General features: G+C 44.6%; 46 protein-coding genes, 6 pseudogenes and 1 riboswitch. Of the genes and pseudogenes, 15 read left to right on the top strand and 37 right to left on the bottom strand.

What is annotated here, in order from left to right; genetic code table 11:
* Positions 1 to 76 precede the first annotated feature (76 nt).
* The 9 genes from LIZ66_RS13035 to LIZ66_RS13075 form a co-directional block, all read right to left on the bottom strand.
* The gene (locus LIZ66_RS13035) at positions 77 to 1,900 is read right to left on the bottom strand and encodes an ABC transporter ATP-binding protein (protein WP_227200905.1); all 1,824 of its coding nucleotides are present in this window, start codon (positions 1,898 to 1,900) and stop codon (positions 77 to 79) included.
* Positions 1,891 to 3,864, bottom strand: a complete 1,974-nt coding sequence (locus LIZ66_RS13040) for an ABC transporter ATP-binding protein (RefSeq protein ID WP_227200904.1) — start codon at positions 3,862 to 3,864, stop codon at positions 1,891 to 1,893. Before LIZ66_RS13040 ends, LIZ66_RS13035 begins: the two co-directional genes overlap by 10 nt.
* A 43-nt stretch (positions 3,865 to 3,907) precedes the next feature.
* A complete protein-coding gene (locus tag LIZ66_RS13045; RefSeq protein WP_195380255.1) occupies positions 3,908 to 5,614 on the bottom strand; it encodes a hypothetical protein in 1,707 nt (568 codons plus the stop codon).
* Entirely contained in the window at positions 5,607 to 7,895 is a 2,289-nt protein-coding gene (locus LIZ66_RS13050) for a CDP-glycerol glycerophosphotransferase family protein (protein ID WP_148461862.1), read from the bottom strand. The genes LIZ66_RS13045 and LIZ66_RS13050 overlap by 8 nt, the downstream gene beginning before the upstream one ends.
* A gap of 1 nt (position 7,896) precedes the next feature.
* A complete protein-coding gene (locus LIZ66_RS13055) occupies positions 7,897 to 9,099 on the bottom strand; it encodes a glycosyltransferase (protein WP_187566084.1) in 1,203 nt (400 codons plus the stop codon).
* 83 nt (positions 9,100 to 9,182) lie between these two features.
* A complete protein-coding gene (locus tag LIZ66_RS13060; protein ID WP_148461864.1) occupies positions 9,183 to 10,448 on the bottom strand; it encodes a CDP-glycerol glycerophosphotransferase family protein in 1,266 nt (421 codons plus the stop codon).
* Positions 10,449 to 10,515: 67 nt separating this feature from the next.
* The gene (locus LIZ66_RS13065; protein ID WP_118579597.1) at positions 10,516 to 10,932 is read right to left on the bottom strand and encodes an FAD synthase family protein; all 417 of its coding nucleotides are present in this window, start codon (positions 10,930 to 10,932) and stop codon (positions 10,516 to 10,518) included.
* Between the two features lie 157 nt (positions 10,933 to 11,089).
* Positions 11,090 to 12,364 carry a CDP-glycerol glycerophosphotransferase family protein gene (locus tag LIZ66_RS13070; RefSeq protein WP_173770281.1) on the bottom strand — a complete coding sequence of 425 codons (1,275 nt, stop codon included), beginning with the start codon at positions 12,362 to 12,364 and terminating at the stop codon, positions 11,090 to 11,092.
* Positions 12,365 to 12,440: 76 nt separating this feature from the next.
* Positions 12,441 to 13,433, bottom strand: coding sequence for a Stealth CR1 domain-containing protein (locus LIZ66_RS13075; protein WP_173770280.1), 993 nt, complete (start codon positions 13,431 to 13,433; stop codon positions 12,441 to 12,443).
* On the opposite strand from LIZ66_RS13075, the pseudogene LIZ66_RS20075 reads away from it, so the two are divergent.
* Positions 13,408 to 13,527: pseudogene (locus tag LIZ66_RS20075) on the top strand (DUF6783 domain-containing protein); the annotation flags it as partial. The gene LIZ66_RS13075 and the pseudogene LIZ66_RS20075 overlap by 26 nt on opposite strands.
* A 6-nt stretch (positions 13,528 to 13,533) precedes the next feature.
* Here the strand turns inward: LIZ66_RS20075 and LIZ66_RS13080 are convergent.
* The 7 genes from LIZ66_RS13080 to feoB all read right to left on the bottom strand — a co-directional run bounded on the left by LIZ66_RS13080 (position 13,534) and on the right by feoB (position 23,617).
* Positions 13,534 to 14,634 (bottom strand): glycosyltransferase family 1 protein, encoded by a 1,101-nt coding sequence (locus LIZ66_RS13080; RefSeq protein ID WP_227200903.1) that lies wholly within the window; start codon positions 14,632 to 14,634, stop codon positions 13,534 to 13,536.
* 70 nt (positions 14,635 to 14,704) lie between these two features.
* Positions 14,705 to 15,445 (bottom strand): ABC transporter ATP-binding protein, encoded by a 741-nt coding sequence (locus tag LIZ66_RS13085; protein WP_195409723.1) that lies wholly within the window; start codon positions 15,443 to 15,445, stop codon positions 14,705 to 14,707.
* An 87-nt stretch (positions 15,446 to 15,532) separates the two neighbouring features.
* On the bottom strand, positions 15,533 to 16,309 hold the full coding sequence (locus LIZ66_RS13090) for an ABC transporter permease (RefSeq protein ID WP_118579579.1): 777 nt from the start codon (positions 16,307 to 16,309) through the stop codon (positions 15,533 to 15,535).
* A 183-nt stretch (positions 16,310 to 16,492) separates the two neighbouring features.
* Positions 16,493 to 18,001, bottom strand: a complete 1,509-nt coding sequence (larC, locus tag LIZ66_RS13095) for a nickel pincer cofactor biosynthesis protein LarC (protein WP_226815708.1) — start codon at positions 17,999 to 18,001, stop codon at positions 16,493 to 16,495.
* A gap of 48 nt (positions 18,002 to 18,049) precedes the next feature.
* Complete coding sequence (larB, locus tag LIZ66_RS13100) at positions 18,050 to 18,796, bottom strand: nickel pincer cofactor biosynthesis protein LarB (RefSeq protein WP_148461870.1); 747 nt, start codon at positions 18,794 to 18,796, stop codon at positions 18,050 to 18,052.
* Positions 18,797 to 19,081: 285 nt separating this feature from the next.
* Positions 19,082 to 21,169 (bottom strand): efflux RND transporter permease subunit, encoded by a 2,088-nt coding sequence (locus LIZ66_RS13105; RefSeq protein ID WP_148461871.1) that lies wholly within the window; start codon positions 21,167 to 21,169, stop codon positions 19,082 to 19,084.
* A 102-nt stretch (positions 21,170 to 21,271) separates the two neighbouring features.
* Complete coding sequence (gene feoB / locus LIZ66_RS13110; RefSeq protein WP_148461872.1) at positions 21,272 to 23,617, bottom strand: ferrous iron transport protein B; 2,346 nt, start codon at positions 23,615 to 23,617, stop codon at positions 21,272 to 21,274.
* A 545-nt stretch (positions 23,618 to 24,162) separates the two neighbouring features.
* Here feoB and LIZ66_RS13115 point away from each other — a divergent pair.
* Positions 24,163 to 24,747 (top strand): manganese efflux pump MntP, encoded by a 585-nt coding sequence (locus tag LIZ66_RS13115; protein ID WP_227200902.1) that lies wholly within the window; start codon positions 24,163 to 24,165, stop codon positions 24,745 to 24,747.
* 145 nt (positions 24,748 to 24,892) lie between these two features.
* Here LIZ66_RS13115 and LIZ66_RS13120 read toward each other — a convergent pair whose 3' ends face one another.
* From LIZ66_RS13120 to LIZ66_RS19405, 4 genes are all read right to left on the bottom strand, one after another.
* Complete coding sequence (locus LIZ66_RS13120; protein ID WP_148461874.1) at positions 24,893 to 25,897, bottom strand: calcium/sodium antiporter; 1,005 nt, start codon at positions 25,895 to 25,897, stop codon at positions 24,893 to 24,895.
* Between the two features lie 325 nt (positions 25,898 to 26,222).
* Positions 26,223 to 26,594 carry an ArsR/SmtB family transcription factor gene (locus LIZ66_RS13125; RefSeq protein WP_148461875.1) on the bottom strand — a complete coding sequence of 124 codons (372 nt, stop codon included), beginning with the start codon at positions 26,592 to 26,594 and terminating at the stop codon, positions 26,223 to 26,225.
* A gap of 22 nt (positions 26,595 to 26,616) precedes the next feature.
* Positions 26,617 to 28,485: a heavy metal translocating P-type ATPase gene (locus LIZ66_RS13130; RefSeq protein ID WP_148461876.1), complete on the bottom strand. Its 1,869-nt coding sequence runs from the start codon at positions 28,483 to 28,485 to the stop codon at positions 26,617 to 26,619.
* A 76-nt stretch (positions 28,486 to 28,561) separates the two neighbouring features.
* Entirely contained in the window at positions 28,562 to 28,732 is a 171-nt protein-coding gene (locus LIZ66_RS19405; protein ID WP_308768425.1) for a DUF6783 domain-containing protein, read from the bottom strand.
* Between LIZ66_RS19405 and LIZ66_RS19410 the strand changes: the two genes are divergently transcribed.
* Positions 28,664 to 28,813, top strand: a complete 150-nt coding sequence (locus tag LIZ66_RS19410; RefSeq protein WP_308768424.1) for a DUF6783 domain-containing protein — start codon at positions 28,664 to 28,666, stop codon at positions 28,811 to 28,813. The genes LIZ66_RS19405 and LIZ66_RS19410 overlap by 69 nt on opposite strands.
* Here the strand turns inward: LIZ66_RS19410 and LIZ66_RS13135 are convergent.
* A complete protein-coding gene (locus LIZ66_RS13135; RefSeq protein ID WP_118579549.1) occupies positions 28,808 to 29,026 on the bottom strand; it encodes a cation transporter in 219 nt (72 codons plus the stop codon). The two genes, LIZ66_RS19410 and LIZ66_RS13135, sit on opposite strands and share 6 nt — an antisense overlap.
* 253 nt (positions 29,027 to 29,279) lie before the next feature.
* Here LIZ66_RS13135 and LIZ66_RS13140 point away from each other — a divergent pair, with 253 nt between their 5' ends.
* Entirely contained in the window at positions 29,280 to 29,756 is a 477-nt protein-coding gene (locus tag LIZ66_RS13140) for a COG2426 family protein (RefSeq protein ID WP_118579636.1), read from the top strand.
* A 78-nt stretch (positions 29,757 to 29,834) separates the two neighbouring features.
* On the opposite strand, the gene LIZ66_RS19415 is transcribed toward LIZ66_RS13140, so the two are convergent.
* Complete coding sequence (locus tag LIZ66_RS19415) at positions 29,835 to 29,987, bottom strand: DUF6783 domain-containing protein (RefSeq protein ID WP_313721213.1); 153 nt, start codon at positions 29,985 to 29,987, stop codon at positions 29,835 to 29,837.
* On the opposite strand from LIZ66_RS19415, the pseudogene LIZ66_RS19420 reads away from it, so the two are divergent.
* Positions 29,937 to 30,059, top strand: a pseudogene (locus LIZ66_RS19420) (DUF6783 domain-containing protein); the annotation flags it as partial. The gene LIZ66_RS19415 and the pseudogene LIZ66_RS19420 sit on opposite strands and share 51 nt — an antisense overlap.
* Positions 30,060 to 30,181: 122 nt before the next feature.
* Here LIZ66_RS19420 and LIZ66_RS13145 read toward each other — a convergent pair.
* On the bottom strand, positions 30,182 to 30,553 hold the full coding sequence (locus tag LIZ66_RS13145; RefSeq protein ID WP_148461878.1) for a PAS domain-containing protein: 372 nt from the start codon (positions 30,551 to 30,553) through the stop codon (positions 30,182 to 30,184).
* 32 nt (positions 30,554 to 30,585) lie between these two features.
* Positions 30,586 to 31,248 carry a Crp/Fnr family transcriptional regulator gene (locus tag LIZ66_RS13150; protein ID WP_195590269.1) on the bottom strand — a complete coding sequence of 221 codons (663 nt, stop codon included), beginning with the start codon at positions 31,246 to 31,248 and terminating at the stop codon, positions 30,586 to 30,588.
* A 242-nt stretch (positions 31,249 to 31,490) separates the two neighbouring features.
* Here LIZ66_RS13150 and hcp point away from each other — a divergent pair, with 242 nt between their 5' ends.
* Both hcp and LIZ66_RS13160 read left to right on the top strand, forming a co-directional pair.
* Positions 31,491 to 33,086: a hydroxylamine reductase gene (gene hcp / locus LIZ66_RS13155; RefSeq protein ID WP_227200901.1), complete on the top strand. Its 1,596-nt coding sequence runs from the start codon at positions 31,491 to 31,493 to the stop codon at positions 33,084 to 33,086.
* Between the two features lie 13 nt (positions 33,087 to 33,099).
* Positions 33,100 to 33,711 carry an ATP-binding protein gene (locus LIZ66_RS13160; RefSeq protein WP_227200900.1) on the top strand — a complete coding sequence of 204 codons (612 nt, stop codon included), beginning with the start codon at positions 33,100 to 33,102 and terminating at the stop codon, positions 33,709 to 33,711.
* Between the two features lie 159 nt (positions 33,712 to 33,870).
* On the opposite strand, the gene LIZ66_RS13165 is transcribed toward LIZ66_RS13160, so the two are convergent.
* The 7 genes from LIZ66_RS13165 to LIZ66_RS19425 all read right to left on the bottom strand — a co-directional run bounded on the left by LIZ66_RS13165 (position 33,871) and on the right by LIZ66_RS19425 (position 41,001).
* Positions 33,871 to 34,668 (bottom strand): HAD family hydrolase, encoded by a 798-nt coding sequence (locus tag LIZ66_RS13165; RefSeq protein ID WP_195590271.1) that lies wholly within the window; start codon positions 34,666 to 34,668, stop codon positions 33,871 to 33,873.
* A gap of 180 nt (positions 34,669 to 34,848) precedes the next feature.
* Positions 34,849 to 35,601 (bottom strand): DeoR/GlpR family DNA-binding transcription regulator, encoded by a 753-nt coding sequence (locus LIZ66_RS13170; RefSeq protein WP_118579534.1) that lies wholly within the window; start codon positions 35,599 to 35,601, stop codon positions 34,849 to 34,851.
* A complete protein-coding gene (gene ptsP / locus LIZ66_RS13175; RefSeq protein ID WP_173770138.1) occupies positions 35,595 to 37,244 on the bottom strand; it encodes a phosphoenolpyruvate--protein phosphotransferase in 1,650 nt (549 codons plus the stop codon). The genes LIZ66_RS13170 and ptsP overlap by 7 nt, the downstream gene beginning before the upstream one ends.
* A 160-nt stretch (positions 37,245 to 37,404) precedes the next feature.
* Entirely contained in the window at positions 37,405 to 37,662 is a 258-nt protein-coding gene (locus LIZ66_RS13180; RefSeq protein WP_118579528.1) for an HPr family phosphocarrier protein, read from the bottom strand.
* A gap of 215 nt (positions 37,663 to 37,877) precedes the next feature.
* Positions 37,878 to 39,791, bottom strand: a complete 1,914-nt coding sequence (locus tag LIZ66_RS13185) for a PTS fructose transporter subunit IIABC (RefSeq protein ID WP_195392234.1) — start codon at positions 39,789 to 39,791, stop codon at positions 37,878 to 37,880.
* Positions 39,788 to 40,720: a 1-phosphofructokinase gene (gene pfkB / locus LIZ66_RS13190; protein ID WP_195392235.1), complete on the bottom strand. Its 933-nt coding sequence runs from the start codon at positions 40,718 to 40,720 to the stop codon at positions 39,788 to 39,790. The genes LIZ66_RS13185 and pfkB overlap by 4 nt, the downstream gene beginning before the upstream one ends.
* A gap of 152 nt (positions 40,721 to 40,872) precedes the next feature.
* Positions 40,873 to 41,001 carry a DUF6783 domain-containing protein gene (locus LIZ66_RS19425; RefSeq protein ID WP_306797091.1) on the bottom strand — a complete coding sequence of 43 codons (129 nt, stop codon included), beginning with the start codon at positions 40,999 to 41,001 and terminating at the stop codon, positions 40,873 to 40,875.
* On the opposite strand from LIZ66_RS19425, the pseudogene LIZ66_RS19430 reads away from it, so the two are divergent.
* A pseudogene (locus LIZ66_RS19430) lies at positions 40,963 to 41,097 on the top strand (DUF6783 domain-containing protein); the annotation flags it as partial. The gene LIZ66_RS19425 and the pseudogene LIZ66_RS19430 overlap by 39 nt on opposite strands.
* Positions 41,098 to 41,261: 164 nt before the next feature.
* Here LIZ66_RS19430 and LIZ66_RS13195 read toward each other — a convergent pair.
* A complete protein-coding gene (locus tag LIZ66_RS13195) occupies positions 41,262 to 45,026 on the bottom strand; it encodes an ABC transporter ATP-binding protein/permease (RefSeq protein WP_227200899.1) in 3,765 nt (1,254 codons plus the stop codon).
* Positions 45,027 to 45,360: 334 nt separating this feature from the next.
* On the opposite strand from LIZ66_RS13195, the gene LIZ66_RS13200 reads away from it, so the two are divergent.
* On the top strand, positions 45,361 to 45,927 hold the full coding sequence (locus LIZ66_RS13200; protein WP_118579516.1) for a flavodoxin family protein: 567 nt from the start codon (positions 45,361 to 45,363) through the stop codon (positions 45,925 to 45,927).
* Positions 45,928 to 46,000: 73 nt separating this feature from the next.
* Positions 46,001 to 46,066 carry a DUF6783 domain-containing protein gene (locus LIZ66_RS19435; protein WP_306797093.1) on the top strand — a complete coding sequence of 22 codons (66 nt, stop codon included), beginning with the start codon at positions 46,001 to 46,003 and terminating at the stop codon, positions 46,064 to 46,066.
* Here LIZ66_RS19435 and LIZ66_RS19440 read toward each other — a convergent pair.
* Positions 46,043 to 46,186, bottom strand: a pseudogene (locus LIZ66_RS19440) (DUF6783 domain-containing protein); the annotation flags it as partial. The gene LIZ66_RS19435 and the pseudogene LIZ66_RS19440 overlap by 24 nt on opposite strands.
* A 27-nt stretch (positions 46,187 to 46,213) precedes the next feature.
* Here LIZ66_RS19440 and LIZ66_RS13205 point away from each other — a divergent pair.
* A complete protein-coding gene (locus LIZ66_RS13205; RefSeq protein ID WP_173774153.1) occupies positions 46,214 to 47,611 on the top strand; it encodes an alanine/glycine:cation symporter family protein in 1,398 nt (465 codons plus the stop codon).
* A 62-nt stretch (positions 47,612 to 47,673) separates the two neighbouring features.
* On the opposite strand, the gene LIZ66_RS13210 is transcribed toward LIZ66_RS13205, so the two are convergent.
* The 3 genes and pseudogenes from LIZ66_RS13210 to LIZ66_RS19445 form a co-directional block, all read right to left on the bottom strand.
* On the bottom strand, positions 47,674 to 48,282 hold the full coding sequence (locus LIZ66_RS13210) for a hypothetical protein (protein WP_226838095.1): 609 nt from the start codon (positions 48,280 to 48,282) through the stop codon (positions 47,674 to 47,676).
* 135 nt (positions 48,283 to 48,417) lie between these two features.
* Entirely contained in the window at positions 48,418 to 49,722 is a 1,305-nt protein-coding gene (locus tag LIZ66_RS13215) for a sirohydrochlorin cobaltochelatase (RefSeq protein WP_195699988.1), read from the bottom strand.
* Positions 49,723 to 49,926: 204 nt separating this feature from the next.
* Positions 49,927 to 50,102: riboswitch (cobalamin riboswitch) on the bottom strand.
* A 71-nt stretch (positions 50,103 to 50,173) separates the two neighbouring features.
* A pseudogene (locus tag LIZ66_RS19445) lies at positions 50,174 to 50,275 on the bottom strand (DUF6783 domain-containing protein); the annotation flags it as partial.
* Between LIZ66_RS19445 and LIZ66_RS19450 the strand changes: the two are divergent.
* The 4 genes and pseudogenes from LIZ66_RS19450 to LIZ66_RS13230 all read left to right on the top strand — a co-directional run.
* Positions 50,252 to 50,362: pseudogene (locus tag LIZ66_RS19450) on the top strand (DUF6783 domain-containing protein); the annotation flags it as partial. The pseudogenes LIZ66_RS19445 and LIZ66_RS19450 sit on opposite strands and share 24 nt — an antisense overlap.
* A gap of 161 nt (positions 50,363 to 50,523) precedes the next feature.
* On the top strand, positions 50,524 to 50,907 hold the full coding sequence (locus LIZ66_RS13220; protein WP_118579507.1) for a metal-sensing transcriptional repressor: 384 nt from the start codon (positions 50,524 to 50,526) through the stop codon (positions 50,905 to 50,907).
* A 99-nt stretch (positions 50,908 to 51,006) separates the two neighbouring features.
* Positions 51,007 to 53,691, top strand: coding sequence for a heavy metal translocating P-type ATPase (locus LIZ66_RS13225; protein WP_226815672.1), 2,685 nt, complete (start codon positions 51,007 to 51,009; stop codon positions 53,689 to 53,691).
* Between the two features lie 341 nt (positions 53,692 to 54,032).
* Positions 54,033 to 55,616, top strand: a complete 1,584-nt coding sequence (locus tag LIZ66_RS13230; protein WP_226815671.1) for a glucose-6-phosphate isomerase — start codon at positions 54,033 to 54,035, stop codon at positions 55,614 to 55,616.
* Positions 55,617 to 55,756: 140 nt separating this feature from the next.
* Here the strand turns inward: LIZ66_RS13230 and LIZ66_RS20080 are convergent.
* Positions 55,757 to 55,830 (bottom strand): DUF6783 domain-containing protein (locus LIZ66_RS20080; RefSeq protein ID WP_408611545.1); only part of this gene is annotated, 74 nt, incomplete at its 5' end.

The raw sequence follows: 55,830 nt of genomic DNA on the forward strand, positions 1-55,830 counted from the left end.
AATGGCTCGCTGGAGTAATACACATTGCCCAAATGCTGTGTGTCGGCTGGAACTTTTCAACACACTAAATGGCAACTTAGCTAAGTACCTTCCTGGACTCCTCATCCGCAAATTGCTGCCGTACCAACTGGTAATAGTATCCTTTCTTCGCCAACAGTTCCTTGTGTTTTCCCTGCTCTACAATCTTGCCGTCACGGACTACCAAAATCAGGTCGGCGTTTCGGATAGTGGACAGGCGGTGGGCGATCAGGAAGGAAGTGCGGCCTTTCAATAGTTTGTCTGTGGCCTGCTGGATCAGCTGCTCTGTTTTGGTGTCGATAGAGGAGGTTGCTTCGTCCAGAACGAAAATGGCGGGATCTGCCAGTACTGCGCGGGCAAAGGAAATAAGCTGCTTTTCTCCAGTGGAGAGACGGTCGCCGCCTTCACCTACGTCACTGTCATAACCTTTGTCAAGCTTTTCGGCTACCTCATCGGCATGAACTGCCTTCGCAGCAGCCTTTACTTCTTCATCAGTGGCATCCAGTCTTCCATAACGGATATTCTCCATCACAGTCCCGGAGAACAGATGTGGATTCTGAAGCACATAACCGATGTTACTGTGCAGCCAAAGCTGACTTCGCTCACGGTAATCTCTGCCGTCGATGAGGATTCTTCCCTTAGTGGGCTCAAAGAAACGGCAGGCCAGGTTCACCAGCGTACTTTTCCCTGCACCGGTCTCTCCGACGATTGCCACATTGGTACCAGCCGGAATTTTCAGGTTGAAGTTGCTGAGCACCTCTTCTTTTCCATCGGGATACTGGAATGAAACGTTTTCAAACTCAATGTCGCCTTTAATGGGTTCCCAGTTCTCCTTGTGGGGATCAAAGAAATCTCCATACTTTTCCAGAACCTCTGGGGAGTCTACCACCTGGGGCTTCTCTTCCAGAAGGGAGGTCACCCGCTCAACGTTGGCCTGAGCAGAAATGCACTGGGACAAAATTCCTGCAAGCCTCTGAATTGGTTCAAAAATTCCAACTGCATATGCAGTAAATGCAGCAAGTGTTCCTATGTCCATACTTCCATTCAGAACCATAATGCCGCCACGCTCCAGTACAAGGGCAGTTGCCAGAGCTCCAAAGAAAACTACCAGCGGAATATAAATTGCATTTAATCTGGCAGCCTTGATAGACGCACTTCTCATCTCCTCAGTGACAGAGGCAAACTCCCGGAAGTTTTTCTCCTCCACAACCAGGGATTTCACAGTTTTCGCGCCCATAATTCCTTCGTTGTAGCCACTTGTGATCTTGGAATTGATTTTTCTCACCTGACGGTTCCATGTGAGGATCTTATTCTGGAAATACCAGGTAAGGACTGCAATAGCTGGAACGATCAGCATGATCACCAAAGCCAGTTTCCAGTTCAGAAACAGCATTGCAACAAACACACCCACTACATAAAAGATAGCCCACAGCATATCGATCACATCCCAGGCGATCAACTCTGTGATCCTGGCTACGTCGTTCATTACCCTGGACAGGATATATCCAACCGGAGTTGCATTGTAGTAGGAAAAAGACAGCTTCTGAAGATGAACAAACAATGCCCTTTTCATATCACAGCCTGTTTCCACATCAAGTGTCATGCAGCCTCTGGTGAAACAGATGACGGACCACATCTGAAAGACGATCACTGCAATATACAGCGCAATAAATCCTCCAAGTCCTGCCAGAGTATTTTTCTCGATAAAGGAATCAATGGCCTGTCGCTGAAATAACGGCATGATAATATCCACTACGGAGCAGAGAATATTCATCACAATTACCATAATCAGCACATTTTTCCGGGGTGCAAGGAAAGGGAAAACCTTTTTCCAGATGGAAATATCAATGGATTTTGTATATTCTTTTTCTTCTATCCGCACATTGCACCTCCTTCCATGAGACGGATATCACTGTTCATCTGGATCTCATAAATGTCTTTGTATGGTCCCTCCTGGTGGATCAGTTCCTCATGGGTACCCATCTGCTGGATTACTCCCTTGTCCATCACAATAATACAGTCAGCCTGCATAAGAGATGTGATCCGATGGGAAATCATAATAACCGTTGCTTTCTCCATCTCTTTTTTCAGTTCTTTGCGGATCTTGTTGTCTGTCTCCGTATCTACTGCGGATAGGGAATCGTCAAATACCAGGATCGGAGCTTCTTTCATCAGCATTCTGGCAATTGCAACACGCTGCTTCTGTCCACCGGACAAAGTGACGCCACGCTCACCTACGATGGTGTCATATCCGTCTGCAAAATGAAGAATTGACTCATCTACACAGGCAATCTCCGCTGCATGGCGGATTTCTTCATCCAGAAGCTTCTCCTTTGTGATGCCAATATTCTCACGGATGGTTCTGGAGAAAAGGAACGGTTCCTGGAGTACCATTCCGATGTTCTGGCGCAGGTACTGACGGTCAATGTCACGAATGTCTGTACCACCAATGGTAATACTGCCGCAGTCTTCCGGCAGATCATATAAACGGTTCAGTAAATGAACCAGAGTTGATTTTCCACTTCCGGTTGTGCCAAGGATTGCAAAGGTGCTTCCGGATGGGATTGTAAAATTGATATTTTTCAGGACCGGGTGGTCTGGGGAATAACTGAAAGATACATCGCGGAAGCAGATATCGCCATCCATGGCAGGTTTCATTCCAATGATATGTCCCAAAGTCTGCTTTTCTCCACAGCCTTTATTTTCGGAATCCTCACTCGTTCGCTCTGCTGTCCGCGCAGGAATCTTATAATCCAGAGTTGCCTCACTCTGTCCTGCCTTCTTCTTTTTCACAATATTCTCTGCATTTTCATTTCTGTCTGTAGACTTAGCTTCACACTTTACAGCAGCATCCTCTTCCTCAGCCTCCAGAATATAAGCCACACGCTCCTTGGAAACCCCAGCCTTACTCATATCTGAAATAATCCTTCCCAGGCTTCGCACCGGCCAGGTCAGAGACGCATTGTAGGAAATAAATGCCATAAACTCGCCCAATGTGATCCGTCCATTCACGGCAAAAACAACACCAGTCACCATGACCACCAGCACCTGCAGGTTGGTGATCAAATCTCCCGATGCCCAGTAAACGCTCATCAGTTTTCCAAGATATACCCATAAATTGGAGTAGGCATTATTTTTCTCATCAAACCGGTCGATTTCATACTTTTCTCTACCAAAAGCACGCACTACACGAACTCCAGTCAGATTCTCCTGCACGGTACTGGAAAGTGCCCCCTCCGCCTCATCAGCATCCTGAAAACGTTTCCCGATCCTGGAATAGAAATAGCAGGAATAACCGATGATCACCGGGAAAAAAGCTGCCGCAGCCAGTGTGATCTGCACATTCATGGAAAACATGATTCCCAGATACAGTACGATCAGGAAACAGATTCGAAACACCTCCGGCAGCTGCCTGCACACAAAGTTACGGATCACTTCCACGTCAGAGGTACATCTCTGAATGATCTCCCCGGTCTGGTGCTTTACATGCCAGGAAAAAGGCAGATACTGGGTGTGGTGATACAAGGTGTCACGGATGGATTTCAGGAAATTCTCTGAGCCTTTTGCCAGGCACATTTTACTTAAGTAATTAAAAACTCCCGAAAGAACTGCCGAAGCAGCTACCAGAAGTGCTGCCAGAAGCAGTGTCTGCCGCACATTCAGACCATCCGGAATTCCATCCAGCACCAGAATATGGTCTGCTGTGTATTTCACGATCTGTGGGATCAACGCATTACATGCTGTAAACAACACCGAAAATAATAGCGTTCCCACAAAAAACCGGATATTTCCTTTCAGGAAACGGAAAATGATCCGGAATTTCCCGGTTTTATTCTTCGTATTCATACTTTCCCCCCATTTTATAGAAAAAGGACACTCCCTGAACGAATCAAGGAATGTCCTCCTTCACTCCAAAAGTTTTACATATTCTTTCCAATGCATCATATTCCAAGGCCTTGTTTCCTACATAACTCTCAAAGGCTCCAAAAAATTCCCAGGCCGCAGGCTGCAGATACAGTTCTTTTTTCACATATCCATCCAGGATCACTGCTTCTGGCAAAAGACTTTTATAGGCGGCGCTCTGTGCCCCCAGCACATAAATCCTGTGCTCCTTCGACAGCTGCTCCAAAGCTTTTTTCTGCTCTGCAGTTGGTGCAAGCTCACCATTTACCAGAATACTTCCCGGAACCGGCTTTTGTACCAGCTTCATGGAAATACGCTCTCCCTGCAGGTTCCATTTCCCACACACAAGGTAAGTCTCACCATTGTAGGAAACCGTTTCCACCTGGTTTTCTTCTGGTCTGGCTGCAGCAAGTACCGGAAGGCGCATTATCCGAAGGCGGTTTTCCTTTCCGTAGTCTCCCAGCTGCTGGCAATCTGCCGGAGCATATATCCGGTCAAATACAGTAAGGGCTTTTCGCCATCTTGCCGGATATTTTTCATGGATGTAAGGCAGAAAATCAAGATCCACCAGAACTTTCATTTTTGCCGGTGCCTCTGCTGCCAGATAATATGGCAGATACCCGGTACTTCCAGCCATAATCACCACATCCCAGGAACTGCTGCCGAACAGCCTGCCCCACTCTCTTCTGGCAAGCATTCGCATATATCTTCGTATTTCCGGATTTTCCAGATAAAGAGCCGGATTTTTCTCAATCATACGGTAATTCAGGAAATCTTCCTCACTCAAAGTCATCCTTCCTGCGCCCATCACTTTTGGAAGCTCTTTTTCAAAGGCGAGAAATTCTTTCACATCTCCCCTGCTTCCAAGCCAGCCACTATAAATAACCGTATCATATTTTTCCCTGTCCATACTGTCTGCAAGCTTTCGGACAACAAGCTTAGCCTCCCGCTCGGCTTTCCAGCTGCTAAGAATCAGGACTTTCTTCCTTTCCTCCTGATTTCGAAGGGAGAAAAACTCCATTCCAGGCACTGCATTCTGCCTTCGGATACACTCCAGAAGACTGCCTCTGCCTTCTTTTAATCCTTCCTTTTTCTCTATGATCACATTTCCATCATAGACTTTTCCCAGGGTGCATTTTTCCAGCCATGCTTCCTTCGCTTTGCTCTTAGACGGAGCGTAGATATAATCTGTTTTCAGAAGCTCCCTTGCCGTAACTGAGAGAAACTCTGCTGTCTCCACAGACTTCCTATCATAAATTTCCAGCATGGGATTAAAATAAACCTGTGTTTCTTTTTTCACAAAAGAGCCTGGCAAAACCATATTACCGATAATGTAACCAGCCTGGGAAAGCGCCTCCAGATATTCACGACTTTCCTCTTTTACATAGTCCACACCTGTTTTTTTCACCAGATGAAAACCGCCTTTTATGCAGGCCGTAACACTCGCCTTCTCAGAGGAAACATAATTCTTCAGCGCATAGTCCAGCATTTCCAGAAGCAGGTCACTGCCAGGCTTTTTTTCATCTATAAGGAAGAAAAAATGGGAAGCATCCACCGGATTCCCGCATATCTCTGCGTAGGCATAGTTTTTGGAAAGTTCTTTCTTATTCTCATGAATGAATTTCAGAGCCTGACGCTTCACGCTCTCATAATCCTCCATATTATCTTTCAAAATCTTCTCTATCTCATTCATCTGAAGTCCTCTTACCTTCTATCAGCTCATCCAGCTTCTCACTCTGTTCCTGATTCCAGGACCTGGCCTGAAAGCTGTAAGGCATCTCTGTTGTGCAGTCTTCTGCCAGCAGCTTCATATTCATGGTTTTTGCAGCAAGGGTACCCAGGCTTTCTTCTTCCCCTTCCGGACAGATAAAATAATCGCACAGATTCATAAATGCAAAGGGTTTCTCAAGCCATCCGGTAAGGATCACCCTTCCCTCCAGGTGAAGATCTGAAACCATAGCTTTCAGCTTCTGATACCCTTTCCCTTTTCCGGTAATGTAAAGACAGGTATTTTTCTCCAGACGGCAAAAGGCTTTCAGAACGTTCTGGGCTTTCTGCTGGTACATACAGATATAATTGACTTTCTCTGTATCCGGTGCCGGAATGGCTTCCACAGTAATAACAGCTGGATTGTTTCCCTGGTATCTGGCAATAAAGTAGCTTTCTGTGGCAGATACGATTACCTGCTGGCCTGCCAGCTCCTTTGCAATCTGTTTTTCCCTGACAAAACGTGCATTGTATTGGAAAAACCGAACGCCCTCCATCTCCTTTGCCACCACTGAAAACAGGCTCTTTTTCCCGGTAAGGTCAATTGCACAGTCGAATTTCGCCTCTCCAAACAGGCGCCTTGCCTCTCTCTTGTAAAAAGCATGTGGAATATCTTTTATTTTTCCCTTCAAAAACAGCTCATTCTTCGCGATTTCCTCCGCTTTTCCGTTAAAAGGCTGACCACGGTAAAGGATCCGAAGCCCGGTAGGAAGACCTATGATCTGTTCTTCTGCAAAATCGTCTCCACCACCGCACACAAGCAAGGTAACATCGTATTTCTGAAAATCCAGGTTCTCTGCAAGTCCAAGAAATGCTTCGGTGTCATCTCCCTCCGAAAAATCACCGGCATACATCAGAAGCTTTTTCTTTGGTGACTGCGCCTCATCCTGACAGGCTATACACCGGGAATCTTCTTTTCCGTGGAACACAATGTCTGCAAGGCGGCGGCAGACCTCTCCGTCATCTTGCGGACACGCCCAGGCTGCTTCCCTTTCGTAAACCTTCCGGTATGGCTCCATGGCTCTTTCGGCATCCTTCACATAATCTCCAAGCTGCTCATAAGTTTCTGCAACAGGACCCGGCAGCTTATCAATTCCGAAGTATAAGCCTCTGTAATTTTTATATTCTGCAAGATCCGGGATAAAGAACAAAATGGGCTTTTTCGATACCAGATAGTCAAAATAAATACTGGAATAATCGGAAATCAGAACATCTGTAGCACGAAGAAGCTCATTGGTATCTACGGTTGCAGGAATATACTGGCCGGTTATCCCTACTGTGTCTTTAATGTGGTAATATACAATCTGATGAGGCTTCACCAGCACCTGGTACTCCCTGGTATCCACATTCTCCTCGATAGTGCGGATCATCTTCTCATAGGCATCCAGGCTGGTATCAGGGCTGGAATACCTGCTGCCCTTCCAGGTAGGCGCATAAAGGATCAGCTTCTTCTTTAGATCTGCCTCCACGCCTGCCATCTGCAGCTTCTTAAATATGGCCTCCCGGTCTGTGTGAAAATAGCTGTCATTACGGGGCTGCCCGATTTCCAGGATTTTTCCGGGATAAAGATTTTTCATTTTGAACGCATTCTCATAAATCTCTGTCATAAAATGATTGGGCGCGATCAGATAGTCTGCTGCAAGGAAATTCCTTACTGTATTTCCTGCACTCACCTTGCCTGCCGGAATGTCAAATCCAATGGTTTTTAACGGGATTCCGTGCCAGGTATCCACAAAGATCTGCTCCTTACGTTTGGTAAAATATCCGGGAAAGCTTACATTATTGATCAGATATTTGGCTGTAGCCAGATATTCCCTGTATTCTACAGACTGGAATTTAATAAATTTCACATTTGGATCATCCCTGTAAAGTCCCATCCATGGTTCATTATCCGAAAAATCGTCAATGACCCAGACATGGAGATACTCCTGAAATTCTGTCTGGGTCAGCAAATACTTGAAAATGGCATGAGGGCTGCAGGTCATGCCTCTGCCCCCAAATGCCTCGTATAGTATACATTTTTCTTTTATGGGACTGTCAAGAAAATCCGCGTACTTCTCCCGAAGCTCCTCCGTAAGATTGTATTTTGCCTCATCCCTGGCTCTCTTTAAGGCAGCCTCAAAAGTGTCCTTTTCTTTACCGGAATTTTCATCCGGGCGGACCAGCTTTTTCACCAGCTTCTTCAGGTTGTTCACGGTGATCTTCATGTCACTTCCCCCTCTTCTTCGCAACTACACGTTCAAAAAGTCCGTCCCATTCTTTCACAGCCTTGTCAATAGAGAAATCATCAGACTTGGCAATGGCATTCGCAGACATCCGGGCACGAAGCTCTTCATCATGTGCCAGTTTCAGCATGGCCTGGGCAAATTTATGAGGATCAAACGCTTCAGGAAGGAAACCGGTCTTTCCATCATCAATGATCAGATCCATGGCGCCCATATGATAAGCGATTACCGGAAGACCGAACTCAAAGGCTTCCATAATCACCATAGGCCAGCCTTCCCATCTGGATGGAAGAAGGAAAACAGAAGAATTCAGATAATACTTCTCAGGCTCATTGGTATATCCTACAAAATGGACACGCTTCTCCAGATGACGCTTCTTCGCGTCTGCCCTGATCTGGTCAAAAAGATCTCCGTCTCCGATGATATCAAGCTCCCACTCCGAATCCTCTTTACAGAACTCTTCAAAGGATTCCATCATCAGATCCAGTCCTTTGGCATATACGAAACGGGTCGCCATGAGAAAACGTTTGGATTTCACATCGCACTTCTTTTCACTGACAAAGCTTCTGGGATTGATTTTTACTTCACAATCTATTCCAAGCTTCTCCATATAGTCCCGCTTATCATAATCACTCAACACAATGTAGCGGTCCAGATTTGGCAGATACTGCTGAAGAAGGTTCTCCTGCTGCCAGAAAACGACAGGCTTCACATGAAGATATCCGTCATAGCAGTTATGCTGCCAGCCGATGGTTGCGGCTTTTAGCCGGGGCGCGATCATGGCAAGTCTCAGGCTTAAGGATGCAGTGGTAAGGATCACGTCATAATCCTGGGAATTGAAATATTCCACCCATTTCTCTCTTGTTTTTTTAGGAAAAATTGCTTCTGCAAGAATGGGATTCAAGCTTTTTTTATTAAACAGACCAGATCTGTCATTGAGCTTCTTCACCAGATAGCGGGCGCAGAAAGCCGGGGTATGATGCTTATTCACGAACTGGCTGTTGTCAATGAAATCCACATTGATATCTTCACTTAAATGATACATGGTGCGGTCTTCACGAAAGCGGTCTTCATAAGTCATGATCGTCACTTCATGCTCTTTCACCAGCTCGTTGGCCAACAGGGAAACCACTCTCTTGGTTCCGCCAAGATCAAAGATTTTTGTTATCCAGATACATATTTTCATGTTATATACCACCCCTGCAGGGGCTTCCTCCTTTTGCGGGATAAATCCTGAAGCATGTAAAAAAGGCTTTCGTATTTTCTCTGTTATACCGTAATTTTGAAATAATCCAGAACACGTTTGCAGTAATTATCTGTTACATTATGAGTCTTTGCAAGAATTGCCTTACGCTGATTCTCATAGTCATCTTTTCCATTTTTGACATCCAGAACAAACTGTTCAAACTGCTGTACATTGTAAATATGTTCTCCTGGCATGTATTCCAGTGGATTTTCAAATACCCATCCTCTGGACTCCGTATAGGCATCATAGTCATCCAGAGTAAATCCAATAGGTCTGTTGAGAAGCAGATAATCAATTGCCACAGAAGAATAGTCAGAAATCAGGGCATCCGAACAGTTGATAAACTCATAAAGCTGCAAGCCATTGTCTTCCAGATCCTGATTTTCCAGGTAAACAATGTTTGTCAGCACATTTTCTCCAAAGTCATATGGAATCTGGAGATAATGCTTCTTAATTACCACAAGTACATGATTATCACGACAGAAATTATTAAAATCAAGAAGCCGCTCCTTATCGTCCAGGATCGGGATATTAAATTCATTGTTCAGCGTTTCCTCATTCAGTCTCTCGCTGCTTGCATGACGGTAGGTAGGCATCCACAGGATCAGCCTGTCACTGTCAGCTGCTTTCAGAAGCTTTTCCTTATATGCTCTTGCGGCGTCGCTTCCCTTCATCATCTGATCGTAACGCGGATAGCCAAGTGCAAGAAGCTTCCTGGAACTGCAGCCAAAGAACTCTTTCTTCGTCTCAATAAACACATCTCCTGGCACCAGACAGTAGTCGAAAAATACCTTGCGGTTGTTCTTGTTCGCCTTGTAGCCGCAGCCATGCCAGAGATTTACAAAAGTCTGACCCTTTCTTGCCATTCCGATCCAGTTAAACGCCTGGGTGTAAAAAATAAAGGCTGAGGTCAATGCATAGCGGTAAGCTGCTGCCCTGCGGATCGTCGTGTTCTTCTTGAAATTGCGAACAAACTTCACATTCTCCGCCTGGTATTTCTTATACTTCTCCGGCTCATGAACCAGCCAGACAAGCTCATATTTTTTATTATATCCATTTGCAACCATATAATCAAAAAGAGCCCGGCAATTGTCTGTAAAATCATCATTTGTCTCAAACAGGATTCTGTTTTTCACCATACGCGGGGGGAATTTACGAAGTCTTCTCACTTTCCAGCGGTCATATAAAGCGTAAGTCACATAGCCTTTGAAAGTGGTGAACAAAGGTCCTGCGCCCTGCTCTTTCAAGATTTTTGAAAATTTCTTTAGAATTCTCTGTGCTCTTTCCATGGATTTTACCTTTCTTAATATATTACAATCCAGAGCCTGTTTAAAAAAGGCTCTAAATCAGTCCGCATTAATACTCTTTCAGTTTCTCACGAAGCATTGTAGAAGAAGTATCTTTGGTGTAGGGAAGATAAACCAGCCTGGCTCCCAGGGCTTCCATCTCTTTCCCGGTGCGCTCCCAGCGCTCATTTCCCTTCCAGTCATCTCCGATATAAATTTCATCGAAACGGATCTTATCCCAGATTTCTTTTTTATCAAGGGTATTTGTGATGATCACCTCGTCCACATATTTAATAGACCGGACGATCTCTGCCCGCTCTTCCAATGGCACGATAGGTCTTTTATTCTTATAGCTTTCCACAAGCTCATCTGTATTTACGCCTACGATCAGATAATCACATCTTCTCTTGGCATTTTTGATCAGGTTCAGATGACCGATATGAAACATATCGTAAGTTCCCTGTGTGTATCCGATTACCTTTCCCATTTATCCCTCTCCTGTATCTGTTTTTTTCGAAAAAATAATCATAGCACATTGTTTTCTAAATAACTATACCACTCACTTGTCTGTGAATCCGATTGATATAATTATTTACGAAATGATGTACTAGAACCTTTTTGGATGGGTAACTTCTGCTTTTATTTTACTTTATATTCAAATACTCTGCAAGTGCCTCGCAGTAACCTGACTTCTTTGGCATAGTGTGCATTGCAGGCAATAATCTTCTTCTCTCTTCCTTAAAAGGATCCTCTCCAACTGCGATATGGGAAAAATAGTCCTTCAGATCCTCTAAATTGTAAATCTTCTCACCTGGCATATATGCTTCCGGATTTTCAAATACAAATCCTCTTGTATTTCGATAGCTTTCCAGATCTGTGAGCACATAGCCCAAAGGCCGGTCAAGAAGCATATAGTCTACTGCAATGGAGGAATAATCCGAAATCAGTCCATCCATAAGTCCCACCAGTTCATACAGCTGAATACCCGATTTCTGAAGCATTTCTTCTGTCACATAACGGATATTGGTATACGCACCTTCATCCAGGGACCAGCCAGACTGAAGGGGATGTTTTTTGATAATTAGAAATATTCCGCATTCCCTTAAATGAATATCCAGTGCTTTCAGCTCCGCCTCGCTCTCTAATGCAGGAAGCTGAAAGGGAAGTTCAATTTCATTCTCTGCGCTGATCAGCACCTCACTTTTTCGGAAAGTAGGCATCCAGATCACAGTTTTCATATCCTTATGGGAAAAAAGCTTCTCCAGCGCCTCCCCACGGCTGACAGATGGATGGAGCATCCAGTCATACCTTGGATAGCCAAGGGCAAGAATCTTCTCTTTCTCACAGTTCCAGTAACGGGATTTTGTTTCCACAAACACAGGTCCCGGCACCATGGCATGGTCAAAATGCATCATGCTTTTTCCTGCAGGCGGCTTGTTGTCTTTGGCTGCATCCTTATAGCCGCAGCCATGCCACATGTTCACTGTGATCTGCCCTTTACAATGGTAAAAATTCAGGTAAGCTGTATTGTTTGTATAGAAAAAAAATCCTGCAACAGCGCCATAATAATAAGCAAGGGGGCTGGACCAGCCATATTTATTCTCTGCTGTTACAAATTTAACATTCTTGTATTTCAGTTTCTCACATTTTTTCTTATCGGAAACCATCCAGATAATCTGATGGTTCTCATTTATTTTATTCTGAATCAAATATTCATAAAAAGCCCTGGGATTGTCTGTCATGTCCTGCATGGTACGGTTTTTCAACACAATACAGTTCTGACGGAGCTTCCCGTGATTCCCGAACCATTTTCCCACCAGGGCAAGCTCCGCCTTTGAACAAAAGCGGCCCAGATAATAAAGAACACTTCCAGCCAGACCCTCTTCTTTTATTTTCCTTTTAAGGGAATCCTTTGTCATCTCTTACCCTCGTTTCTATAATTTGCCTGATAAAATTACGATACACCAGAGCCTGTTTGAAAAAGGCTTTCTGCAATTACATCTCAAAAGACGATTTCTCCGGAAAAATCACTTCAAAGCTTCTCTGAATTTCTTTCTTCTGCTTCTCAAAATCACCCACATTCACATCATCATTAAGGCAGATCATCTTACACGCCTGTCTGCGAATGGTATGGTGAATCTGCTGATCATGTTTTCCTATGGTATAAAATCTTCCAAGCTTCGATGACTGGGGCGTGAATTTTCCTTCCATGTACTGCCAGTATTTCATCACGTACTGATTTACATCGAATACTGTGCGGAAACGATTTTTACAAACCTCATCCAGAACAGCGCCTTCTTCGTCCCATACTTTCCAATAGGTTGCTTTCAAAAAAGGACTTGGAAGATGTGAATATTTAAAACTGGAAAATTCACGATAAGGCAGCATCAGCACATTGCGGAAGAGCATTGCTCCATAAGCCGGGCTAAACCATTTTTTTGCCTGTTTTTTGATCACTTCTTTTTTATTATAATGCATATTGGCAAGAGCTGCATCATTCATAAGAATATTGGCAAAAGGATTGCGGATATTGTCCTGCACAAGGGCGGTCTCAATACAGCAGTCACAGGGAAATCCGTTTTTGAAAAAATCTTCCGGTCTCACGGAATCAATGAGAAACATATCATCATTAAAAAAGACAAAATGCTCTGACAATCCTTTTATTCGGTGAAGATTCAGTTCTATGGAATTAATATTAAAGGTAGGAAGATAAGCAGGCGCCATAAAATCCTCATGCTTTACAATCTGAATCTTCTCATGAGCTGTATTCAGCCACTTTGGAACATGTCCCCATGTAACAAAATATATTTTATTTACCCAGGGAGCAAATTTCTCCACACCGCGGAACCAGTACTGAAGATTGTCCCAGTCGCGGTATCTGCTCTCCCCGGCGTCAGTTCCCCTGCCAGGCTGATATTTCCTGCGCTGTGCAAGCCAGTCAGGGTCACTGCCGTCCACCCAGGTGAGCACAAAATCTATTTTTTCCATTCCTATTCTCCTGCTCTTTAAATGGTTGCGGTCTAGAAATTGTGACGCACATCTTGCAGAAAGCCTTTTTCAAACACGCTCTAAAGCTTTCTCAGTCAGCTTATCTGCCATACAGAAGCATCAGCTTCTGCCCTTCCTTATGGATGTCAAATCCTGCTTCTGCCAGCCTTCTGGCCGCTTCTTCTCTTTCGATTCTCCCGGCTTCCTTCATCTTAAATACAGCTTTGGCCCATTTCTCCGGGCTTTCTGCCAGGGAAATCATTGTCACATTTTCCCGGGAGAGTACTGCTTCTCCTGTGATCTGGTCTGAAATCACACAGGGCAGGCCATTGGCCTGAGCTTCCAGAAGAGTGAATGGAAGTCCTTCAAATAAAGAAGGAAACAGGAAAACATCCATGGCGCTTAAGTACCGCTCCACGTCCTGACATACTCCCGTAAATATGATTTTATCCAGGACACCCGCCTTTTTAGCCTGCTCCTGGATCTGTTCCTTTAATTCGCCGTCACCAATAAGGCAAAGCCTTGCAGCCGGCTCTTTTCGTTGGATTTCATGGAAAATACGAAGAATGGCCTCATGATTCTTCTGAACCTGAAACCTGCCTACATGCCCTACTACCAGGGCATCCCCAGAAATCCCCAGCTTTTCTCTGATTTTCCGCCTGTTTGACTCTGAAAAGCCATATTTATCTGTCTCAATTGCGTTTGCAACCAAAGTTACTTCGCCCCGTTCAAAAGCCCTATCTCCGAACAACCATCTGCCTGCTTTTTCGGAACAGGCAAACTTCTCATTCACATAATGCTTCATTCTTGGACGATTCACGCCATCCATCAGCTTACGCACAATTCCCGGTGCTGAAGCGTTATGGGAATGTGCGATCACCTTTCTCACTCCAGCCTGTTTCGCCAGGCGAAGTGGTACGATATTGGCTGCTGAAAGCATATTCACATGCACGACATCGTACTTTTCCTGGGAAAGAAGCTTCCGAAAGGCCTTTATATAGCCAAAGTAATCTTTTTTTATATTGGGAACATAAAAAACCCTTCCACCAAGCTCCAGGATTTCTTTCTCATAAGCAATCGTTCCATACATGGATACAAAATCAAAGGATACTCCCTGCCTGGCGAGTTCCCTGAAATAATTCATTACAAATGCTTCCATACCGCCAGGATTATTTCCCAGCCCTACCTGCAGGATTTTCATTTTTCACCTTCTAAACGCTTTATCAGCTTGTCATATCTGGAAACTTCCCGGGTTAATTCCTTTTTCATAATCAGCCACCTATCATTTTACTGTATTGCTCAGAGATCGGAGCAATGTCGCCGTATGCGATCAGCTTACCTTTTTCCAGAATCATGGCCTTATTGCAAAGGCGCTGTACCTGTTCCAGAGAATGGGATACAAAAAGGACGGTAACACCTGAGTCAAACATGCTCATGATCTTCTTTTCACTTTTTTTACGGAACTTGGCATCCCCTACGGAAAGTACCTCGTCCAGGATCAGGATCTTCGGTTCTACTACTGTGGCAATGGAAAAGCCAAGTCTGGATTTCATACCGGAGGAATAATTCTTCACCGGAACATCCATGAATTTCTGAAGTTCAGAAAATTCTACAATCTCATCATATTTGCTATCAATAAATTTCTTGGTATATCCAAGCATGGCACCATACAGGTAAATATTCTCTTTTCCTGTATACTGCGGGTCAAAACCAGCGCCAAGTTCCAGAAGGGGAACCATTTTCCCATGTTTGTCCACATGACCCTCTGTAGGCTTGAATACACCGGAAATCACCTTCAGAAGAGTACTTTTTCCAGCTCCGTTAAGACCAAGGATACCTACACGGTCTCCCTTTTCCACGCTGAAGCTTACATTCTTCAAAGCCCAGAATTCATTGTACTGGATTTCTCTCTTAATGGTTTTAAATATATAATCTTTTAAGCTGTCAACCTTCTCACGGCTCAGGTTGAACTTCATACTTACGTTATCGACTTCAATGGCTGTCTTGCTCATATTTTCTCCTTAACATGTTCCTGTAAATGGTAGTTTAGAGCGTGTTTGAAAAATACTTTCTGCAGGGAATGATTTTTCAAACAGGTTCTAGATGTACAGAATAAAATTATCCTGTTTTTTCTTGAAGCATACAAGTCCGATGATGGTAATCACTACGCTGAATGCAGCTGCATAAATTACATATGGCGCATACATAGGCTCTCCGAATATTGCAGATCGGAAAATCTGAATGGTACAGTACAGCGGATTGAACTTCAGGATCCATGCCCAGCCACTCTTCAGCAGCTTGCTTGGATAATAGAAGATGGCACATGTATACATGATCAGCATCAGGGCAACAGACCAGAGGTACTCAATATCTCTGAAAAATACACCGATAGTTGCAAGGAACATTCCACTTCCGTAGGAAAGGATCAGAATGATGATCAGGGCAACCGGTGCCTGAAGCAGATAAATAGTCGGTTTCACACCCAGGATCACGCCTACAATGGCAAGTACAACCAGGGAGATCAGAAAAATAATATAATTATAAATTACAGTTGAAAGTGGATACAGATATTTCGGTACATACACTTTCTTGATCATTGCTGCATTGGACCGGATGGATTTCAGCGCAGCTTTGGTTGCAGAGGAATAAAAGCTGTACAGAAGACGTCCGGAAAGAATGTATACAGGGAATGTTTTGTCCGTGTTTCCATACAGGGTTCCGAAGACAATGGTCAGTACCACCATGGAAAGCAGTGGTTCTAGCATGGACCACAAAATACCAAGGTAGGAACGACGATATTTCAGCTTGATTCCTTTTTTGACCAGTTCACTTAACAGGAACTGATACTGTCTGAGATTATCTAAATATTTCTTCATATTCACTCCATTATATTTTGAAAAATTTGGCTTTCTGTTTTATCCAAAGCATTCGTATATAAACTTCTTTTTGAAAAAAAGCCAAACTGTATTGTAACATACTCTTTCGCAGGTTGCAATATTGCGATTTAACCTGGAAGCGATCAATCAGTTACTGTGTTACTCCGTGACCAGTAACATCAATCATTCCAGATTCTTACTTGCATCTACTGCCATCTGATAGGCTTCTGAATAAGAAATTCCAGTCTTTCTGCAGATTTCCGCCAGGCTTTCATATTCCGGATAGCATTTCTCTGCTCCTTCCGGACCGCAGATTTTCACTTCCACCTCACCGAAGGGAATCATTACTTTCCGTTTTCTCCGGGGCAAAATCGTGCGCTCCATCCTGGCTCTGCGGATACCAATACTGGTAGTTTCTGCAAAAATCAAAGCTTCCATTCCCGGGACATCTTCTTCCTTACAGATTACGGTAAGAAGCCATGCAGGACGGTTTTTCTTCATATATACAGGAGTATAATGCACATCCCTTGCACCGGCCTCAAAAAGCTTCTCCATGACAAAGCCTAGTACTTCACCGCTGCAGTCATCGATGTTTGTTTCCAGCTTGTAGATGTAATCTGCACAATCCGCGCTTTCCGTAACACCGGTCTGAATTTTGGCAGCAGCTTCCCGATTGAAAATTTCAGCAGTTTCATTTGCCGCACTTTCATTTCCTGCCGGAATTCCCACCGCTTTTTCCGGTTTATGGGATTCTTCCGGGTGAATCAGCATTGCACGCAGGATTCCCGGACACTCATAAGTCCTCTTGCCGGCTCCGATACCTGTTTTCTCAATTGCAAAGGTCTCCGGTAATTTGCAGGAAGTACGGACTGCTGCCACAATTGCCGCACCTGTAGGAGTTACCAGTTCACCCTGTACCGGAGTGATCCGCAGATCCAGGTCACACTGCTGTACAATATGGGTTACCGCTGGAACCGGAACTGGTAAAATGCCATGCTGGCAGCGGACCGTACCCATTCCTTCACATAATACAGGTACAATGACCTCTGTAATTCCAAGATTGTCCAGGCAGACTGCCACAGACAAAATATCTACAATGGAATCCACAGCTCCAACTTCATGAAAATGCACCTCCTCCACCGGAACATTGTGGGCTTTTGCTTCTGCCTTTGCCAGAATCTGAAAAATTTTAAGAGCAATACCTCTGGCGCCGTCAGTCATCTTTGTGTCAGCAAGTATCTGACAGATTTCGTTCATACCGCGATGTTTGTGATGACGATGGTGCTCGTGAGTATGTGCTGCTATCTCATCTCCATGATCATGTCCATGTGCTGCCACATTCTTTGCAGCTGCCTCATGGCTATGCTCATACTTGTGATTATGTTCTTCTGCCCCATGCGTATGACTGTGATTATGTTCTTCTGCCCCATGCGTATGACTATGATCATGTCCATGCAGATACTCCATATCATGGTCATGTCCGTCTATCTCTGCATCCAGGATTACATCGAAATCACAGGCATCAATCCCGGATTTCGTCACCCTGCTTACTTTTATCTCAAATCCCTGCACCGGAATACTTTCAAGTACATCCTCCAGCACCTTCTGATCTGCTCCCAGATCCAGCAGTGCTGCCACTGTCATATCACCACTGATTCCGGAATAACACTCCAGATATAATGATTTTCCCATAATTCTCCTCGTTACAAATTTATCAAATTGCTTTCCAATTTGTGTCTCTTACTTACCAAGCGCCAGCCGGTTCATCTGCGTTGCCAGATATCCGGCTCCATATCCATTGTCAATATTCACTGTGGCAATTCCATTGGCACAGGAATTGATCATGGTCAGAAGTGCTGATAATCCATGGAAATTCGCTCCATATCCCACAGATGTAGGTACTGCGATCACCGGTCTGCTCACAAGACCTCCCATAACGCTGGCAAGAGCGCCCTCCATGCCAGCCACAGCCACAACACAATTAGCATCCTGAATGATCTCCAGCCTGGAAAACAGCCTGTGCATTCCACTTACACCAACATCATAAATTCGTTCCACGTAAGTTCCAAAATATTCTGCAGTCTGTGCTGCTTCCTCGGCCACTGGAATATCTGCAGTGCCTGCAGTACAGACAGCCACCTTTCCCTCATGAATCTTATCTGTTTTCTCTATTTTCAGGATTCTGGAAACAGGGTCATACTGAACTTCTGGAAACTTCTCCTTCACCAGCTCATACTGTGCCTGGGAAGCCCTTGTTCCAAGTACTTCTCCCTCTTCCATATATAAACGTTCAAATATTTTCAGCAAATGGGCATCTGCCTTATTGCTGCAGTAAATCACCTCTGCAAAACCAGTGCGGGCTTTTCTCCCCGTATCCAGCTTGGCATAATCCATTTCCTTGTAGCCATCCTGTCGAATCAGCTTCTCTGCTGCTTCCGGAGAAAGTCCTCCCATTTGCACCTGGGCAAGGATTTCTTCTAATGTCATGTACAAATCACTCCATTTCCTAAAGCGTGTTTGAAAAAGGCATTCTGCAAAATGTGCGTCACAATTTGCGGGAATGGTTTTTCAAACAGGCTCTAAAATGCAACACAATTATAACGTTTTCTTCTCTTTTATTCAACAAAAAAATCCTGCCTCATTTTGCTGAAGCAGGATTTCTGTGCATCGCGAAGCGTGTTGCGTTCTGGTCACGGAGCGAACCGTAACGAATTTCTTCCAAAACCGGCTATTCTGCGCGAAAACAGCGCTCCCAGACCGTCTGATTATGTTTTATTTCGCTTTGGCTGCCTTTTTATCTCCAAGGAAACCAATCGATGTAACACAGATCAGTTTATCGAAGATCATAAACATAGCTGGTAAGATAAACAGTACAACTACCATACTGATGATCGCACCACGGGCAAGCAGTGTACAGATAGAACCGATCATCTCAACCTGTGAATAGCAGGAAACACCGAAGGTTGCCGCAAAGAAGCTGAGACCGCTACTGATAATGGACGGCATGCTGGTCTTATGGGCAATGCTGATGGCTTCCATCTTATTCTTACCGTGCTGTCTCTCTCTCTGATAACGGGTAGTCATCAGGATTGCATAGTCAACAGTCGCACCCAGCTGGATGGCACCGATAACGATGCTTGCAACGAACGGAAGGCTGATTCCCTGATAGTATGGAATGGCCATATTGACAAAAATCGCAAACTCAATAACCGCAACCAGAATGATCGGAAGGGAAATTGATTTAAAGATAATCATAATGATCAGGAAAATGGCACCAATGGAGATTACATTTACACGAACCAGATCGGCATCTGTAGTATCCTGAAGATCCTTCATAAGCGGTGCCTCACCGATTACCATTGCTGTATTATCGTATTTCTTTACTATTTTATCAATTTCTGCAAGCTGGGCATTTACCTCATCTGTAGCAGAACCATATTCAGAACATACAAATGCAAGCTCATACTGATCTCCTTTGAAAATCTTCTTCAGATCATCCGGGATCATAGACTCCGGAACGGTAGGTCCGATCAGGGAATTCATACCCAGACTCCACTTCACACCCTCAACCTTATCGATATCATTTAACATCTGCTGTTTCTGCTTGGAGTCCATATTCTTATCCATCATAATCATATGAATATTGCCTACTGCGAAAGTTTTCTCCAGCTCATCATTGGCAATGTTGCAATCCAAAGTGGATGGAAGAGATTCTGCAATATTATAGTAAATCTTTGTATGATTGTTTCCATAAATAGCCGGAAGCAGAAGCACCAGAAAAATCACAGTCCAAAGCTTGTAATGCTTCGTAATAAATGCAGACGGTTTATCCATTCTGGCAAAAAGCAGCTTATGCTGAGTCTTCTCAATGGGCTTGTCAAAAAACAATACCAGTGCCGGAAGAATGGTTACACAGCAGATAACACCAATAATAACGCCCTTTGCCATAACAATACCAAGGTCACGTCCAAGAGCAAAGGTCATAACACAAAGTGCAACGAAGCCGGCTACTGTGGTAACAGAGCTTCCAGCTACAGACTTAAAAGTATTGGCAATGGCATGCCCCATGGCACGGTCCTTTTCTCCAGGAAAACGCTTCTTATTTTCCTCGTAGCTGTTCAGAAGGAAAATGGAATAATCCATGGTAACACCAAGCTGAAGCACTGCGGTAAGTGCCTGTGTAATATAAGAGGTCTCGCCCAGAATAATATTGCTTCCCAGGTTGTAAAGGATAGCAAGTCCGATACTGAGCAGGAACAAAAACGGAACAACAAAGGATCCGCTTGTCAGCTCCAGAACGACCAGACTAAGTACTGCTGCGATCACAACGTAAATCGGCAGCTCCTGCATGGCAATGTTCTTAATATCTGTAACAACTCCTGTCATGCCACTGAGGAAGCACTGCTCGTTAGCAATCTTACGTAGTTCTGTGATAGCTTCCATGGAAGTATCTGAAGATGTGGTATTATCAAACAGAACCAGCATCATGGTTGCATCGCCATTTATAAATACCTTTCTGTACTTCTCAGGAATCATCTCTACCGGAAGAGTAATATCCGCCACATCATCATACCAGAGAACATCCTTTACATGCTCTACTTCACTGAATTTCTCTTCCAGCTTCTGGACATCCTTCATATCCATATTCTCTACGATTACCATGGAAAAGGCGCCCATTCCAAACTCATCCACCAGAATATCCTGACCTTTTACCGTCTCAAGGGTATCCGGCAGGTAACTTAACAGATCATAATTTACTCTCGTCTCTGCGATTCCGATCACAGACGGGATTACCAGCAAAAGTCCGATCAAAAGCACCAGGACCTTATGCTTGGCTATCCATTTTCCTACTTTGACCATTGATGTCATCTCCTTAAATTCATTTCTTTCGTACTATAGTATAACCCAAAATGACCAATAGTCAATATTATTTTTAACAAAAATGAAAAATAGTCATTTTTCTCAAAAACCAATCAAAACACCGACAATTTTTACCAAAAATGCCGCAATCCAGGCGATCACACATTGCCCGATTACCACTCCTGCAGCCCATTTACCGCCCAGCTCACGTTTCACAGAAGCGATTGCGGCTACACAAGGCGTATATAAAAGACAGAAGGTAAGAAGGCACACTGCTGCCAGCGGAGAAAGCACATCTACCAGTGCCGCTGTACTTCCAAATAATATGGACAATGTGGAAACCACGCTCTCCTTTGCCATAAAACCTGTTACAAGGGCTGTGGAAAATCTCCATTCCCCAAAGCCAAGAGGCTTAAATACCGGTGCAATAAATCCGGCAAGTACTGCAAGAATACTGTCTTTGGAATCTGTCACAATATTCAGATGCAGATCAAAGGTCTGTAAAAACCAGATCACAATGGTTGCCACAAAAATAACAGTGAAGGCTCTCTGAAGAAAATCCTTTGCCTTTTCCCAGAGAAGCTGACCAACGTTTTTTGCACCTGGAAGACGATAATTAGGAAGCTCCATTACAAAGGGAACCGCTTCTCCCTTAAACATGGTTTTTCCAAAAATCAGTGCCATCAGGATTCCCATAATAATTCCGCCGAAATAAAGTGCTATCATTACCAGTGCACCGTATTTCGGGAAAAAGGCAGCTGTAAAGAAAGCATAAATCGGAAGCTTTGCCGAACAGCTCATAAAAGGAGTAAGGAGGATAGTCATCTTACGGTCACGCTCAGAAGGCAGGGTTCTGCTTGCCATAACGCCGGGAACTGTGCATCCAAAGCCTACAAGCATTGGGACAATGCTTCGTCCGGAAAGTCCAATCTTTCGAAGCAGCTTATCCATTACAAATGCCACTCTGGCCATGTAGCCACTGTCTTCCAGAAGTGACAGGAAGAAAAACAGGGTGACGATAATCGGCAGAAAGCTGAGCACACTTCCAACTCCATTGAAAATACCGTCAATTACAAGAGAATGAAGCACATTATTTACGTTCCATGCAGTCATTGCTTGATCCACCACTGCAGTCAGCCAGGTAATTCCCATATCCAGAAGATCCGAAAGACCCTTTCCGATCACGCCAAAGGTCAGCCAGAAAACCAGAGCCATAATACCTGCGAAGCATGGAATAGCTGTATATTTGCCTGTAAGTATTTTATCCATCTTCTGACTGCGCAGATGCTCCTTGCTCTCATGAGGCTTAATCACAGTCTCAGCACAGACTTTTTCAATAAAATCAAAGCGCATATGGGCAATCGCTGCGGACCGGTCAAGCCCACGCTCTGTCTCCATCTGCTTTACAATATGCTCCAGGGTTTCTTTTTCATTCTGATCCAGTCCAAGCTTTTCCAGGATCAGTTCATCCCCTTCTGCAAGCTTACTGGCTGCAAAACGCACCGGAATATCTGCCTGCTGTGCATGATCCTCAATGAGATGCATAATTCCATGAAGACATCTGTGAACGGCTCCGCCGTCATCGTTTGCATCACAGAAATCCAGCCGCTTTGGTTTTTCCTGATATTTTGCCACATGAATGGCATGTGCAACCAATTCATCAATACCTTCATTTTTTGCTGCGGAAATAGGTACAACCGGAATCCCCAAGGCCTCCTCCATCTGGTTCACACGCACAGAACCACCATTCTGCCTTACTTCATCCATCATATTCAATGCCAGTACCATAGGCACATCCAGCTCCATCAGCTGCATAGTAAGATAAAGATTTCTCTCGATATTCGTGGCATCCACAATATTGATAATTCCCTTAGGATGCTGCTCCAGAATAAAGCTTCTGGTTACGATTTCCTCGCTTGTATAAGGAGACATGGAATAAATTCCCGGCAAATCTGTCACCAAAGTATTCTTTTTCCCACGGATAATACCATCTTTACGGTCTACTGTAACTCCCGGAAAGTTGCCTACATGTTGACTGGAGCCGGTTAACTGATTAAACAGGGTTGTTTTACCGCAGTTCTGGTTTCCTGCCAGCGCAAAGGTAAGAAGCTCACTGTCAGGAAGGGGATGCTCATCTGCTTTTTCATGATATTTACCTCCCTCGCCCAGACCTGGATGAGGAATCGCCCTGACACGGCTTCCTCGTTTCTGCTCTTTTTCATCCCTTACATTATCAATCTGAATCTGGGCAGCATCTGCAAGACGCAGAGTCAGCTCATAGCTATGTATCCTGACTTCAACAGGATCACCCATAGGTGCATATTTTACCATGGTCACGTCAGCCATGGGAATGATTCCCATATCCAGGAAATGCTGCCGCAGGGCACCCTCTCCTCCTACTACTGTAACTGTGGCGGTTTTCCCGATGGGAAGGTCTTTTAATGTCATATGTACTTGTCCTCTTTTCCCATATGTAAGATTTTTGCTGCTGTTCAAAACTAAACGGCAACAAATTTTGATAAATTCCATCTGCTAATGATAAATTTTATCATTAATGTTACAGGAGTTAGTTTATTCTAATATTGTCAGGATGTCAATATTATTGAGAAAAATTATTGACAATTTTCTCATTATCTGATAAAGTTACGAAACAAGGTTTCCCTGTGAGGGAGTAGCAAGCGTGTCCACAGACGCGTGGCAAGTCAACATACCGACCGTATGAATCTGTTTGTATAGATTGCTGTTCACTGAATGAACAGCAGCTTTTAAAGCAGTGTTTCGATCTGGCTTGCATTAAATTGCGAGACTCATGTATAACGTTATGCTATACATGGAGTCTGTCCTTTTATAAGAATGCAGATGACCCATATATAGCCTGTGGTTATATATTGGGTCTTTTTTCATGCTGTAAGAGGCTTTACTAAACGATCTGTTTCCACAGCAAATTAAAAATTGGAAACCAGCAATAAAATACATTACGGAGGAATGTAAAAATGAACTACAGTTTTGTGTTTTTTCTGAACAGCGCCCTGCTTGGAGTCGGACTTGCAATGGATGCTTTTTCTGTATCCCTGGCAAACGGCCTTCACGAGCCTAGGATGCGCATGAAAAAAATGTGCGGCATTGCGGGCACATTCGGTGCTTTTCAGGCCATCATGCCAATGACCGGATGGTTATGTGTCCACACCATTGTAGAATACTTCAGGACATTTGAGAAATTTATTCCATGGATCGCGCTGATCCTTCTTGGCTATATTGGTGGCTCCATGCTGATCAATGGTATCCGGGGAACCGATGAGAATGATGAAATTCCGGGAGTTGGTCCCAAAGCCCTTTTCATTCAGGGCGTTGCAACTTCCATTGACGCCCTGTCCGTAGGATTCACCATCTCTAAGTATGACTGGCTAATGGCTCTTGTCTGTTCCCTGATCATTGCCATAGTCACATTCTTTATCTGCATGACCGGACTTTCCCTTGGAAAACGCTTCGGAACCAGACTTTCCAACAAGGCGGATATTCTCGGCGGCGTCATTCTAATTGCAATTGGTCTGGAAATTTTTATCAACAATATGTTTTAATTATTTCAGCATATTTACCGCTATTCAGCAGGTACTGTTCCGCCAGGTGTTTTACTATACAAGCGTTAATTTTCACCTGTTTTCCAATCAAAAAAAGCTTTCATCTCTCCCTTTACGGGATGGATGAAAGCTTTTTCTGCTTTTATTAGCGGGCAATAATATATGCGCAATAAACCAGATATACCACTACCATTATAATACCCTCTTTGCGCTCAATTTTTTTCCTGGTTCCTGCAAAGATCCAGACCATAACCGAAAATACCATAAGAAGCACTATATCGATTATGTTTTCCCGGATCAAAGCTACCGGACTGATAGCAGATGAGATTCCAAGGACCATCAGAATATTGAAAATATTGGATCCGACTGCATTTCCAACTGCCATATCAACTTCATTTTTTCTTGCTGCAACTACAGAGGTTACAAGCTCCGGAAGCGAAGTTCCGATAGACACAATGGTAAGCCCTACCAGAGTCTGGCTCATTCCAAGCTCTATTGCAATCCTACTGGCTGTATCAACGGTAAGGTCACCGCCAAAAGCAATTGCAGCTGCACCCACGATCAAAAAGAGAATACTTTTGCCGTATGACAGCTCTTTCATATTGTCACATTCTTCAACGCCTTCTATTTCAACCTTCTGTCCTGCAGCACGCGCTTTCATTGCGCTTCGTACCATTGTAAAAATGTATCCGGCAAACACGATCAGGAAAATAACTCCATCTGCATGACCCAGCGTCATTCCCGTCTTATCTCCCAATCCTGAAATTCCCAGTACAAGCAGAAATAGTGCACAGCCTAAAGACAAGGGAATATCTCTTACCACAGTTGCTTTCTGGACCATAATTGGAGTCAGAATTGAACAGACACCAATTACAAACATCAGATTAAAAATATTGGATCCTACTACATTGCTGACCGCAAGTTCATTATTCTGTACCAGAGAAGCAGTCACACTCACGGCTGTTTCTGGCAGTGAAGTTCCCATAGCCACAATCGTAAGACCAATGATGATGGGCGGAACCTTTAATTTCTTCGCAATGCTGGAACTTCCCTCCACAAAAAAGTCAGCCCCTTTTACCAGAAAGGCAAATCCCACTGCCAGCAGCAGGATAACAGCTGCAATTGGCAATCCATTAATAATATTTTGCATAATATTCTCCTTTTGTTATCCGCATATTTTTACCTTTACAGATTCTCCAGAGTGTGTTTGAAAAAGGCTTTCTGCAAAATGTGTGTTACAAAACAGTATTTACTTCATAAGCCTGCTTCTTTGGAATTACATCTGCCCAAAATGTAAAAAGACTCATGTATGCCATAACATGCATACATGAGTCTCATTCTTTAAGATTTGCCAGGCCAGAATCAGATCCGATCAAAGCCGCGACTGTTGACAAACCACGTTTTCACGCAAACTACTCCCTCACAGAATCCATATGTGTAGTTAATATACCAAATTGCCGTTAAGAAGTCAACCTCTAATCTTCCTCTATATGCTCTCTTCCCTGGTCAATGATCGTCCGAACATGCTCATCTGCCAGAGAATAGAATATAGATTTTCCATCCCTGCGGCTTTTTACCAGTTTATTCTGTTTCAGGATACGAAGCTGGTGGGAAATAGCTGACTGAGTCATGTTCAATGCCTTTGCCAGGTCGCACACGCACACCTCTGCTTCAAAAAGTACAAACAGGATCCGGATCCTGGTAGAATCGCCAAACACCTTGAACAGCTCTGCCAGATCATACAGCTCGTTTTCCTCCGGGATGGTCTCGTTTACAATTTGCAGAAGATTTTCATGGACCTCACAGCAATCACAGATTTCCACTTCTTTATCTATGTCTTTTTTCATTCTGAATACCTCGATATCATCATCAAAGATTTTTCACAAACAAAGTACGGATTGCATTGAGCACTGCCAGTACCATAACGCCTACATCTGCAAAAATGGCTATCCACATGTTTGCAATGCCGAGGGCACCAAGTACCAGACAGATCAGTTTCACGCCAATTGCAAAATAAATATTTTCATATACAATTCGCATACACTTCTTGGCAATGCGAATGGCTTTCCCAATCTTTAACGGGTCGTCATCCATCAGCACAACGTCAGCCGCCTCGATTGCAGCATCAGAACCAAGCGCACCCATTGCAATACCAATATCCGCTCTTGAAAGAACCGGTGCATCATTGATTCCGTCTCCAACAAAGGCAAGCTTCTCTTTTTCAGACTTATTTGCCAGAAGTTCTTCCACCTTGGAAACCTTATCCGCCGGAAGAAGCTCGCTGTGAACCTCTCCGATTCCAAGGTCAGCTGCTACAGACTCTGCCACTTTTTTTCCGTCACCGGTGAGCATAACCGTTCTTGTAATACCTGCTTTTTTCAGGTTCTCAATTGCCTCTTTGGCATGAGGTTTGATAATGTCTGAAATCAGGATATGACCTGCATATTTTCCATCCACAGCCATATGGACAACCGTTCCTACATGATGGCACTCTTTGTACGCAATGCCCAGACGGTTCATCAGCTTCGCGTTACCCGCAGCTACAGACACACCGTCCACCTTTGCAATAACACCGTTTCCACCGATTTCCTCAATGTCTGTGACACGGCTGCGGTCAATTGGCTTGCCATATGCTTTCTGAAGGCTCTTGCTGATGGGGTGTGAGGAAGAGCACTCTGCATATGCTGCATATTCCAGAAGCTTTGCATCCTCCATCTCATTATGGTGGATTCCGCTGACCTCGAATACGCCCTTTGTCATAGTACCTGTTTTATCAAAAACAACGGTCTTCGTCTGGGAAAGCGTCTCCAGATAGTTGGAGCCTTTTACCAGAACGCCCTGATTGCTGGCACCACCGATTCCAGCAAAGAAACTGAGGGGAATACTGATCACCAGTGCACATGGACAGCTGATTACAAGGAACGTCAGGGCACGGTAGATCCAGTCTCCCCATTCCGGAGAAAGTCCCATAAACAGCATTCTGCAAAGAGGCGGAATGACTGCAAGTGCCAGAGCACTGTAGCAAACTGCCGGGGTATAATATTTCGCAAATTTTGAAATAAAGTTTTCAGATCTGGATTTCTTGGAGCTGGAGTTCTCAACAAGATCCAGGATCTTGGAAACCGTAGATTCACCAAATTCCTTCGTGGTGCGGATTTTCAATACACCTGTCATGTTAATGCAGCCGCTGATGACCTCATCTCCCACTTTCGCATCTCGCGGAAGGCTTTCTCCTGTCAATGCGCTTGTATTTAATGTGGAATTTCCGTCTTCAATCATTCCGTCAATTGGAATCTTCTCTCCCGGCTGAACCACAATGATAGTTCCAATCTCTACCTCGTCTGGGTCTACCTTTTCCAGCTTGCCGTCCTGCTCGATATTTGCATAATCCGGACGGATATCCATCAGCTCGCTGATATTTCTTCTGCTCTTTCCAACGGCATAACTCTGGAAAAGTTCTCCGATCTGATAAAACAGCATAACCGCAGTGCCTTCCTGATAATCGCCGAGAGCAATGGCACCAATTGTGGCAACTGCCATCAGAAAATTCTCATCAAATACCTGACGGTTCCTAATTCCCTTAAGCGCTTTTTTCAGAATATCATAACCGATCACCAGATACGGGACCATGTATAGTGCCATTCGAAGATAGCCATCTACCGGAAGAAAGCGTAGCAAAACCAAAAGGACAAAAGCAATAATAATTCTGGTCAATACTTTTTTCTGCTTCTTGTTCATATTCTTTCACATGCCCTGAAGGCATGGCCTCCATTATAATGATATCGCCGGCAAGCGACATATTCGCTTAATTCGTTTACGTGACTGAACAGAGTACATCCAGTCCGGTCACTGTCCTACTGTTCATTCTGTGCCTAGAGCGTGTCTGAAAAAGGCTTTCTGCAAGATGTGCGTCACAATTTGTGGGAGATTTCGCCCGGATGAGGGCGCCGTAGCGGGCTACGGCAACCGAATTCGGGCAAAATATACTGCAAAGTGGGGCGTGCAGATTGCGGGAATGATTTTTCAAACACGCTCTAGTAACTGCTTTTCCTCATTGTTTTTATAAGAAGATCTCGCAGTCGTCTTCTACTTTCTTACAGTTCTTCAGGACTTCCTGCATAACAGCCTTCGGCTCCTGTCCATCTTCAAACTCAACGATCATTTTCAGAGTCATGAAGTTTACAGTCGCATCCTTAACACCAGCAGTGTTCTTAGCAGCTTCCTCCATCTTGTTTGCACAGTTTGCGCAGTCAACATCGATCTTGTAAGTTTTTTTCATGATAGTGGTCTCCTTTTGAAAATGTTCTCTTTTTCATATGAACAATTATTCATATGTTTGTTTTTATTATAGCATTTAAATAACTTCTGTCAATAGGTTTGGCATAAAATCTTTCTTTTTCTATGATGTAGCATAAATGCTTTCTTTTTCCTGTATTAATATAGTAATTTCTTTTTTTGCCCTGTTCAATTCGTTTTTTTTCGTGTATAATAAGTCGAATATTATTGGATTGAAATTAGAGGAGATTTTAAACATGAAAAGTTATCTAATCGTTTTTCTTATTTCTATGGTACCGCTGATTGAGCTGCGAGGCGCGATCCCATATGCTGTAGGCTTCGGAATTCCGCTGGTTCCGGCGTACATTATCGCCATTATCGGAAACATGCTTCCAGTACCTTTTATCTATTTCTTCGCCCGCAAGGTTCTGGAGTGGGGCAAGGATAAACCGGTGATCGGGCGCTTCTTTACCTTCTGTCTTGAAAAAGGGGAAAAAGGAGGAAAGGCCCTTCAGGCAAAGGCCGGCCGCGGATTATTCGTAGCGCTTCTGCTCTTCGTAGGAATTCCTCTTCCCGGCACAGGTGCCTGGACCGGAACCCTGGCTGCCAGCCTTCTGGACATGGACTTTAAGTCCAGTGTTCTGGCTGTAATGCTTGGTGTCATTCTGGCTGGTCTTATCATGGGCGCTGCAAGTGCAGGACTTTTTGGGGCATTATTTGCAGTATTCAGCTGACAGGATTACAAGAAAAAGTATATGAAGTTTATCTGATTGCGAATAAACTCATATACTTTTTTTATGCCTTAAAAGAAACTAAAACAAGCCTCTGTCGTTTTCGCTCGTCTTAGAGCCTGTTTGAAAAATCATTCCTGCAATCTGCACGCCCCACTTTGCGGTATATTTCACCCGAATTCGGTTGTCGTAGCCCGCTACGACGCCCTCATCCGGGCAAAATCTCCCACAAATTGTGACGCACATCTTGCAGAAAGCCTTTTTCAAACACGCTCTAGTTTCTTTTCCCACTCATTTTTTAATTAATGTTTTTGTTCCTGTTCACAGAAAACCCGAAAATTGCGGCGCAAAATCATGCGAATGCATGATTTCTGTGCATCACGAAGCGTGCTGCCGGTCAGGTCATAAACAGCAACATGTTTTTAGCTTCAGAAATTGTAATACGGTTCCTCATCCCGTGCCCGATACTCATGCTTCTCATAATAGCCAATCAAAGCTCCATCCTCATCACGCAGGGCTACCATATATACGTCCTTCGCCTGTTTCTCATTATAAAAAGTATGGATCCGGTTGTGCTCCTTATCTTCTTCAAACCAGGCAACCACTTTTTCAATTATTTCCTTTGACTTCGGATTATGACAATTCATAAGACTTTTTCCAAGCAATGCCTCACCACCCCATTTATGATAACTCTCCACAGCTTTCGGATTCATGTAGATAATTTCATGCTTCAGGTTGCAGATGACAACGGATGCAACATCCTGATCGATAATACTTTTAAAATATGGTGTCAGATTCATTTTAAATTTTCCCTCCTGCTATGAAGCCTTTTTCAAACACGCTCCAGATAATGGATCTGGTTTCTGTTTACTTCAATAATCCCTTCTTTTCGCATTTTGCCAAGCTCATTGGAAAGCGCACTTCTGTCTACTCCAAGATAATCAGCCAGTTCCTGCCGGTTAAAGGGGATCATAAACTGGCTGCTGCCCTGCTGCACCATCTCCTGGGAAAAATAGGAAAGCAGCCTCCCCCGGATGGATTTCGGTGCCGTATGAAGGCTTCTTCTGGAAAGTTCCAGGTTCTTCTTCGCCATGACCATCAGCATGTTACGGATCAGTTTCTCATGGCAGGGACAGGTATCCGGACAGGTGTGAAAAATCTTTCCCACCTCCAGAAAAAGGATCTGGCAATCCTCTGCAGCCGTCACCCCTATGAGCAGCTTTTCCCCTGGAATGCAGGCATATGTCTCTCCGAAAACCTGGCCTGGCGCGATCCGGTTCAGAATACTCTTGTTTCCCGTCATGTCAATGTTCTCAATATGAACACTGCCGTTAAGCACAAGTCCCATCGCCTTCACCTGGTCTCCCACCTGCCAGATCGTGCTGCCCTTGGCATAGCTTTGCGGAGTGGCTTTCAGACAGGAAAGCATATGCTTTGTTTCTTCTGGACTTGTTCCCTGAAAGAGAAAAGTCCTGGAAAGAAATTCATAATTCATTTTTCTCCTTTTGTTGTTATAACAACATACTTGTTTGTTGGATTATATTATAGTATGCGTACAAAGTCAAGGGCGGAGACAGAAATTAATTATCCATCTCTGACTTTCTCATGCGAAACGAAAAGAATTTCCTGTTACTTTTCCTTTTGCAATTACAAAACATTCAGAACCCAGTCAACTTATTTTTACGAAATACTTATACCTTATAGAACAATATGATCAAATTCAGGAGGAAACTATTTATGGAACAGAACATGTTTTGCTTTCAGTGTGAACAAACTGCCGGATGTACCGGCTGTACAGGTGCCAAAGGAGTCTGTGGAAAGACCGCGGATACAGCCAGACTTCAAGATGAACTTACCGGAGCTCTCATCGGACTCGCCCATGCAGCAGATGAGAATACACCACTTGCAGAAACCACATGGAAACTGATGGTGGAAGGTCTATTTGCTACCCTTACAAACGTAAGCTTCGATGACAAAGCCATCGCAGAAATTACAGACCGCATCCACCAGGAAAAAGCCCGGCTTCGCCCAGACTGTGGCGGCTGCGCTTCCCCTTGCGGACATAACGACGACTACGATATGAAGCTTCTCTGGAACGCCCAGGAAGACATCCGCTCCCTGAAATCTCTGATTCTCTTTGGAATCCGCGGAATGGCGGCTTATGCCTACCATGCAATGACACTTGGATATACTGACACAGAAGTAAACGAATTTTTCGCAAAAGCACTTTTTGCACTGGGCGAGGACTGGGATATGGACCTGCTTCTTCCTATTGTAATGGAAACAGGTAAATACAATCTTTCCTGCATGGAGCTTCTTGACCGCGCTAACACTGCCACTTACGGCACACCAGCTCCTGTTACAGTACCTCTTACTGTGGAAAAAGGCCCATTCATCGTCATTACCGGTCACGACCTCCATGACCTGAAACTTCTTCTGGAACAAACAGAAGGAAAAGGCATTAATATTTACACCCACGGTGAAATGCTTCCCTGTCATGCTTATCCGGAACTGAAAAAGTACAGTCACCTGAAAGGAAACTTCGGTACTGCATGGCAGAACCAGCAAAAAGAATTTGCAGAGCTCCCAGCTCCTGTTCTTTTTACCACAAACTGCCTGATGCCGCCGAAACCAAGCTACATGGACCGGGTATTTACTACAGGAACTGTCACTTTCCCTGGAACTGTTCACATTAATGAAGAAAAAGATTTCACACCAGTTATCCAGCGTGCCCTGGAGCTTGGCGGATATCAGGAAGATCAGCATTTTACCGGAATCAACGGCGGAACTTCTGTTACAACCGGCTTTTCCCATGGAACCATTCTTGGCGTTGCAGATCAGGTAATTGATGCTGTAAAAGCAGGTGCTATCCGTCACTTTTTCCTGGTAGCAGGCTGCGACGGCGCAAGAAGCGGACGCAATTACTATACCGATTTTGTAAAGCAGTCTCCTTCTGATTCCATAATTCTTACACTTGCATGCGGAAAATACAGATTTAACGATCTGGACCTTGGAACCATCGGTGGGCTTCCAAGACTGATGGATATGGGACAGTGCAATGATGCTTACGGCGCGATCAAGGTTGCGGTCGCTCTTGCAGAAGCATTTGGATGTGGGGTAAATGAGCTTCCTCTTTCCATGGTGCTCTCCTGGTATGAGCAGAAAGCAGTTTCCATTCTGCTTACCTTGCTTCACCTTGGAATCAAAAACATCCGTCTCGGCCCGACCCTTCCGGCATTTTTATCACAGAATGTGCTCAATTATCTGATAGAAAACTTTGGGATTGCTGCGATTACTACGCCAGAGGAAGATTTGAAAACGTTATTGGGATAAGGAGGATACTCTCATGATCAGAAAAATCATTCATATAGATGAAGAAAAATGCAACGGCTGCGGGCTCTGTGCCCGCGCCTGCCACGAAAGTGCAATTGGAATTATAGATGGAAAAGCAAAACTGCTTCGGGAAGATTACTGCGACGGTCTGGGAGACTGCCTCCCTGCCTGTCCAACAAATGCCATTTCTTTTATAGAAAAGGAGGCAGCTGCTTACAACGAAGCCGCAGTTCTGGAAAATAAGAAAAAGCTGGAAGCACACTCCCAGCTTCAACAGTGGCCGGTACAGATTAAGTTAGTTCCCATCAATGCTCCATATTTTGACGATGCTGACCTTCTTATTGCTGCAGATTGCACAGCCTATGCTTACGCTAACTTCCATCAGGATTTTATCAAAGGTAAGATTACTCTTATCGGCTGTCCGAAACTGGACTCTGTAGATTACAGCGAAAAGCTCACCGAAATCATCCGTCAGAACAATATCAAGAGTGTTACCATCGTGCGCATGGAAGTTCCATGCTGCGGCGGAATCCAGAATGCAGCCATAAATGCCATGAAAGCCAGTGGAAAATTTCTTCCATGGCAGGTATACACCATCTCCACAGATGGAAGGATTCTTGCCTGATTTTGCCCCACAAAAATCCGGACTGCTCCACACAGCCCGGATTTTTTATCCCTGTAATCCCTTTGATTGACGAATCATATCTTCCACTACAATATCAAAAATTTCTCCAATGGAATTACAAAATTGAATGTACTCCCATTTCTTTATTCTTCTTTTCTCTTATAACTCCAAAATCATTTTTAATACATTCAGCACACTGTCCGGACCTGGTTTCTCCAGTACGTATCTGGCGGCCTGCTTGGCTTCCTCGCGGGCAGTGGTAACTGCATAGCTCTTTCCAGCTTCCAGCAGCATGCTCACATCATTGCAGTTATCTCCGAAAGCAACAACCTCTTCTCTCTTCGTAATTCCAAGACGATTGCAAAGTTTCTGAAGAGCATTTCCCTTTCCGGAATGTACATCCACGAAATCTACCCAGTAATCACCGGAAGCCATGATCTGAATCTTATCTCCAAAACGCCGCTTCGCTTCCTCTGCTCCTAGAGCTGCATCCACTTCTTCGTTATACATGGCAACTTTTGTCATAGTCTCCGGGGCATTCAATACATCGTCCACTTCATTTACATGAAGTTTATATCCTTCCCGAAGTTTCTTCACAAAAGCCTGGTCTGCCCGCTCCACGTATGCCTGGGCACTGCCTGCTGTCATGAAAGAAGCTCCCTCCTGGGCTCTCACATACTCCACAACCTCTTTGAGTATATCTGCAGGAATTGCCATTTTCTCAATAATTTCTCCCTGATAGGAAATGATTCCACCATTTCCTGCAATAAAATAAATATCATCTTTTACAGGTGCAAACACTCTTTCAATACTGTCATATTCTCTGCCGCTGACAGCCGCAAATACAATTCCCTTAGCCTTCAGCTTTCGGATAATGTCATAAATTTCCGGATTAATATCCATGGTGCCTTCTTTCAGAAGTGTACCATCCAGATCTGATGCGATCAGTTTTATCATAGCTCTACCTCATGTATTTCTGCTAGTACATAACAGGGGATTCCAACATATTTTCTATTCCATAAAAAATCCACAGAACTCCCAACCTTTATCTGTCAGAAATCCTGTGGACTATTATACTATGAAAGGAACACTTTATCCAGAGTATATTAAAAAATCATTCCTGCAGTAACAAGACAGTTACTGTTCCTTCTGTACTTCTATAATATTGGCACAATCTTCATAGCCAGACGGAATCCTGTCTGTAATTATCGTAGATCTGTAAAAATCTGCAAAGGTCACAGAACTGATATTGTCAAACTTGGAACTATCACAGAGCACATAGCACTCCCTGCACTGCTCCATGGCAGCTGCTTTAACTGCCGCTTCATTGGCATCCGGGGTAGTACAGCCACTCTTTCTGGTAAGTCCATTGGTTCCAAAAAAGCCTTTGGTAAAATGATAACCACGAATCGTATTCATAGCCTGATTACCAATTACTGCTTCTGTAGTGCTCTTCAGCTCTCCACCTACAAGAAGAACCTTAAAGCCTCTTCCTGCCAGTGTCTGGGCATGTACCACTGCATTGGTAACAAATACTGCCCTTGTAACCTTAAGAAACTTCAGGATATCCCCAGTAGTAGTACCTGCATCAATATAGACAAAATCCTCATCCTGGATAAGACCTGCTGCATATTTTGCGATCCGGTCCTTCTCCTCCAGCTTCAGTCCCATTTTCTCGGCAACTGAATATTCATATGCAGTTACCCGCTCCTTCAGTTCCACGGCACCACCGAAAACTTTCTCCAGCTTGCCTTCCTTATCCAGTGCGGTAATATCTCTTCGCACTGTTGACTCTGATGTATCTAAAAGATCCTTCACTTCTGTGACAGTAATACTTCCTTTCTCTCTCAGAAGCTCCAAAATGATCTCATGTCGCTGCTGTGTTAACATTCTTTTCCCGCCTTATAATCTGTAACATTGGTTTCCAGAATGATCTTGCGCAGTGGCAGAATACTTCCCGGTGAAACAGAAAGTTCGTCCACTCCCATTGCCAGAAACTCTTTTGTAAGTGACTGGTCAGCACCAAGTTCTCCACAGATTCCAGCCCAGATACCAGCCTTATGAGCATTCTCCACAACCAGGGAGATCATGCGCAGCACTGCCGGGTGATGAGGATCAAAAAACAGGTCGAGCTGAGGATTCTGACGATCGATTGCCATAGTATACTGGCTGAGATCGTTGGTTCCGATGCTGAAGAAATCGACCTCTTTCGCAAGATCATCACTGATGATTGCTGCTGCCGGAGTCTCAATCATAATTCCCTGTTCCGGATTGCCAAACTCTACGCCCTGAGCGGTAAGCTCCGCTTTCACTTCCTCTACGATTTCCTTGATCTTACGCACTTCCTGTACGCTGGTGATCATAGGATACATAATTGCGATCTTGCCAAATGCACTGGCACGGAATAAAGCACGAAGCTGTGTCTTGAAAATCTCCGGTCTTGTCAGACAGATACGGATTGCCCTGCATCCCAGTGCCGGATTCTCTTCATGCTCCATGTGGAAATAATCGCATTGCTTGTCTGCACCAATGTCCAGTGTACGAATGATCACTCTCTTGCCTGCCATAGTCTGTGCAACCTGTCTGTAAATCTGGAACTGTTCTTCCTCTGTTGGGAAATCTTCTTTCTCCAGATAAATAAACTCACTTCTGAAAAGACCGATTCCACCGGCATCATTCTGAATGACTGTTGCCAGATCCTTGATGTTGCCAATATTAGCGTACAGCATTACTTTCTGTCCGTCAAGAGTAACGTTCTCTTTTCCTTTAAGGGTCAAAAGAAGCTGCTTTCTGGAAAGATCTTCTTCCTGGCGCTTCTTCATCTCTGCCAGAGTCGCCTCATCCGGATCTACATAAAATGTACCGTTTGCACCGTCTACAATTCCAAGTCTGCCATCAATCTCACTCTCAAGAGACACGGAAGTATTTACAAGTGCAGGAATCGCCATGGTCCTTGCAAGAATCGCTGTATGGGAATTCAAGGAACCTTTCACTGTAACAAAAGAAAGAACTTTATCCTTATCCAGCTGTACAGTCTCTGATGGCGCCAGATCCTCTGCCACGATGATCTTCGGCTCGTCTGCATCTACAGCCCCTGTCTCTTCTCCATTTAAAATGGTGAGAAGCCGCTCAGAAATATCACGAACATCTGCCGCACGCTCTCTCATATAATCGTCGTCCATTGCAGAAAACATCTGCGCGTAATTGTCACCTGTAGTTGCCACTGCATACTCTGCATTTACGCCCTGGCTGCGAATGATATTCTCTACAGATTCATTATATCCATCGTCCTCCATCATCATCTGATGAACTTCGAAGATTGCTGCATTGGCTTCCCCGACTTCTCTCAAGGCCTTATCGTAAAGTCCCTGGAGCTGTTTAATCCCTTCTGCCTTAGCTTTCTCATAGCGCGCCATCTCCTGTTCCGGATCATCAATCTTCACACGCTTAACCTGCTGCTCTTTTTTCTGATATACGCTGATCTTACCGATGGCAATACCACCGAAAACACTTTTTCCATTATATATCTGCATTTTTTCTCTCCCACTTATTTGATCTGCTGACAGGAGAACAAACGCTCCTTCCAGCATTTCCCGTTCTCGTGATACTTACCAAAGACTCACGCAAATATCACTTTGACAGACTGTTTACAAACAAACAGGGACATACCCGCAGGTATGTCCCCTTCCTGTCTTACAGAGTTTCCTGCATGAATTTGCTCACTGCCTCATATGCAGCGTCTTCATCTGCGCCTTCAAATGTAAGAGTAACCTCGTCACCTTTCTTCACTGCAAGTCCCATAATTCCGAAGATTGCCTTACAGTTCATAGCCTTGCCGCCCTTTGCGATCTTGATATCAGAAGAAAAAGCCTTTACTGCTTTTACAAGCTCTCCTGCTGGACGTGCGTGGATTCCTTCCGGGTCTGTTACAACATACTTAAATTCTCTCATGATTCATTCCTCCATTTTTTTATCTTTGGTCTCTATTGATTTTCTTATTATTTAATTTCTTTATATCGGATTTCACATTCTGTGTCAATCACTATTCACGATTATGTTACTGTTCATGACCTTCACAATAACACGATTATACCTGCATATCTTTTCCAGACATGGATTACCATTCATTCCGCAGCCAATATTAGAGCCTGTTTGAACATCCATTGTCAGGCATTTTTCTTTTTCAGAACTCCCAGGAGCACTGCGGAAACAACAGTTCCCACTACCAGTGCACTCACATACTGCACTGCATTTCCCATAACCGGAACCACGAAGATTCCACCGTGAGGTGCCATCAGGGTACAGCCAAATGCCATGGACATTGCACCTGCAAGACCAGATCCCACAATACATGCCGGAAGCACATGAAGCGGGTCGGCTGCTGCAAAAGGAATGGCTCCCTCTGTGATAAAGGCAAGTCCCATAATAAAGTTGGTAGGACCAGACTCCCTTTCTTCTTTCGTAAATCTGTCTTTAAAAAGAAGTGTAGCAAGTGCGATGGCGCATGGCGGAACCATACCACCAACCATAACAGCTGCCATAATATCATAGTTACCAGCTGCAATCGCTGCAGTACCAAATACATATGCTGCCTTGTTAAACGGACCACCCATGTCGATTGCCATCATTCCGCCAAGGATCAGTCCAAGAATGATCTTGCTGGAGCTTCCCATGGAGGTAAGTCCGTTATTCAGTGCTGTATTGATACCCCCCATGATGGGCTCTACAACAAACAGCATCAGAAGTCCCATGATCAGAATACCAACAACCGGATAAATCAGAACCGGCGCGATCTTCTCAAGAGCTTCCGGAAGCTTCTCACATACCTTACGAAGTCCCAGAATAATATATCCTGCTGCAAAACCAGCTACCAGAGCACCAAGGAAACCTGAAGTTCCGCTGTGTGCCATCATTCCACCCACAAAGCCAAGTGCAAGTGCCGGTCTGTCACCGATTGCCATGGCAATAAATCCTGCCAGAACCGGAAGCATAAAGCCAAATGCCACATCACCAATCTGCTTGAACATGGCTGCTGCCGGGGTGATGGTACCAAAATTAGCTCGCTCTGCCACATCCAGAGCATTCATATCAACCATAAGACCATCGATCAAAAAGGCAATGGCGATCAGAATACCACCGCCAACTACAAACGGAAGCATATGGGAAACACCATTCATCAACTGGGTGTAAATCTTGTGTCCCACACTGCCACCGGCCTTATTCTGACTCTGTGATGAGGCTGATGCATTTCCGCTGTGATAAATCGGTACGTTTCCAGACATGGCAAGCTCTACAAGCTCATCAGCCTTATTGATTCCGTCAGAAACCTGACGCTGAATCACCTTCTTGCCGTCAAAACGGTCCATGGGAACCTGGGCATCGGCTGCAACGATAATGCAGTCTGCATCCTGAATCTCCTGATCCGTAAGCACATTCTTGGCGCCGCCAGAGCCTCTTGTCTCAATTTTCACAAAACAGTTCTTCGCCTTGGCAGCCTTCTCAATTCCTTCTGCTGCCATGTAGGTGTGGGCAATTCCTGTAGGACAGGAAGTAACAGCCAGAATCTTAAACTGATCCGCTTCAGCCTCTCCCATATCGGCCAGACGCTCATCTACGCTCTTCTTCTCCTCATCTGCCTGATCAATGATCGCAAGAAATTCCTCTGGTGTCTTCGCTGCACGAAGGCTCTTGGTAAAGTCCTCATCCATCAGCATCATGGAAAGCTTGCTGAGCACATCCAGATGAACATTATCCTCTGTATTCGGCGCAGCAATAAGAAACAGCAAGGTAACCGGCTCTCCGTCAAGAGAGTCAAAGTCAACCCCTCCCGGTATCACCATAGCGGCAAGTCCTGGTTTCTCTACTGCATCACATTTACCATGAGGAATGGCGATTCCCTCCCCGATTCCTGTAGTACTTTCTTCCTCTCTGGCATAGACCTGCTTACGGTACGCTTCCTCATCATTAATCTTGCCACTTCTGGTCATAAGGGAAACCGCTGCATCCAGAGTCTGAGACTTATCTGCTGGGGCAGCATTTAACGAAATACTTCTTACGTCCAGTAAATCTGTGATCCTCATTTCTTCCTTTCCTCCTGATCCTTTCCTGTGATCTTCTGATATACAGCTTTAATCTCTTCTCTGGTAGCAAGATTCTCAGAAAACGCACTGGCACTTCCAGCTGCGATTCCCATGTGGAACGCATATTCATAATCCTGCTTCTCCATATATCCTGCCATAAATCCGGCAACCATGGAGTCTCCGGCTCCAACACCATTGATCAGCTTGCCTTTCGGTGCAGGCTCCTCATAAACGTCTCCATTCTCAGCAATAAGGACTGCGCCCTCTCCTGCCATGGAGATCAGTACATTCACAGCTCCCATCTCCTGGAGTTTCTTACCATATGGGATCACGGACTGGCGGTCTTTCAGTTCCACGCCGAAGATCTCACCAAGTTCATGGTTATTTGGCTTAATGAGAAATGGATGATAAGGGAGAACCTTCATCAGAAGATCTCTCGTCGCGTCCACTGCGATTCTTACGCCTCTGCCGTCCAGCATAGCCATGATCTTCTGGTAGGCATCATCCGGCATGGATGATGGAATGCTTCCGGAAAGGAAAAGTACATCGCCTTGTCCAAGCTCTCCTAACTGCTTCATCAGCAGATCCACCTTATCAGTTCCGATCTTCGGTCCCTGTCCATTGATTTCTGTACCGTCTATACTCTTCAGCTTCAGATTGATTCTGGAAAAGCCTTCCCCTACCTGGATGAAACCATTCCTCACACCCATCTCCTCAAGACGTCTGATAATCTCATCTCCGGTAAATCCGGCTGTAAATCCAAGGGCTGTACTCTCAATTCCCAGATTCATAAGAACTGTAGAAACATTAATTCCCTTGCCTCCCGGCAAAAGCATCTCCGAACTGGTTCGATTGGTAAGACCAAGCTGGAAGTTCTCTACCGACACGATGTAATCCAGTGACGGATTAAAAGTCACAGTGTAAATCATTTCTGCCTCCTGCTTATTTTTGCTTGTTTTTGATTTGTTGTGCTTATTATACTTTCACGCACAGTCAAAGTCAATCAATCTTTTTCACAAGATTTTCACTTATGATTTATTACAATTGCACAAATATGAATTATTTTGACCGTTTTTGATTTTTATATGCAACGATGTGCCAGAGCATGTGCAAAAAAGCTTTCTGCAAGATGTACGTCACAATTTGTGGGAGATTTTGTCCGGATGAGGGCGTTGTAGCGGGCTACGGCAACCGAATTCAGGCGAAACATACCGCAAAGTGGGGCGTGCAGATTGCGGGAATGATTTTTCAAACGCGCTCCAGTACAGTAAAAATTAAGTATCTGCCACATTGGCGCAGTATATGACAGATCAGACAGGTCAATATGGCGGTTATTTACTATTGGCTGTACGAATAGTAATATCCATAAATCACAAAAAAATGCAGATATCAGGCTGTGCCTCAACCTGAACCCTGCATTTTTCTGTATTTTATAATGATGGTCAAAATCAGTCATCAAATTCTGTTATTTTAATCAGTTCGAAGCGCTGTCACCGGATCACTTTTAGCAGCTTTTCTTGATGGGATCAGTCCGCCAAGAAGAGTCAGAACCACGCTCAGTCCGATCAGAACTACTGCTGCTACAGGAGGAAGAGCCGCCTTCACATTCACTCCGTCAGCCAGTGACCGGATAATGCTGTTCGCAGGAATGAGAAGAAGCAATGTAATTCCAATCCCCATAGCACCTGCGCAAAATCCGATAATAAACGTCTCCGCATTGAACACCTGTGACACGTTGTGCCTGGAAGCACCAATCGCTCTTAGAATACCAATTTCTTTTTTCCTCTCCAGAACACTAATATACGTGATAACACCGATCATAATGGAAGAAACCACAAGGGAAATCGCTACAAAAGCCACCAGAACATAACTGATAATATTTACAATATTCGTAACTGACGACATCAGCGTTCCCACAAGATCCGTATAAGTGATCACCTTCTCATCCTCTCCTGCCGCTTCCATATCCGCGTTATACTGATCCAGAATACCTACAATTTCTGATTTACTTTCAAAATCCTTTGGATAGATATTAATTCCGCCAGGAACATTCAGATCTGCATATCCAAGCTTTTTCAGATTTCCGTCATAAGAAGAATTTTCAGATGACAGCAGGGACATCATGAGCTCTGAGAGGTCGTCCTCATTCATGTTCATCTGAATTGCTTTTGCAAAAGCCTCCGGATCAATGGAAAGCGCATCTTCCATATTTCCCATGCCGCTTCCCAATCCGCCAAGTCCGCTCATAGCCTGGCTCATTGCAGAAGTAATACTGGATGACACGCTGGTCATCACAGACTGCATCGCCTCCTGCATACCGGAGCTGATATTTCCAATCATCTGCTCCATAGCAGTCTGGATTCCCTTCGTAAGCTGTTTTTCCACCTGTTCCATTATCTCTGTGAATTTTGACTCAATCCCCTTTGTGATCGCATCAGTGAAAGAAGTCATCATGGCTTTCATGTAAGTTTCCATTGCCTGGGAAAACTGCGTCTGCACCTCGCTGGTATCCACAAGAGTCATAAGTCCATTCATGAGACGATTCTGCCCATCCTCTGTCTGCATATATTCCAGAAAATAGGTTCCCAGATTAGCCGGGTCCGGAAGGGAATTATTCCTGGCATACTCCGGATAAGCAGCTACAACGTCCTGCAAAAGAAGATCCTGTATCTGTTTTGTGGTAATATTCACTGTCACGCTGTTTTTAACCAGATTCTCTGCTTCCTCTTTGATCTGCTGCTGGATTTCTCCCTGACTTAAAAAGGCAAGAATGCTGGCCACATCTGTCTGGGTGATACCATTTGCCTTGGCATACTCCTGATACTGGTTCATCAGCCCCACAGCCACTGCGATCAGTTTTTCCGAAGACATATCCACGTTCACGTTATTTTTCACCAGCTCCTGCAGATCCTTGCACAGACGTTCGTTCATCTCTTTTGATGTCAGATACTGCTTCAATGCTGCCTGCATTTTATCCATATCGGCTTCCGGTTTGTCTTTAATACTTTCCTGATAGCCTGTAAGAACATCTTTTAACAGGGCAGTTACTTTTTCTTCTGTAAAATCAAACTTCACTGACTTCAGTGCCTGACTCATATCCGGAACCTGGTCTACCGGAAGATTTTTCAGAATTTCTTCCGGATCAATCATATGGGAAAGATCCAGATCAAGGTCATCCAGCTTGATAAGCTTGGAAAGATCCGGCATACTGCTCTCATCCAGATTTATATTTCCAGCCAGAGCTGACATGTCAGGCATATCCGGCATTTCCACATTCAATCCGGAGGACAGCCCCGAAAGACTGGACAGGTCCATATTAAATCCACTGAGATCTACCTGAAAGGCCTCCTGCAGGGCATCCGCGTTAATGGAAAAAAGGGATTCCATGTCAAACTTACTGTTCTCATTGTCTTCTTTTCCAAATTCCTCTCCGGTAAAAACATTTATCTTTTCATCCGCCAGCTGCTGCTTCACAATTTCACTGGAAGCGGCCTTCTCAATCACATGTCTGGTAAGCTCCGGGGTATAACAGATTCCTGCAGTGAGCATGGAAGCAGTGGCACCTTCCACAGGCTGGACAATTCCCACAATTGTCAGATCTTCTCCGTTTTTCACCAGTTTTTTCATATAAGAGCTGTTGTCTGATTTATCCTTCCAGACCTTATATTCTTCATCATATTCATAATAATCGGTACTGTTTACCAGCTTAAATTTCTTCCCCAGGATTTCATCATAGGTGTATGGACCCTCGTTTTCTGGCGTTTCCACTGCCTCTTCTGCCATAAATTTCTGAACCATATCATCCAGTTCCTTACCGTCCCGAAGCCCAAGAGTGTACTGGAGGAAATCACTGATATCGCCCTGTGAAGTAAGCACCAGTACACATTCTTTATAATTTTCAGGCCATCTTCCCGCTTTCACGTCATATTGATCCTTATAAAGATCAGCATCTTCCGGCATTTCATGAAAAACATCAGTGCTCATGGTAGAAGACATAATGCTGTTGGAGGAACCAGAGCCCAAACCCATAGCCGAAAAAGATTTGTCCGGATTTACCTGTCGGATATTTTTTCCATTTTCCAGAAAAATCTGGGGAGAAACAGAATACGTATACTCCACCGAATTTGCATACTGGGAAATGCTGCTTTCATTACTGTCCAGGTAAACCTTCAGAGACTCCAGATCATTGGAATTCATTTTGGAGAACATATTAGTCACCATCTGGGCAACTCCTACTTCCCTATCCTTTTTCCCACTCTGCGCTGTGGCTGCTCCCATCATCATAGAGGTAAGATCCACTCCTGTGCTTTGTATCTGCAACGGATATTCTGAAAGTGTTTCTTCTTCCATATTTGTAATGTATTTGTCTACACCATTTGATATGGAAAGGATCAGCGCAATTCCGATAATACCGATGGAGCCTGCAAAAGAAGTAAGTAAGGTCCGGGCTTTCTTGGTCTTCAGATTCTGAAAGCTAAGGGAAAGTGCAGTAAAAAAGGACATGGAGGATTTTCCCATATTCTTGTGAACAGGAAGTGCCATGCTCTCGCTGTCTATCACAAACGGATCTGTATCAGAAAGGATCCGCCCATCTTTTACCGTCACGATTCTGGTGGCATAAAGCTGAGCAAGCTCCGGATTATGGGTGACCATTACTACCAATCGTTCCTTTGCGACCTCTTGCAAAAGATCCATAACCTGTACACTGGTATCTGAATCCAGGGCTCCTGTTGGCTCATCCGCCAAAAGAATTTCCGGGTCATTTACAAGTGCTCTGGCAATTGCCACTCGCTGCATCTGACCGCCTGACATCTGACTTGGCTTTTTGTGGATCTGGGCACCAAGGCCTACTTTTTCCAGAGCTTCTTTTGCACGGCGTCTCCGCTCACTTTTTGATACACCGGAAATGGTAAGGGCAAGCTCCACGTTTGCAAGAACTGTCTGGTGTGGGATCAGATTATAACTCTGAAACACAAATCCTATGGTATGATTTCGATAAGAGTCCCAGTCCCTGTCTTTATATTTTTTCGTAGAAATCCCATTGATGATCAGATCGCCACTATCGTACCGGTCAAGACCACCAATAATATTCAGAAGAGTGGTTTTTCCCGAACCGCTGGGACCAAGAATTGCCACAAATTCATTGTCCCGAAGACTAAGGCTCACTCCGTCCAGGGCACGCTGTACCAAATTTCCTGTTCTGTATTCTTTGTGTATGTCTTTGATCTGAAGCACTTACTACTTCCTTTCTGTCGCATAATAAATGTTTATAACCATTCACCAATTCAGGCAAAATATACCGCAAAGTGGGGCGCCGAAGATTTCGATTTTTATGTGAGTCAGATTCACATAAAATACCTTGCGGAATAATATTTGCTGAATAGTTCAAATATTTTTTATTATAATCTTAAATTGTGAACATATTGTGTTTTTAAAATAAAACCATTCTCTTGAAATCCAACTATTTCTATCGTATAATAAGAAGATACATTACCGCTTTAGAGAGATGATGCATGCAGATTGCGGCTATCGCAGTCTGATATAACTTACTTCAGAAAGGATGAAAAACATGAAGGTTTTACTCTTAAATGGCAGCCCGCGCAAGGAAGGCTGTACGTTCACCGCACTTAGTGAAGTGGCAAAAACACTGAATCATAATGGAATTGATACTGAGATTTTCCAAGCTGGAAATCCGGATACAGATAATGTAAAAGCCGCCGCGGCGAAATTAAAAGAAGCAGATGCGCTTATAGTTGGTTCTCCGGTATACTGGGCTTCCCCATCCGGACAGATCATTGAATTTATGGATAAGCTTTGCTCCATGGCAGGCAAAGACATGCTCCACAAACCAGCTGCAGCAGTTGCTTCTGCAAGAAGAGCCGGCACCACAGCTACTTTAGACGTTCTTCAGAAATATTTCAGCTATCATGAAATGCCTGTTGTATCTGCTAACTACTGGAACATGGTTCACGGAAATACTCCTGCAGAAGTTGCGCAGGATGAAGAAGGACTTCAGATCATGCGCTCACTTGGAAACAATATGGCATGGCTTCTGAAATCCCTGGAAGCAGGGAAAGCGGCAGGTATTGCAGTTCCTCAGGCGGAAGATAAGATCAAGACAAATTTTATCCGCTAAATATGGTGCAGTAGTTGTCATATCTTCACATAAATGAAGCTCCAGAGCATATCTAAAAAAGGCTTTTTGCAAGATGTGCGTCACAATTTGTGGGAGTTTTTGCCCGGATAAGGGCGCCGTAGCAGGCTACAGCAACTGAATTCGGGCAAAATTTCCCACAAAGCGGGCGTGCAGATTGCAAGAATGATTTTTCAAACAGGCTCTGGCTGCACCAGTTTAATAATGTGTGTGACATGGAAGAAGTTCCGTTCGCATACATCAAAAAAAACTTCCAGAGAGGTATTTTATGCTGCAAATAATCGAAACCATCAACACCGCTGTAAATAATTTTATCTGGGGCGTTCCTGCAATGGTCTGTATTTTCGGAGTTGGTCTTTATCTTAGTATCCGCACCAATTTTCTTCAGATTCGCAAATTCCCCTACGCAATCAAAACAACCCTTGGACGTATTTTCCGCAAACGTGACGCATCTGACGGTGCTATCACGCCTTTCCAGGCAGTGTGTACAGCACTTGCAGCCACGGTCGGTACTGGCAATATTGCCGGTGTAGCAGGTGCTATCGCAATTGGCGGTCCCGGAGCCATATTCTGGATGTGGGTTTCTGCACTGTTTGGCATGTGTACCAAATATGCTGAGGTTACTCTGGCGGTACACTACCGCGAGATCAATGCCAACGGTGAACTGGTAGGCGGTCCCATGTATTACATCAAGAACGGTCTTAGCAAAAAATGGCACTGGCTGGCTTATCTGTTCGCAGCATTCGGCGTGCTCACTGTATTTGGTACCGGCAACGCTACACAGGTCAATACTATCACCACTGCCATCAATTCTGCATTGCTGAATTATAACGTGATCAGCGAAAGCGCCGTTTCTACTTCCAACCTGATCATCGGAATCATAATTGCCATTCTGATCGCCATGATCCTTCTTGGCGGAATCAAACGAATTGGCCATGTTACCGAAAAGCTGGTTCCATTTATGGCTCTGCTTTACATCCTTCTCGGACTGGGAGTTATCCTTCTGAACATTCAGAATGTACCAGCTGTATTCGCTTCTATTTTCAGAGGGGCATTTCAGCCCAGAGCTGTAACAGGCGGCATTGTTTTAAGTATGTTCACCAGTTTAAAAAAAGGTGTTTCCCGTGGTATCTTCTCTAACGAGGCTGGTCTTGGTACCGGATCCATTGCCCATGCGTGTGCAGATACCAAAAAGCCTGTAAAACAAGGTATGTTCGGTATTTTCGAAGTCTTTACAGATACCATCGTGATCTGTACACTGACTGCACTGGTTATCCTTTGCAGCGGCGTTGCTGTTGATTATGGAAAAGCAGCCGGTGCAGAGCTTACTATCCTTGGATTTACTTCTACATATGGAAGCTGGGTATCCATTTTTACAGCAATTGCCATGTGCTGCTTCGCTTTTTCCACAGCAGTCGGATGGGGACTTTACGGTGCCCGCTGCATCGAGTTCCTGTTCTCTGAAAAAGTGATCAAACCATTTATGGTTATTTATTCCCTGGTTGCCATCCTTGGCGCAACTGCCAACCTTGGACTGATGTGGAGCATTGCAGAGACATTTAACGGTCTTATGGCAATTCCCAACCTGATTGCTTTGTTCCTGCTTTCCGGTACAGTTGTGAAGCTGACAAAAGAATATTTTGCCGGAGAGGGCAAAACAAAATAAATATAAAAAGGGACATCGCATGAACCGTTTTCGCTCATGTGATGTCCCTTTCAGATTATTGATCAATCCTTATTCTCTTCCTCGGCAGCTGCATCTGTAGTTGTATCAGCATCTTCACTTTTCTCTTCCTCACCGATCTCAACTGCATTTTTTTCTTCCTCAGTCTGCTCCTGCACATCCGTAACGCTTACCTTATGGTCATACCATTTGCCCTTTTTACCAATGATTGCCAGGTCAAATTCCTCATCCAGCTTCTCTACCGGAACATTGAATCCATAAACCTCCTCTGTCATGCCATCGCTGTAAGTTACCTTATCAATAGTAGGCTGAATCAGTTCGGCACCGTCTTTCTGTGCATCCTCTGCTGTTCCAAGGAAAACATTCTCAATATTCTTGGAAACGAGAGTGATATGAACGGTCATTTTACCATCCTTTACAGTGAGGGTAGCTCTTCCGTTGCAAGCCTCATTTACATGGAACATACTGCTGTCTGTGTCAAACTCTACACCATAAACACCGTCTTCAAGTTCGCTGTCTGCGGCATTCTCTGCACCATCTGTGGTTTCCTCTGCCTCAGCCTCTGTGGCTTCTGCAAATGCCGGGAATGCAGTTCCTGCTGTCATAGCGGAAATACTTACAGCTGTTAATAAAATGACTAATGAACGTTTCATAATAACTCTCCTTGCTTTTTCTTTATTTACGGTGCACTTGTGTGTACCGTATTTGTTTTATTACTCAAACAGCTGCCCCACAGTGTAGGAGCAGCTGCTTTTGTTCTGTTGCAATAACAATTTATACCAAAATAATTATTTCGCGATGGAATCAATAGCTGCCTGAGTATGAGCTACATAAAGCTGCTCAACAGCGTCAATTCTTCCAAGACCTTCGATCTGGCAATCAATCTCATCGAAATTTCCAGAAGCCTCGAACATGCTCTTCCAGGAATCGTCATCATCACCAGCCATATCATTGTTTGCATGGTCACCAGCAACAACCATAAGCGGACGAAGGATTACTTTCTTGAATCCGGCATCTTTTACTTTATTGATAACTTCATCACAAGCTGTATCCTCTGGCTCACCTTCTACAGTACCGATGAATGCGTTTGTGAATCCAAGTTTCTCCATCTGGGTCTGCATCTGGTCATATGTAACGTTTGCTGTATGGGAAGTACCATGTCCCATGAATACAAATGCGGTTCCATCTTCTGCAGCTGCTTCCATGCTGTCATATCCAGCTTCTTTTACAGCTTCATCTGTGATTGCCTGAGCAACAGCAGCTTTGTCATCGTTGATAACGGTAGCGTCATCGCCAACCTCACCAAGCATTGGCTCAGCGATTGCTACAGATTCAAATTTATCTTTGTAAGCATCAATAGCTTCTACCATCTCATCGTACTCAGCACCATGCATAAGATGTGTAGGCTGAACTACAAGATTCTTAACACCGTTTGCTACTGCACGGTCAAGTGCCTGCTGCATGTTATCAATCTTCTCATCATCTCTTGCCTGTACATGGTTGATAATGATCTGAGCGGTAAATGCTCTTCTTACAGACCAATCCGGGAATGCTTCTGCAAGAGCATCCTCGATTCCCTTAATATCCTCTGCACGGCTGTCGTTAAAGGATGTACCAAAGCTTACTACAAGAAGCTCATTCTCACCGATCTCGTCCTGATTACGCGGATCATCCTTGGAAGCATCACCTGTGTCACGTCCGAAATACTCTGGACTTGCCTCTTCTCCCTCTACAAGCTCTTTCTGAGCATCTGTAAGGGCATCCCATGCTTCTTTAGCTTCCTTGCACTGCTCATCTGTATCATCTGTTCTCTCCTGAACATAAATAGCATCGATAAGTGCTGCTACTTTATCAGCCGCTTCCTTATCTGCATCTGCAGTGTCATCAGCTGCTTCTGCATCGTCTGTTGTCTCAGCATCATCAGCTGCTTCAGCATCGTCAGCTGCCTCAGCATCATCAGCTGTCTCAGCATCGTCTGTTGTCTCCTCTGCTGCTTCCTCTGTCTCTGCAAATGCAACAGTTGCTGTTGCTGCTGTCATGCTTGCTGCCATAGAAGCTGCAAGAAGGATTGCTAATAAAGATTTTCTTTTCATTTCTTTTTCCTCTTTTTTTTGTATTTCCGGATAGAATCACGTATAAAGAATCCCATGGGAAATCTATCACCAATCTCCCATTGCATAAAAACAGCCGCATTTTCTGCGACTGCACACATTCTCATATACACACTTTTCTTCCAAAAAACATTCAGGAAATATTCATGTATCGTTATGAGAATACAGGTTCTGTGTACCGCAGACCTAAGATTCCACGCCAAGGCAGTTCTCCTGACTTCGGTCAACACTGCTCCCCCTTCCCGGTTTCCCAGTGGGCTCTGAAGCAGTTCCCTTACACAGTGACGGCATCGTTCCGGACTCTCACCGGATTCTCTTTTGCGCATCATGTTCATGATGCAACCTTCGCGCTATAACCATTATACATATTCGACTCGGATATTTAATATGTACCATATTATTATATATTTTTTATGAACTTTTTATGTATTTTTTATGAACTAGAGTATGTTTGAAAAAGGCTTTCTGCAAGATGTGCGTCACAATTTGTGGGAGATTTTGTCCTGATGAGGGCGCCGTAGTGGGCTACGGCAACTGAATTCGGGCAAAATATACCGCAAAGTGGGGCGTGCAGATTGCGGGAATAATTTTTCAAACAGATTACTATTCACTCCGTTCATAGCAACACGCTTCGCGATACACAGGAATCATGCTTTCGCATGGTTTCGCGCCGCAATTCTCAGGTTTTCTGTGAATTACTTATTGACAAATACCCCGCCAGGGTATATATTGGTTTCATCAAATACATACCCCTAAGGGGTATATAAGGAAAGGAGTCCGCCTATGACAGCTGATTATAAATCCGAATCCTGCTGCAGCCACACCGCAGCCGATCCTGCAACTCTTTCCAGCCAGGAACCTACCAAGAAGGTCTGTTCCTGCTGTTGTACCAAGCACACCGACCGTTCCGAAGCAGAACGCAGGAAGCTGGTAAACCGTCTGAAACGTATTGAAGGCCAGATAAGGGGTATTATAGGAATGCTGGAGAATGACGCTTACTGCAACGATATTCTTATTCAGTCAGCAGCTGTAAATGCCGCTGTGAATGCATTTAATAAGGAACTTCTCGCCAATCATATCCGAACCTGTGTGGCAAGAGATATCCGTGATGGTAAAGACGAAACCATTGATGAGCTGGTTGCAACTTTGCAGAAGCTAATGAAGTGAGATACCAGCGTATTCCGAATGTGTACCTGCCTGCGGAAGTACGAATGCGCAGAGCAGTCCGTTGGTATCGAAACACTGTATTCGAAGGAGGAATTTATTATGGAACAATACAACGTCACCGGCATGAGCTGTGCAGCCTGCAGCGCCCGTGTGGAAAAAGCGGTAAACAAGGTTCCGGGAGTTACTTCCTGCTCCGTAAGCCTGCTTACCAATTCCATGGGAGTGGAAGGAACTGCCTCAGCCTCTGCCATTGTCTCAGCTGTAGAAGAAGCCGGATACGGCTGCAGCCTGAAGGGTGCTTCCGGTCAGACGGAATCCGTTTCCGATGCTGAGAAAGCCTTGGAAGATCACGAAACGCCACTCCTCAGGAAACGGCTTATTGCCTCAGTAGGTTTTCTTCTGGTGCTGATGTACTTTTCCATGGGACACATGATGTGGGGATGGCCGCTGCCAGCCTGGTTTGATGGCAACCATATCGCCATGGGACTTGTACAGCTGCTTCTTGCAGGAATCGTCATGGTCATCAATCAGAAATTTTTCATCAGTGGCTTCAGGAGTCTGTGGCACCGCTCTCCGAACATGGATACCCTGGTAGCTCTCGGCTCCATGGCCTCCTTTGTATGGAGTGTCTACGCCCTGTTCGCCATGACCAGAGCCCAGGTTGACGGCAATTCCGAACTTGTCATGCACTACATGATGGAATTCTATTTCGAATCTGCCGCTATGATCCTGACCCTGATCACCGTTGGAAAAATGCTGGAAGCCCGTTCCAAGGGCAAGACCACGGATGCCTTAAAAGGTCTTATGAAGCTTGCTCCCAAGACTGCCGTTGTCATCCGAAACGGCCAGGAAGCCACCGTTCCCATTGACCAGGTTGTAAAAGGTGACACCTTTGTTGTCCGTCCTGGTGAGAACATCCCGGTGGATGGTGTGATTATCGAAGGCTCCAGTGCAGTCAACGAATCTGCCCTTACAGGTGAGAGTATCCCTGTCGACAAAGCTGCCGGAGATCTTGTCTCCGCAGCCACAGTCAACCAGTCTGGCTTTATCAAATGTGAAGCTACCCGCGTTGGCGAAGACACCACACTCTCCCAGATCATCAAAATGGTCAGTGATGCTGCAGCCACCAAAGCTCCTATTGCCAAAATCGCAGACCGTGTTTCCGGTGTTTTCGTACCTGCTGTTATCACTATTGCAATTATAACTACTATTGTCTGGCTGCTTACCGGTCATGAGGCTGGCTACGCCCTGGCAAGAGGAATTTCCGTTCTGGTCATCAGCTGCCCATGCGCCCTTGGTCTTGCCACTCCGGTTGCCATTATGGTTGGAAACGGAATGGGTGCCAAAAACGGTATCCTTTTCAAAACAGCCGTCTCCCTTGAGGAAGCCGGAAAGGTTCAGATCGTAGCCCTTGACAAAACCGGAACCATCACAAACGGTCAGCCGGAGGTTACTGACATTCTCCCTGCAGACGGCGTGTCTGAGAACGATCTTCTCACCATTGCCTACGCCCTTGAAAAAAAGAGCGAGCACCCTCTTGCGAAAGCCATTCTGGAAAAATCTGCAAGCCTTGGTCTTACAGCCCAGGAAGTCACAGAATTCCAGGCTCTTCCCGGCAATGGACTCTCTGCGAAGCTTGGCGCTTCCACGCTTATCGGCGGAAGCATGAAATACATCAACACTCTGGCAGCTGTCTCTCCGTCTCTTATGAACCAGGCCGAGAAGCTTGCCGAAGCAGGAAAAACTCCTCTTCTTTTCGCAAAAGATGGAAAACTTCTTGGAATCATTGCAGTTGCTGATGTAATCAAACCGGACAGTGCACAGGCGGTCAAAGAGCTTCAGAATATGGGTATCCACGTAGTTATGCTTACCGGAGACAACAAGCGCACGGCCAGAGCCATCGGCGCACAGGCAGGTGTTGACCAGGTTATTGCAGGCGTCCTTCCAGATGGAAAAGAGAGCGTCATCCGCTCCCTGAAGGAAAAAGGCAAGGTTGCCATGGTTGGCGACGGAATCAACGACGCACCAGCCCTTACCAGAGCAGATATTGGTATTGCCATCGGTGCCGGAACGGATATAGCCATCGACGCAGCAGATATTGTCCTTATGAAAAGCCAGCTTTCCGACGTGCCAGCTGCTATCCGTATGAGCCGCGCTACTCTTCGCAACATCCACGAGAATCTCTTCTGGGCGTTCTTCTACAATGTAATTGGTATTCCGCTGGCTGCCGGCGTATGGATTCCAATTTTCGGATGGACCTTGAACCCGATGTTCGGCGCTGCTGCCATGAGCCTTTCCAGCTTCTGTGTAGTTACCAACGCGTTGAGGCTAAACCTGTTTAAAATTCATGACGCAGTTAAAGATAAAAAAGTCAAGAATCCGGTTTCCATAGAATCCAATTCTGGAAATATTGCTGATTTCTCTGAAGCATCATCTGCTGTTTTCTCAAAATCATTCAATGCAGATAAAACTTCAGATGCAGAACAAACGATTAATAACAGCTGCAAGCTTTTGAACGAATGCAGCGATATTAATAACAATACTAACAAAAAGGAGAATAATACCATGGTAAAAGTGACAGTTAATGTAACAGGAATGATGTGCGGACATTGCGAAGCACACGTAAACAAAGCAATCCAGGAAGCATTTGGGGTACAGGATGTTGTATCCTCCCATGATGCCGGAACTACTATTTTCTCAGCACCAGAGAAAGTGGACGAGGACAAAATCCGCCAGGTAATCAAAGACGCTGGCTATGAAGTAACCGGAATTACACAGGAGTAATCCATCCCTCACATTCAACTTGACCAATGCAGAAACCTATTGCAAAGGTCCGTTCAAACAGCCGACAGAAACATTTTTCAGCTTCTGTCGGCTGTTTTTTTACTTCTATCCCCTCTTTTTCACCAGCTTTTATGTTCTTTTTTTCATATCAGCCCCATTCTTTCTTATATTAATGTTAATTTTTCAAGAATCTTCATCCTTGCATTGAAATTCTATAAATTTTTCAGTATAATGATTTCGATACGGGTCTCACAGTGAGACTCCTTTGAGAGCATAATCCGTTGCTGAACAAGCTTTGAACAGCAACTATAGTCTCAACCATTTAAAGGAGGAATTATATTATGGCAACATGGAAAAATCTTGACACACTTGATTCTTTTGGCAAACTGAAAGAGCTTAAGAATCACGTAGACATTGCGGCAGCTCTGTCTGGTGAAGAAGGTGGCAAGCGTGTAGCTGATTATAGTACACCAATGGCAGCTGGTCTTTCTTACAACTATGCAGCCAAAGAAGTAGACGAAACCGTTTTATCCGCACTTGCGAAACTGGCTGACGAGGCACAGCTGATCGACAAATTTCAGGAATTATATAATGGTGCAGTGATCAACACCGGAGAGAAACGTATGGTTCTTCATCACCTTGCACGTAAGCAGCTTGGTAACCCGGTTGTTGTAGATGGTGTAGACAAACGTGAATTCTACGTTGCCCAGCAGAAAAAAGCTGCTGATTTTGCAAATAAGGTTCATGCTGGTGAGATCACCAACGAAGCTGGTGAGAAATTCACCACAGTCGTTCAGATTGGTATCGGCGGAAGTGACCTTGGTCCCCGTGCTCTTTACATCGCACTGGAGAACTGGGCGAAGGCCAATAACACATTCAAGATGGAAGCGAAGTTCATCAGCAACGTTGACCCGGATGATGCAGCTGCAGTACTTGCTTCTGTAGACCTTGCACACTCCTTATTCATCGTTGTATCCAAATCCGGTACAACCCTTGAGACACTGACCAACGAAGCATTTGTAAAGGATGCCCTGACAAAAGCAGGTCTGAATCCTTCCAAACACATGCTTGCCGTTACAAGTGAGACTTCCCCTCTTGCAAAGAGTGAAGATTATCTTACCGCCATCTTCATGGATGACTACATCGGAGGCCGTTACTCTTCTGTTTCCGGCGTAGGCGGAGCAATCCTTTCCCTGGCATTCGGACCGGAAGTATTTGCTCAGCTCCTTGAAGGTGCTGCAGCTGAGGATCAGCTTGCAACAAACCGTGACCTTATGAAGAACCCAGATATGCTGGATGCCCTTATCGGTATCTATGAGAGAAATGTGCAGGGATATCCTTCCACAGCTGTTCTTCCATATTCACAGGCATTAAGCCGCTTCCCGGCACACCTTCAGCAGTGTGACATGGAGTCCAATGGTAAAACCGTAAACCGTTTCGGCGAGCCGGTTAACTACGTAACAGGTCCGGTTATCTTCGGAGAGCCAGGAACCAACGGTCAGCATTCCTTCTATCAGTTATTGCATCAGGGCTCTGACATTGTCCCGCTTCAGTTCATCGGCTTTAAGAACAGCCAGCTTGGCGTAGATGTTGACATTGAGAACAGCACCAGCCAGCAGAAGCTCTGCGCTAACGTGGCAGCTCAGATTGTTGCATTTGCCTGCGGTAAAGAGGATGAGAACCTGAACAAGAACTTTAAAGGTAAACGTCCGTCCAGCATTATCATTGGCCAGCAGCTTACACCAGCTTCCCTTGGTGCATTGCTTGCTCACTTTGAGAACAAGATCATGTTCCAGGGCTTTGTATGGAATCTGAACAGCTTCGACCAGGAGGGTGTTCAGCTTGGTAAAGTTCTTGCGAAACGTGTACTTGCACATGATACCGACGGCGCTCTTAAAGTATTCAGTGATCTTCTGAACATCTGATCTTTCAAACAGGCTCTAAAGCATATTTGAAAAATTTACGGCAGCCCGGGAATTTCCGGGCTGCCGTTTTTTTATGCTACATACTATAAAAACAGACCGCAGAGATCCTGTATTTCCATAATCTTCTGCGATCTGACATTTTAGAGCGTGTTGAAAAAGGCTCTAGAGCGTGTTTGAAAAAGGCTTTCTGCAAGATGTGCGTCACAATTTGTGG

This window comes from Blautia faecis (genome assembly GCF_020554845.1).
Classification (GTDB): domain Bacteria; phylum Bacillota; class Clostridia; order Lachnospirales; family Lachnospiraceae; genus Blautia_A; species Blautia_A faecis.

Coding starts and splice junctions, on each gene's coding strand:
- LIZ66_RS13040 (WP_227200904.1), bottom strand. CDS start 3,864: ATGAATACGAAGAATAAAACCGGGAAATTCCGGATCATTTTCCGTTTC.
- LIZ66_RS13045 (WP_195380255.1), bottom strand. CDS start 5,614: ATGAATGAGATAGAGAAGATTTTGAAAGATAATATGGAGGATTATGAG.
- LIZ66_RS13050 (WP_148461862.1), bottom strand. CDS start 7,895: ATGAAGATCACCGTGAACAACCTGAAGAAGCTGGTGAAAAAGCTGGTC.
- LIZ66_RS13055 (WP_187566084.1), bottom strand. CDS start 9,099: ATGAAAATATGTATCTGGATAACAAAAATCTTTGATCTTGGCGGAACC.
- LIZ66_RS13060 (WP_148461864.1), bottom strand. CDS start 10,448: ATGGAAAGAGCACAGAGAATTCTAAAGAAATTTTCAAAAATCTTGAAA.
- LIZ66_RS13065 (WP_118579597.1), bottom strand. CDS start 10,932: ATGGGAAAGGTAATCGGATACACACAGGGAACTTACGATATGTTTCAT.
- LIZ66_RS13070 (WP_173770281.1), bottom strand. CDS start 12,364: ATGACAAAGGATTCCCTTAAAAGGAAAATAAAAGAAGAGGGTCTGGCT.
- LIZ66_RS13075 (WP_173770280.1), bottom strand. CDS start 13,433: ATGGAAAAAATAGATTTTGTGCTCACCTGGGTGGACGGCAGTGACCCT.
- LIZ66_RS13080 (WP_227200903.1), bottom strand. CDS start 14,634: ATGAAAATCCTGCAGGTAGGGCTGGGAAATAATCCTGGCGGTATGGAA.
- LIZ66_RS13085 (WP_195409723.1), bottom strand. CDS start 15,445: ATGAGCAAGACAGCCATTGAAGTCGATAACGTAAGTATGAAGTTCAAC.
- LIZ66_RS13090 (WP_118579579.1), bottom strand. CDS start 16,309: ATGAAGAAATATTTAGATAATCTCAGACAGTATCAGTTCCTGTTAAGT.
- larC (WP_226815708.1), bottom strand. CDS start 18,001: ATGGGAAAATCATTATATCTGGAGTGTTATTCCGGAATCAGTGGTGAT.
- larB (WP_148461870.1), bottom strand. CDS start 18,796: ATGACATTAGAAGAAATCCTTGCCCAGGTGCAAATGGGAGGACTTTCT.
- LIZ66_RS13105 (WP_148461871.1), bottom strand. CDS start 21,169: ATGGTCAAAGTAGGAAAATGGATAGCCAAGCATAAGGTCCTGGTGCTT.
- feoB (WP_148461872.1), bottom strand. CDS start 23,617: ATGACATTAAAAGACCTTCCCATCGGGAAAACCGCCACAGTTACAGTA.
- LIZ66_RS13115 (WP_227200902.1), top strand. CDS start 24,163: ATGAACTACAGTTTTGTGTTTTTTCTGAACAGCGCCCTGCTTGGAGTC.
- LIZ66_RS13120 (WP_148461874.1), bottom strand. CDS start 25,897: ATGCAAAATATTATTAATGGATTGCCAATTGCAGCTGTTATCCTGCTG.
- LIZ66_RS13125 (WP_148461875.1), bottom strand. CDS start 26,594: ATGAAAAAAGACATAGATAAAGAAGTGGAAATCTGTGATTGCTGTGAG.
- LIZ66_RS13130 (WP_148461876.1), bottom strand. CDS start 28,485: ATGAACAAGAAGCAGAAAAAAGTATTGACCAGAATTATTATTGCTTTT.
- LIZ66_RS13135 (WP_118579549.1), bottom strand. CDS start 29,026: ATGAAAAAAACTTACAAGATCGATGTTGACTGCGCAAACTGTGCAAAC.
- LIZ66_RS13140 (WP_118579636.1), top strand. CDS start 29,280: ATGAAAAGTTATCTAATCGTTTTTCTTATTTCTATGGTACCGCTGATT.
- LIZ66_RS13145 (WP_148461878.1), bottom strand. CDS start 30,553: ATGAATCTGACACCATATTTTAAAAGTATTATCGATCAGGATGTTGCA.
- LIZ66_RS13150 (WP_195590269.1), bottom strand. CDS start 31,248: ATGAATTATGAATTTCTTTCCAGGACTTTTCTCTTTCAGGGAACAAGT.
- hcp (WP_227200901.1), top strand. CDS start 31,491: ATGGAACAGAACATGTTTTGCTTTCAGTGTGAACAAACTGCCGGATGT.
- LIZ66_RS13160 (WP_227200900.1), top strand. CDS start 33,100: ATGATCAGAAAAATCATTCATATAGATGAAGAAAAATGCAACGGCTGC.
- LIZ66_RS13165 (WP_195590271.1), bottom strand. CDS start 34,668: ATGATAAAACTGATCGCATCAGATCTGGATGGTACACTTCTGAAAGAA.
- LIZ66_RS13170 (WP_118579534.1), bottom strand. CDS start 35,601: ATGTTAACACAGCAGCGACATGAGATCATTTTGGAGCTTCTGAGAGAG.
- ptsP (WP_173770138.1), bottom strand. CDS start 37,244: ATGCAGATATATAATGGAAAAAGTGTTTTCGGTGGTATTGCCATCGGT.
- LIZ66_RS13180 (WP_118579528.1), bottom strand. CDS start 37,662: ATGAGAGAATTTAAGTATGTTGTAACAGACCCGGAAGGAATCCACGCA.
- LIZ66_RS13185 (WP_195392234.1), bottom strand. CDS start 39,791: ATGAGGATCACAGATTTACTGGACGTAAGAAGTATTTCGTTAAATGCT.
- pfkB (WP_195392235.1), bottom strand. CDS start 40,720: ATGATTTACACTGTGACTTTTAATCCGTCACTGGATTACATCGTGTCG.
- LIZ66_RS19425 (WP_306797091.1), bottom strand. CDS start 41,001: ATGTTTCGCCTGAATTCGGTTGCCGTAGCCCGCTACAACGCCCTCATC.
- LIZ66_RS13200 (WP_118579516.1), top strand. CDS start 45,361: ATGAAGGTTTTACTCTTAAATGGCAGCCCGCGCAAGGAAGGCTGTACG.
- LIZ66_RS13205 (WP_173774153.1), top strand. CDS start 46,214: ATGCTGCAAATAATCGAAACCATCAACACCGCTGTAAATAATTTTATC.
- LIZ66_RS13210 (WP_226838095.1), bottom strand. CDS start 48,282: ATGAAACGTTCATTAGTCATTTTATTAACAGCTGTAAGTATTTCCGCT.
- LIZ66_RS13215 (WP_195699988.1), bottom strand. CDS start 49,722: ATGAAAAGAAAATCTTTATTAGCAATCCTTCTTGCAGCTTCTATGGCA.
- LIZ66_RS13220 (WP_118579507.1), top strand. CDS start 50,524: ATGACAGCTGATTATAAATCCGAATCCTGCTGCAGCCACACCGCAGCC.
- LIZ66_RS13225 (WP_226815672.1), top strand. CDS start 51,007: ATGGAACAATACAACGTCACCGGCATGAGCTGTGCAGCCTGCAGCGCC.
- LIZ66_RS13230 (WP_226815671.1), top strand. CDS start 54,033: ATGGCAACATGGAAAAATCTTGACACACTTGATTCTTTTGGCAAACTG.